The following is a 57,671-nucleotide window of genomic DNA, read 5'->3' as shown; positions in this document are numbered from 1 at the left end:
TTTCCTTATTATCTATAGCTTGGTGAATAAGCCCTTCCACTTCTGCCACAAAAGGTTTTAAAAGCTCCGCATAACGACTATATTTTTTATAAATTTCCTCCTCATTTAATTTTTCGACGCCGAAAAGCTTAGTAAGCTCTTCATTTTTTACTTGAAGAATGCTTTTTAGCAATTTGCCGAAAATATCAGGACGCACAAGTTCTCCCATGCGAATGCCTAAACGTTGGGCTTTATCAGCATAACAAGGCCCAATTCCTCGACCGGTGGTACCAATAGCACGTTCGCCTTTCTTTTGCTCAAGAAGAAAATCTAGCATTTGATGATAAGGAAAAATAATATGGGCAGAAGGCGAGATTAATAGGCGTCCTTTAATTTGGACACCCTTACTTTCTAAATCCTCCATTTCTTGCAGGAGTACTTCAGGATCGATGACGGTGCCAGCACCTATATAGCAATGCGTATGTGAATGGAGAATAGCTGAGGAGATTAAATGAAATTTGTATTCTTGCTGATCAAGGACAACTGTATGGCCTGCGTTATTGCCACCTTGAGAGCGGATAACATGCTTAACCTGGGCTGTAAGCATATCAATAATTTTACTTTTATCTTCATCCCCCCATTGTGCACCAATCAAAATCACCTGTGGCATATTAACTCTTTTTTAATGATCGATTAATCTCCTGCTTTTAAAACTTCCATAAAAGCACTTTGGGGGATATTGACTTTACCTATTTCTTTCATACGTTTTTTACCCTTTTTTTGCTTCTCCCACAGCTTGCGCTTGCGGGTGATATCGCCTCCGTAGCACTTAGCTGTCACGTTTTTGGTGAGGGCGCGGATAGTTTCTCGCGAAACAATTTTCCCACCAATAGCCGCTTGAATAGGTACTTTGAAAAGCTGCATGGGGATAACTTCAACGAGTTTAGAGCAAATAGCTTTTCCTTTCGATTCTGCTTTAGAGCGATGCACTAAGCATGAAAATGCATCTACAGGCTCTTCGTTGACCCGAATTTCTAATTTAATGATATCACTTTTTTCATAACCATCAAATTCATAGTCAAAAGATCCATATCCTTTAGTGATGGATTTAAGCTTATCATTGAAATCGGTAATAATTTCATTAAGGGGAAAACGATAGGTAATTAGAAGCCGGCGTGCATCCATAGTTTCTGTTTTAAGACAATTGCCTCTTTTATCCATTCCCAAATTCATGATTGCACCTAGGTATTCCCCAGGAATCATAATATGGCATTTTACCCACGGTTCTTCTACATAATCGATGTGAGTAGGGTCTGGATAGTGAGCAGGATTATCGATTTCTTTAATGGAGGTGTCATTTAAATGGAACTTGTAAATAACACTAGGCGCTGTAGAAATAACATCTAAATCAAATTCACGTTGAATGCGTTCAAATATAATTTCCAAATGCAAAAGTCCTAGAAAACCACAGCGGAAGCCAAAGCCTAAAGCCATACTGCTTTCTTGTTCAATATGCAGAGAGGAATCGTTAAGTTGAAGTTTTTCCAAAGCATCGCGTAAAGCTTCAAAATCTGTAGAGTCAATAGGATATATGCCTGCGAATACTACAGGGCTGATATTCTTAAAGCCTGGCAAAGCATCGGGAGCTGGATGTTTTTGCAAAGTAATGGTGTCCCCAATTTTAACATCGGAAGTTTTTTTTATGTTGGCGATCATGTATCCCACCTCTCCTGTCATTAAAGCTTCCACAGGTTTTTCAGAGGGAGTAAATTTTCCTACTTCTAAAACTTCACAAGCTTTATGAGTAGCCATCATGCGTATTGCAGAGCCTTTACGAATTTCTCCGCTAATCACACGAATGTAAACCATAACCCCTCGATAATTGTCGTAATGAGAGTCAAAAACCAAGGCACGGAGTAGATCATCGACAGGTTCTTTAGGAGCAGGAACATCGCTAATGATACGTTCTAAGATGGTCTCAATCCCTATTCCTGATTTGGCTGAGCAGCAGATAGCATGGGAAGCATCTAGGCCAATCACATCTTCAATCTGTTGTTTTACACTTTCTATATCTGCACTGGGAAGATCAATTTTATTAAGGACAGGTACGATCTCCAAGTCACGTTCAATCGCTAAATGAACATTTGCAAGAGTTTGAGCTTGGACGCCTTGGGCTGCATCTACCACTAGTAGAGCTCCTTCGCAAGCCGCTAAAGATCGTGAAACCTCGTAGGTAAAGTCGACATGTCCCGGTGTATCAATTAAGTTGATTTGATAAATTTGGCCATTTTCAGTTTGGTAATTCATGGTCACAGGGTGAGCTTTAATAGTAATGCCTCGTTCTCTTTCAAGATCCATATCATCGAGTAGCTGCTCTTGCATCTCTCGCTTTGAGACTGTATGGGTAAGTTCTATTAATCTATCAGCAATCGTTGACTTTCCATGGTCAATATGAGCAATAATAGAAAAGTTGCGAATATTTTTTCTGTTGTATGAAACCATGCAAAAATCCTAATCACTGGCATTTATTACATCTAAATTTATCAAGATGGGGGTTGTAAGAGAAATCAATCAACTAAATTAATCGATGACATGAATGTTTTCAAGCAACATTTGATTTAAAGCTACCTTGGTGCATAAACTTTTTTGAAACCGATTAGATGCAGAAAGAAAAAATCTAATCTATTTAAAGAAATTAGAAGGTTTTATGAAGAAAGCATACTAAATCACCAGAGAGTATATTAATCTCTACGGAGTGGCTATTACATACATTCGATAAGCTCATAAATTCTTTATCAAAATCAGCATTTTGCAGCTCCCATTTAAGGCCCTGAGTTTGGATGCCATAGGCAGGGGATAAAGGCATTAAAGAGATCGTTTGTCCCGCAAACGTCTTAATCCGGTTGCGTCCTTGTAAACAAAAAATGGTCTCCTTTTCCGATTCTATCATAAGCTGAGAAGGATGGCGAGACAGGAGATGCAAGGTATAAAGGAGATGATCACTGCGCTTTCCTAATACACCAAATAAAGCGATAGATTCTACTTTTTCCCTTAAAAGCTTATGGATTGCTAGTTCTAAATCACTTTCATTTTTATCTTCAGGATATTTTAAAAGGGGAAGATCTGCATATTGTTCAAGCATTTCTTTTTCTATAGAATCTAAATCTCCGATCAGAAAACAAGGAGTGATTCCCATTTTCTGGCAATGTTTTAAGCCCCCATCTACGGCTATAATCTTTGAAAAAGAAGAAAGAAGGTGCTTGGTCTGAGAATAAGAAGAAATTTCGCCATTAGCGACAATAGCTACTTGGGGAGATAAAGGGTAATACATCCTCACTCAATCGATAAAAATTTAGCTTAAGGATTGCGGCCAAGATGACTCGAACATCCACAGGGTTGCCCCTACTAGAACCTGAATCTAGCGCGTCTACCAATTCCGCCATGGCCGCTTGATGCACAGATATCGTATTAAAATAAGCTTATTTCCGTAAATGGAAAATATCTTATTTATGAGAGAATCAGCTTTTAGTTAAATCCAGCGGTTCTATTATCAAATAACTGTGATTAGGATTTTGAAGGATAGAAAATGCTTTTCCATCTCGTCTGACCAGCTTCCCTATTCCTACTAATGAGTTATGTTGAAAATTTCCTGTTAGCTTATCTCCATTCCCGTAAACAATCAATCCTTGACCGTTTAATCTTCCCTCATGAAATTCGCCGGAGTAAGTGGTAGAAAATATAGCGTGGGTTTTTTCGTTGATCATTTCGTAGGTAAGTTTACCGATTCCTTCAGGGAGGCCTGCTTTTAAAGGTCCTATATATTTGATGCTATTAGAGAGTAGTTTCCTCCTTTTTATTTCTTCTCCTTGCCTTGGAGTGTCTTCAGATGGTTCCAACGGTAATAATGAAGGCAAGAGAGTAGGTTCGTTCTTTACATGTTGGCTTGAACGGGAAGAAGCCTGAGGCAAAAGTTGAGCAGCAGGTGGGCAAAGAGGCTCAGCAACACCCCAAAAAAAAGTAGTCGCGTCTCTTGTTCTTGTGGGTAAAAAAGTACTGTGCTTATCCACTGATTGATTGTTTGTAGTGATTTTGTAATCGCAGTTAATTAAACTCATAAAAACCTAGTATGTTTGCTTAATATATCGAGAATAATAGTGTAAAAATTGTTAATTTTCAATCAGATTAGGAGAGGTTAACCTGCTTTTAAATAAGATAAAATTTTGCTGAAAGTGAAAAAGAATTATGTTATATTTTTTTATTTTTAACTTCTAAACACTGTTTTTATGGAACCCTCAATCTACAATAGGCATTATCCTTTTTTTGCCACAATCAAAGAGCGTTATAATTTAACTCGAGAAGAGTCTACAAAAAATACTCAACATCTGGTTTTGGATATTAAAGGGTCGGGCCTGACCTATAAAGTGGGCGATAGCCTAGGCATTTTTCCTATCAATCCTCAGGATATTGTTAATAAAACACTGGGTGCTATGCGTGCACAAGGTTTGGAATTGATAATTAGCAAGCATACAGGAAAGAGTATGTCACTGCGCGAATTTTTAACTACAAAAGCTAATGTGACAGACTTAAGCAAAAAGCTTTTGTCGATGCTTGCTCAAAGGCAAACTAACCAGAAAAAAAAAGAAGCGTTAGAAGCTGTTCTGGCAGAAGGTGCGCAAGAAAAGTTTAAAGCTTATTTACAATCCCATGAGCTTTGGGATATTTTAGAAGAAAACCACGAAGTGGTTTTTGCTTTGCAAGAGCTCTGCAACATGCTTATGCCCTTGCTACCTCGTCTATATTCTATTTCTTCCTCAATGTCGGCAGTAGGAGAAGAAGTGCATCTTACCGTAGGGGTATTAAAATATCATACCAATGGATATCAGCGGGTAGGTGTGTGCACTCATTATTTATGCGAAACAGTCCCTCTTCATCAACCTGTCGTACCCATCTATATTCAACCTCATCATGGCTTTACACTTCCTTCTCACTCTGATACGCCTATTATTATGATTGGCCCTGGCACTGGCGTAGCCCCCTTCCGGGCATTCATGCAAGAAAGGATGGCGAAGGAAGCTCAAGGTAAAAATTGGCTTTTCTTTGGGGAGTGCAATCGCGCAACTGATTTTTTTTATGCAGATTATTGGACAAGCTTAGAGCGGCAAGGTAAGCTCCGCTTAGATGTTGCTTTTTCACGTGATCAGCAAGAAAAAATTTATGTTCAACACCGTATGCTAATGCAAGGTGCTGACCTTTATCGTTGGATTAATGAAGGCGCTTACATTTATGTTTGTGGGGATGCTGCGCGTATGGCAAAAGATGTAGAATCTGCCTTGCATGAAATTATCCAAGTCCATGGTAAGAAAAGTGAAGCGGAGGCAAAAGCACTCGTTAAGCATTTGCGTAACGAGAAACGTTATCTGCGGGATATTTATTAACATTCCTATAAATTGCCGACTCCAGATCTTTAAAAAGGCTTAATAATGTAGATTTAAGCGATAGTTTACTTAAAAGTAGAATGAAGGCAATCATGGAGATAAAGGTGTAGGCTGGCAAGTGGTCACTATGGCAAAGCATTGGACCCCTTCGCCACAACCAAAGTCTGTCAAGCCTTCGCCTGAAGTTGCTGTTATTCCTACTTGAGACAAATCAATTTGCATGACGCGTGCAATGTTTTCCCTCATCGCTTGAATGCGATCTTTAAATTTAGGCTTCTTACCTTCTAAGGTGATAGACACATGCGTAACTTTCTGGGCCTCTAATGTTTTTATAGCTTCAAGAAGGTAAACTTCGCTATCAGTAATTCCATCTTTTAAGCAAAGCTCATCGGCAATATTTCCTAAAATTAAGACTCCAGAGAGCGAGCTTATCGCATTACAAATGGCATGAAAAACAATATCACCATCAGAATTAGCATTAAATCCAGGCGTATGTTCAAAGATTAATCCTGCAATAATGCAAGGTTTTGAGGTTTCAACCGGTAAAAAACGATGGCTATCTTGACCTATACCTGTTCTTACTATCATTTCTACCTCTTAGTCGTTAATGGATGTGGCGTTATTTTAGAAATCTGAGAATTTGAATGAAACATTTTTTTGCTTTTTCTTAAATTAGAAAGGTAAGCTGAGCTTTTGGCCGATTGCTATTTATAAAAGATTAAATAAGAAAAGGTAGAGGAATGTTTATAAATAGAAAAAGCAGTAAACAAGGCTAGTTAGCATTCTTTAACCTTTTTACTCCTACTTATTAGTTAAGGGGATTAAAGGTACATGTTCAAAAGCTACCTTAAATTTGTTGGAAATAAAAAATTCAAAATAAAAATATTTTTCAGTAGAATGACTACTCTTAAAGAAGGATCAGGAAATGGCATCCCTAAATATTCACCGTCCTCCTCGATTACCCTGTAATCATTCCTTTATAAATGAAGGGAAGCAAAAAAATGAAAAAGCAGCGTTTTATTGGAAAATTAAGCATTTAGCTCTTTTAGCTTTAGCTACTTTATGTAGCCTGGCTACTTTGGCAGGAGTAATCAATTTATTTTCTAGCATCTCATTCTCTAGGCTTTCTAAGTATACATTTATACTTTCAGCCGGTGCTTTAGGAGTTTTTCTAAGTGGAAATATGTTAAATTTGATGGCTTCTAGGCTTCCTCAATCTTTAGTTTCTTTGGCCAATTATATTTATTCCATTGTTTGTGAATTTTTTTCTTTGATAGCTTTAAATTTTTTACGTTTTGTAGATTTAGAAAAACGTGATCCTCATAAAGGAAATGGGCAGCAACCTATTTTACTTATCCATGGACTTTATAGTAATAGTGGCTCCTGGGCTTATTATCGTTACCGCTTTTCTAAAGAAAAATTAGGGCCTGTTTTTACAGAGCATCTAGGAAAGCCCTTCGAATCTATTGAAACTCACGCGGAAAAAGTCCGAAATAAAGTGCTAGAAATTCAAAGAGTGACAGGAAGGAGTGATATTACCCTTATTGGCCATTCAATGGGGGGGATTGTAGCTTGTGTCGCTGCTTCTAAATTGGCTGAATGTAATTTGCTAGTAACAGATATTATTACTTTAGGCTCTCCTTTAAAGGGAGCTTTCTTGACTGCTTGTGGGATAGGGAAGGCTGTTAAAGAAATGCATCCTCAAAGCGCTTTTTTAGCAAGCCTTAGTAAGAGAATTTTAAATTTACCTTCTACGACTCATTTTTTCCATATAGCTAGTAAAACAGACTTATTAGTTCCGCTTTCTAGTGCTTTATATAATGAAACTATTTATGCCAAGCGACTAACACTTTCAAATGTAGGCCATCTATCCCTTTTATTTTCCGATTCGTTGATTGATGAAGTGATAGATTATTACAAAATCCGACAAAATAAAGTCTAAAAATAGAGGCTTTATTTTTATTTATCCAAAAATTTGATTTTAATTCAGATTCTCATTGTATTTAAAAGTTATTTTTGTTAATAAGATAATCAAAAAAAACTACGAATAATCGAGCTTTTTTCTCGAGAAATTAACAATAAATTAATTTTTACATATGGTTGCATTAAAAAAATGGAAATATTGAAAATTAAGGGTGGAGCCCCTTTGAAAGGTCATGTAAAAGCAGCAGGTGCTAAAAATGCGATGACCAAATTGCTTGTAGCCTCTCTTCTCTCCGATAAAAAGTGTCGCTTTTATAATGTGCCTAACATTGGAGATGTGGCTGTTACAGTAGATTTATGTAAAGAAATAGGCATGGAGGTTCAGTGGGACCGTGCGAACGGGATCATGGAAGTAATTACCAAGGAACTTAAAACTTCTTATATCCCTCAAAGGTTCTCGGGAGCTAATCGAATTCCTATTTTGATGATTGGAGCGCTTTTAGGACGTACTGAAGAAGATATTATTGTTCCAACGGTGGGGGGATGTAATATTGGAATGCGCTTGGTAGATTTTCATATTGCTGCTCTAGAGAAGTTAGGAGCTGTTATTGAATATAGAGGGATGAAGCGCGAAGGAGCTTATTTTGCTCATGCTCATAATGGTCTAAAAGGTACGCTAGTACATTTGCCTTTTCCTTCGGTAGGAGCTACGGAGAATACCATTTTAGCAGCCGTCACAGCCCGAGGCTTAACTACAATAAAAAATGCAGCCATTGAACCAGAAATTGTAGAATTAATTCTTTTTTTGCAAAAACTTGGCGCTATTATTACATTAGATGTCGATCGTACGATACATATCCAAGGCACCCGGCGGTTTTATGAGGTAGAACATACTGTGATCCCCGATCGTATTGAAGCAGCTTCTTGGGGGATAGCAGCTATAAGTTCCAAAGGACGTGTTTTTGTGGAAGGTGCCCAGCATCAAAATATGATTACTCTTTTAAATAAGCTTAGAGAGGTAGGCGGAGGATTTGAAATTAAGAGCAATGGAATTGAATTTTACTATGACGGGCCTCTTCAAGGTGGGCTCCATCTAGAGACAGACGTTCATCCTGGCTTTATGACCGATTGGCAGCAGCCTTTCGTGGTTCTTCTTACACAGGCGACAGGGTCATCAGTGGTGCATGAAACTGTGTATGAAAATCGTTTCGGCTATACCGAGGTGTTGAAGGAGATGGGAGCTGATATTACCCTTTTTAGGCAATGTTTGGGCGGTAAAGAATGCCGCTTTGCTTCCCAAAGTTTTTGCCATAGTATTATAGTTAAAGGTAATACTCCTCTTGTTGCAAGAGATATTTCTGTTCCTGATTTAAGAGCAGGTTTTGCTTATGTAATGGCTGCAATCTTAGCTACAGGAACGAGTGTAATTTCGGGATTACATTTTTTAGATAGGGGCTATGGAGAGCTTTTTCAAAAACTTGGTTCTTTAGGGGTAGATGTGACGCGTACGACGGAAAAAGAAAAAACTTTAGAACCTGTCTCCAAAGGGGAGGGTGTAGCTGTTTTAGCCAAACCTATCAAAGAATTAAAAAAGAAAAAATTACCAGTTTTGCAAACTATCTAATTTTTTAAAGGCTTTTAAAGAAAGATAGCTGAGTCTATGGATATAAGCTAATTTAATGTATATTTTTCCTTAATAAGGTGTGGTGCAAGGCATGTTTGGCAGAGAAAGAATGAAAGCTTGTGTGTTGTATCGAAAGTGTAATTAATCCAGCTTTCTAATTAATTTTAGCAAGAGGGTGCCTGTATGTTTTGTATGAAGTCATTATTTAAGCCATTCACTTGCATAAATCCAAACTCTTCACATTACAATATAATTAATTCTACGCCCATAGCCATGTTGCCCGAGGAATTGATCGTTCACATTTTCTCTTTTCTTTCAGCCACTAATCTTGCTACGGCCCAGCGCGTATGTAGGCGCTGGAGAAAAATAGCAGAAGAAGACACAGCCTGTGGAAAAGACACCATCAGAGACGTCTTGGTTGCAAGCCCCTTATGCGTATCTTTTCTAAGAAAGTACCTTACTCTTTTAAACAAAGCTATCTTATTTATTGCAAGAATGAAGCTGAATGCATACGATTTAAAGAAATGCTTGCTTTCAGCCATGATGAGAATCTAGCTTTCGAGCATCAACTACTAGAACATTATAGCTCTAAAAAGTGAGAGGTCGATTGAGTAAATGATAAATTCTTTATCGAGGAGTCCTTCGTGAATGCAAGCTAACTTTTAGATAATTCTTCGCATGCCGCTACAAAATACCACTCCCTCTCCTTGCAATATAATTGGCTAGGGATAAGATGGCGAAGTTTACAATGTCCCCAGGAACAATGGGTACTGACACAGGGGATAAGCTCCAATATGAGGCTATGTCTTAAACAGGCGAGCTATTAGATCATTTACGCAACAACGCTCACAGGAAAGATAAGAACCTTTCTTTTCTTGTTTTATATAAAAAAACTTGTCAATATGTTACTGATTTTGTAAGAAAATAAACCCTTTGTTAGCGTGGCTTTCAAAAAATATTTACAAACTGTTAGTTTTAAGGTAACTAATCTTTTTCATTAGGTAAAATGCAGACTTCTCCAGCTTTATGGCGTCAAATACAACGCAGCAATTTCACAAATTGGAATCAATTAGCAGACTTTTTAAAGCTTTCCCCTGAACAAGGTGAGCGAATATTGAAAAATCCTTCCTTTAAATTAAATTTACCCCTTCGCCTTGCTCAAAAAATCACTAAAGGGGTGTTAGATGATCCTATTCTTAAGCAGTTTCTTCCTGCTTTAGATGAAAAGCTGGAAGCTACAGGTTTTCAAATAGACCCCGTTCAGGATCAATTATTTCGAAAGGAAACTAAACTTTTGCAAAAATATAAAGGCCGGGCTCTTTTAGTCTGCACAAGTGCTTGTGCGATGCATTGCAGATATTGCTTCCGTCAAAATTTTGAGTACGATAGCAAAAAAACTAGCTTTGCTAACGAATTGGAGCTTATTCGAGCAGACTTATCTCTTAAGGAAATTATCTTAAGTGGAGGGGATCCTTTATCGCTGGAAAATAGAACATTAAGCAATCTTTTAGATCAACTGGATTTGATTTCTCATCTGCGCCGCGTTCGCTTTCATACTCGTTTTCCTATCGGAATTCCGGAAAGGATTGATCAAGAGTTTTTAGATATCTTAAGAGTCCGTCGTGTACAAATTTGGTTTGTGGTGCATGTCAATCATCCCCGCGAGCTAGATGAGGAAGTTCTTTTAAGGCTTAAAAATGTGCAATGTTTAGGCATTCCTGTGCTTAATCAGTGCGTGCTTTTAAAAGGCGTTAACGATAATAAGGAAACTCAACAACTACTCTGTGAAAAATTGGTAGATCACGGGATTTTACCTTATTATATGCATCAGCTAGACCGGGTAAAAGGGACTGCCCATTTTGAGGTAGAGCGAGAGCAAGGTTGTGAATTTATCCGTTATCTGGCTGCTAATTTATCGGGTTATGCGGTCCCTAAATATGTGCAAGAAGTACCAGGAGAGTCCAGTAAGACTTCTCTTTTCTAGCCCTTAAACTAATAACTATCTTATTTAGATAAGGAAGAGCTAGAAAAAAGGCGAAGGGGAAGGAATTTATAATTATTTATAGACCTTAAGTTTTGGATATTAAAAACTTGCCTTTTTTCCTTAGGCAGAATGGCATAATAGAACTCTCTAGGGATGCCAGCCGATACAGTTTTTTACATCATGGTTAAAGCTATGCCCCTTAGTCAATAGGTTAACCTATTGATAAATTTCTTAAGTTGAGCCTCCTTACCAGAGGCAGTTAAGCTAAAGAGTAGCTCTGAAAGATAAGAAAGAAAAAATGGAAGATAAAAAAAAACTTTAAAAATCCTCCCATTCCATTTTCTTTCGCAGGGCTGCCAGCTTATTTCTTTTATTCTTTATGAATAGTGAACCTTCTCTGCAAATTTTTAAGCTTATATTCCTCAGCAAAAAAAATTAATTAAAGCGAGTTATCGGATAAGGAAATAGTTGAAAAAAGACCTCCACATTGTTTAAAAATATTTTTCACCAAAAAAACTTTAAACCTGGAAGGTTAAAATGCTTGAAAAAGATATCGATCTATTAATCTCTATTTTTTGTGATGTAGAGGATTTTTATAAACAATTTGAGCCTGAATGGCGCAAAATATTGGTTGAAAGCCGCCCAAAACCTTTAATTGAAAAGAGCAATAAAAGAAATCGATGGTCAAAATTATCATTAAGCAAAGCGATGACAATTATCATTATGTTTCATAAAACTGGTTATAGAACTTTTAAAGGCTATTATACGCGACAAGTCATTCCTTCAATGAGAAAATATTTTCCTAGCATCCTTTCCTATAATAAGTTCATTACTTTAATGAAAACATGCTTGTTTCCTCTTTTTTTTTATTCACAAGCTTGTTTAGGAGAGTGTACAGGCATTTCTTTCATTGATTCCCCTTTATTAGCAGTATGCCACACCCGTCGCATTTACTCCCATCCTAGTTTCTAAAAAAATAGCCAAAAGGGGTAAAACTTCTACAGGGTACTTCTATTCGACTCGTAGTAGAAGAGATGCTACCTAGGGCCCAAGCTATGGCTGATCGTTTTCATGTTATGCAGAACCTAAATCAAGCGTTAGATAGATTTAGGAAGAGGATAAAACAGAAAAGTGCCGATCAAGAAATAAAGAGCTAAAATGATTGGGCAAAAGTTTATAAGCCTTGCTAGATTCCAATGTAAAGATTGACTTAAAACTTCTCTTAACTTGTCTCTTTCTTTTATCTGTTTTCTGCTCGTAAAAGACAGCTGTATAAATTTTTAGACGGGATTTTTCACTTTTTGTCCTGTACAGAGATGCATCTAAAGTAATTTCCTTAAGATTTTTAAGATTAGAAAGCAGTATGAATAGAGGAAGCTTAGTTGTGGGTTATTGCTTAAGTAAAAATCTTGCAGATTAGAAAGCTGCCAGATTGTTGCAGGAAGGGCTGTTAATTGGTTATTGTTTAAACTAAGCTGTGCTAGATTAGAAAGCTGTCCAATTGTTGTAGGAAGAGCGGTTAGCTGGTTGTTGTCTAACCAAAGCACTTTTAGCTGAGAAAGCTTTCTGATAGCTGCAGGAAGGGCTGTTAGCCGGTTATTGTTTAAACTAAGCTGTGCTAGATTAGAAAGCCCCCCAATTGTTGCAGGAAGAGCGGTTAACTGGTTGTTGTCTAACCAAAGTACTTTTAGCTGAGGCAGTTGCCCAATTGTTACGGGAAGAGCGGTTAACTGGTTGTTGTCTAACCAAAGTACTTTTAGCTGAGAAAGTTGCCCGATAGTTGCAGGAAGAGCGGTTAGCTGGTTGCTACCCAGCCAAAGCTGACGCAGTTGAGAAAGTTGTCCGATGGCTGCAGGCAAGGCTGTTAACTGGTTGTCTCTTAAGTCGAGAAAGCTTAACATAGAAAGTTGCTTGATTTCTGGAGGTAAAGCAGTTAATCTTAAGAGATTTAACTCTAGGCAAGACAAATCTGCACTATGCTTATCCAGCCATTTCGCTAGCAGATCGCTTTTTTTCTTTAAAGGTAAAGCCTTAACCTGGGGTTGGCTTAAATATTTTTTTCCACCTGGTAGCTTTTGCCAAAGTAGGAGGCGATTAATATTTAGTAGATAGGAAGAATAATTATTGAGAGTAAAATTTTTGCTTTCTTTTGAATCTTCTTCAAATTCTAAAGGGGAAAGAGAGGTGGCTAAGTTAAAGATTTGCTGAAAGATGTGAGCCACTTTTTCTTCAGCAGAAAGGTTAGATTCAATTTTATAAATTTTATCCAACATATGAGCTTGTTCTATAAAATCCCTGTACTCATCAGGAAAATGAACATGGACGATCGCTTTGTAAAGAGAGGTGGCGGAAATAGAAGGTTGAGGAGCGACTGAGAGAAGGGGTGCAGAACTTTGGTGGATTTGCCGCAGCTTTTCGACGACAAATTGCCTAACCTTTTCATTTTCTCCTAATAATTTTTCCATCCATTTATAACTTATCTTTTCTTTGTTAGTCAGCTCTTCATTATTCTGACCCATCAATTCTTCTACTTGATTCTCTAAAATTTCCTTTAAAGTTAAAACTTCTTGAATTTGAGGTTTTTCTAGAAGGTGGAGCAAGAGGTCAATATAACTTTCTTTGAGAGATTTTAAAGGATAGGACTCAGCCGTTTCGGCTAGTTGCCTCACTATGTAGTTAGGTGCATGCCTTTCAATAAGCCTTCTATCTAGGGGACAAAGTTTATTGCGCGCTAAGCATTGGATGACGGTATCTTCGTTAAAGGTATGGCCACAAGGGAACAAAGTAACCGCTCGAGCCAGCAACTCTCCTGATACAGGGTCTTCTATATTTGCTAAGATTGTGGGATGAAATTTTGCCTGGATGCTAGATGTAGAGGTTGGTGCCATCATATAAGCTCCTTAAAGTTATAGGGTAAATTATCTCTTCAAGAGTAAACTTAGCCTGCTTTTTTAAGGGCTAGCCTGAGTTTTTTATGGGATGGTAGTCTTTCTTAATTTTTTAATCAATTTTTATTTTGAAAGTTAGAAAAGGAGCTATATCTCTTTTATAAAAGCAGCAAAAGTCTCTCTTATTAATTCATCAACTTCTCTCCTAATATCTTGTGATATGCTTCTCAGCTTGTTTTATTCTTGGATTTTTTGTCCTATAGTATTCCAATGAGGAAATCTAAAAAAGCTTCTCCTGTAACGGAAGTTCCATTTTTGTATAAGGTTTGACATAGTTAACTCAGTATGTTTTGATGAGAAAAATTTGACAAATGCTACATAAATCTAAAATTATCTTCTTTCTAAAAGAAGGAGGTAACAATGCCCAAAAGGAAAACTGCTGATAAAAACTTTGCTGATTTGCAAGAAGAGATTGATTTAGAGAGATTTAGAGAAAGCGTAAGATCTAATTTTGCAGATTTTCCAGATCCCCGCCTAAGCAAGCGTTGTGCTTATCTTATATGGTATTGGTTTTTGATTTCTCTTTCTGGATATCTAGCAGGATGTAATACCGTATATAGTAGGAGACAGTGCTCTTTATACGCCAACTACCTTGCAAGTTTTTAAAGAAGAACAAAGCTTATTTACCACGCGTGTGCCCGTGTAAATCAAAGAGGCTAAAGAGTTCATATTTGAAGTGCCTTACGAAAAGATGGTAGAAATGACAGAAGGCTATCGAGCTTTTGAGAGCACTTCTTGCTATGCAGGCGTTGAACAAAGATGGATAGTTATTTTTAGCCAAGCGGCCTATCAAAGAGAATGCCCCACTTTAGCCAAGCATTATCTTAAGGGTAGTGAAAAAGAAACCAAAGTCTTTATTAAGCTGATGCAGCAAGAATTTTTATGCCCAAACGATTCTAAGCGCCAATTAGATAAGTTTGCAAAAAAACTTAAATATATACAGATTATAGAACCTCAAGTTATAGCCACTCAAAAGCATGTTAGATCTGGGCGGCCAAAAGCTGGGCAAGAATCTTCTATACTTAGCTATTCTTTAAAAGGCACAGTAGCTTACTCTTTGCTTAACAAGGCAGATTTAGAGAGGAGCAAAGGGTTTTTCATCTTAGCGACTAATGACATGGATGTAACCGCTTTTCCTGCTCAGGAAGTGCTAAAAAAATATAAAGCTTGAGCAAAGTGTGGAAAGAGGATTTAGATTCTTGAAAAGCCCCGATTTCCTACTCTCTTCTTTACTTTCTAAAAAAGCCAGAAAGAATTGAAGCGCTTTTAATGGTAATGATTCTAGGCCTTCTGGTCTATTCTGCCCTCGAATATAAAATTCGAGAAAAATTTGCGAGAAAATGGTGAGAACTTCTTAAATCAACTTAAGAAACCTACGCAAAAGCCAACCATCCGCTGGGTGTTTTTCTGTTTCCTTAAGCCTGCATATGGTCTTTATTGACCATACAAGATTGCAAATTACCAATCTGAAAGAACGCCATAGAATTATCCTTAGATGCTCAGGGCCTCCTTACCAAAAATTCTATTATTCTGAAAGGTGGTGAGAAATCACGCTTTCAAGAAGATCACATCTTTTCTACTGTTTGAACACCTAATAAATTTAAGCCTTTTTTCAAAATACGTGCAGTCGTTTCACATAAAAGCAATCGTGAATTTTGTTCAGGTGCTCCTTCCACACGGCAATCACGGAAAAAGGCATTAAACCTTTCTGCAAGGGTATAAAGGTAATCTGTTAAGCGGTGGGGTAAAAGATCGCGCGAAACTGCATGAAGCGTTTCTCCAAACCGTTTCAAATGCAAGGCTAAAGCTATTTCTGAAGGATGCTCCAAAAGAATGGTCGTAACGTTTTTAATTAATTCTAGCTCAAATTTAACTTTACGTTTGATGCTAGCTATTCTGACATAAGAATACATTAAGTAGGCGGCAGTATTGCCCTCAAATTTTAACATACGTTCGTAACTAAATGTATAATCGCTGGTGCGATGGCAAGCTAAATCGGCATATTTAATGGCGCCGATTCCTAGAATGCGGGCCATATGATCAGCCTCTTGTGTTTCTAAGGTGGGATCGCGCTTAATTAAAATCTCTTTAGCATATTTAATGCCTGCCTGGAGCAGATCAATCAATTTTTCTGTGTCTCCAGAACGGGTACGAAATTTTTTTCCATCATTTCCTAAAACTAGCCCAAATGGAACATGATCAAGCTGCACTTTTCTCTTCTTTAAAAATCCAGCTTTTTCAGCTACTTTAAAAATCATTTGAAAGTGTAGACTTTGGCCTGCATCAGTCACAATAATAATCCGGTCTGCCTTTTCCTCGAAAATCCTTTGTTTGATTGCTGCCATATCGGTAGTATCGTAATTATAGCCTCCATCAGATTTTTGAATCATAAGAGGCATAGCATTGCCTTCACGATTGCGAAATTCCTCCAAAAAAATGCATTTTGCGCCTTGAGAAATTTCAACTAGCCCCTGATCTTCTAACTCTTTGACTATTTGTGGTAAAAGAGGGTTATAAAAAGATTCCCCGCGCGTTTGAATTTTTACTTCGAGAAGATCATAAATCTCTTGATAAGCTTTCTCAGAAATAAAGCAAATCATCTCCCAAGCTTTTCTGGAAAGAGCATCTCCACTTTGTAGGGCTACAACCTCTTTTTGAGCTCTTTGTTTAAACTCTAAATCGCTATCAAATTTTTGCTTAGAAGCCTTATACCAGCTGACTAGTTGAGATAAATCGGTAGGGTTATTGCCTTGTAATACATGAGGAGCGGTCTCTTTAATGTAAGCTATCAGCATACCAAAAGCAGTGCCCCAATCTCCAATATGATTAAGCCGTATAACTTCATGTCCTAAAAATTCCAAAACACGAGCGATACAATCGCCGATAATGGTGGAACGCAGATGCCCTACATGCATCTCCTTAGCAGTATTAGGACTCGAAAAATCAATAACAATGCGCTGCTGAACGGGTAGGGGAACCCCTAACATAGGATCTTCAAGGATTTCTTGAATACTTTCAGATAGGTAAAGAGGATGAATAAATATATTGATAAAGCCAGGTCCCGCAATCTCAACATGCTGGATAACTGGAATTTTTTCTTTAGGCAAAAGAGCTAAACTTTGCACAATAGCTTGAGCCACTTCGTGTGGGCTTTTTTGAAGGATTTTACAGAGCTTCATAGCGGAGTTGAATTGGTAGTGCCCAAATCTATCTTGGGTACTTTGAGTAATTTCTAGAGGAAAATCTGGGGTGTTAGCTAAATGTGGGAAAGCTGAAATAGTCGCTTTTTTAAATTCTTCGTTTAGAGAGTCGAGGAGCATTTGTTTTGACATGAAATTACTTATTATTATTGTTAATGTTTAAAGTCGATAGGTTTTTTTCTTTGACCGATTAGATTTGTTAGGTTGTAGTGGGCAATTTCGTCCGCAACAAGTGCTGTAGGCTTATCTTCTTTTTCAGCTTTATCAAAAAGTTTAAGTAGAAGGTAGTAAATATGATTAACCTTATCGCGTGCTGCAGTAGCATTGTAGCCTCCCGCATTAAATTCTGCTGTAGCATTAATTAAGCCTCCTGCATTAATCACATAATCAGGGGCATATAAAATTCTTTTCTTCAAAAGCATTTCCCCTACTAGCGGCGAGGCTAATTGATTGTTTGCTGCGCCGGCGATAGCTTTACATTGTAGATGAGGGACGATTTCTTCAGTAATTATTCCTCCCATAGCACAAGGTGCGAAAATATCACATTCAGTATGAATATAGTCATAGAGTCCTACGGTCTTTGCTCCCATAGGAGCCGCATACTCTTCAAGGCGGGCTTCATTGGTTTCGCAAAGAATCAACTGAGCACCTTCCCAAAATAAAATATTGGCAAGCTTGCTACCGACTTGTCCTAATCCTTGAACAAGAATTTTTTTATTAGCTACAGAAGGAGTTCCCCAGAGTTTTTGAGCTACAGCTTGGATACCACGATAGACTCCCCAGGCAGTGAAGGGGCTGGGATCGCCGCTGCTAGTATGAGTAGGTAAGGCGGCAACATAAGGGGTTTTTTGGCGGACAATGGCCATGTCTTTTGTATCTGAGCCTACATCTTCTGCAGCTATATAATCTCCTTGAAGAGAATGCACGACTTCCGCAAAAGCCAAGAGAAGTTTTTCTGTTTTTTGCTGATAGGGATCTGCCAGGATGACACTTTTACCCCCGCCAGTACCCAATTCAGCTACAGCAGATTTCCTTGTCATGGCTTTAGCAAGTAATAAAACATCTTTTAAAGCCTCTTGCGAAGAAGTGTAAGGATGAATACGCGTACCTCCTAATGAAGGACCAAGAGAAGTGTCATGGATAGCAATCATACAATGTAAGTGAGAGCCAGGATCAGTAGCCTCAATTACTTTTTTATATCCATCAATTTTTACTTCCTTTATTTGCACCATCTAGTCCTCCCGGGGTTTTTCAAAATGAGTTGATTAATAATACTCTAATAGCTATCCTTAGCCCAGCAATAAATTAAAATATTTATACTTAATTATTCCCTTTACAGAGGTTCCAGATGGCTCAAACTGTTATAACAGAAGAGATAAAAAGCGAACTAGAACAGTTTTTAAAAGAGAATCAATCTGCTGAGCTAGTTACTACATATCTCTTTTACGTAGAAAAAAAATTTAACCTACGCCCTGTCCTATTTCCAAAAGACAAAATAATCTACCAAAGTGCAGAGGATGCCGTCAAGTATGTTGAACAACAACATCAATTGTGGCACGAAACTGAAATCAAAATAGGTTTTAGTAATTTGAGTGTAAATGAGCAAACTAAAAAGATTTACATCTGTCCTTTTACGGGAAAAGTATTTGGAGATAATACTCATCCTAATCCACAAGATGCTATTTATGATTGGGTCTCTAAATGTCCAGAAAATACAGAAAGAGTTAACGGCTTGCGGGTAAAACGTTTCTTTATTTCCGATGATCCTGAAGTAATTAAAAGCTATGCTGCTAAATTTAAGCCTAAAGAACCCATTACCAAAGTAGTTTATTCATCAGTCTTAAGTGGTAAATTGTTTAATACAAAAGAAGCTGTGATCAAAGATTTTAAACAAAATTATCTCAAACGTTTATCTTTGATGGAAGTGCAAAATCAAAATCGCTTTCAATTAGAAGAGCATTTTCTAGAATTTATTCAGAGTCAGCTTGTTGAAGATAAAATTGCAAGTTTTGTTGAAGCCTTGGCTGAATTTGAAGAATTTTCTTCTTCTGTAGCTCAGTGGCTTGAATAGGAATGAATCTTCATACTTGTCATACCGTAGAACAAACGATGAATCAAGGGTATGACTTAGGTAGCCAGCTGCCTAATGGCAGTATTGTTTGTTTATTTGGAGAATTAGGAGCTGGCAAAACCACTTTTGTCAAAGGATTGGCAGCAGGAGCCGCTGGCATAACTCCTCAGCAAGTTAATAGCCCCACGTTTGTTTATCTAAATATCTATAAAGGCCATCGAACTGTTTATCATTTCGATCTTTATCGCCTGCGCGATGCTGATGAATTTTTAAGCATGGGATTTGAGGATATGCTTTTTGCGGGGGGAATATGCTGTATTGAGTGGTCAGAGAAAATAGCCCCTTTGTTACCTCCTTCCTGTCTCAAAATTACATTATTGCATGAGAGCGAAAGCACGCGTATCATAAGGATAGATTCATGAATGCTTATGCATTTGCTAAGGCACGTTTTATAAAAACAGCTATGGGATCTAAAGATTATCCCATCCTTAAAGATGATGGAGGAAATTTACTTCCTGAAGTAGCGGTGGCTGGGCGCTCTAACGTAGGTAAATCTAGCTTGCTTAACCATTTATTTGGTAGCAAGGGTTTAGTAAAAACTTCCTCTGTACCGGGTAAAACTCAAGCGCTAAATTTCTTTGTAATTGATGAAAAATTGGTATTTGTAGATTTGCCCGGCTATGGATATGCTCAAGTTCCTCTTTCTACAAGGAAATTATGGGGGCCGATGGTAGAGCGTTATCTTAAGGAAAGAGAATCACTTAAATTAATTCTTTTTCTTTTTGATATTCGTCGCATGCCTAATGAGGATGATCGGCGCTTTTTGGAATGGGTAATTCATTATCAAAAAGCTATGATCCTTGTTTTTACTAAAGTAGATAAAATTTCAACCAATGAAAAAAAAGCTAATGCTGATAAAATTTTAAAAGCTTTTGGCGTTGATAATATCCATCATCTTTTTTATTCAGCAACTAAAAATGTGGGCCGCAAAGAATTAAAAAAAATGCTGACAGAAGCAATAGAGGATGAACTAGCATGAAGCCATTACATACGCAAACGTTTGTTTGCTTAGACTGTGAAACTACTGGATTAGATCCTCAAAGAGATCGTATTATTGAAGTAGCGGCTGTACGATTTACGGTAGAGCAAGTCTTAGCGCAGTGTGAATCTTTAATTGACCCTGAATGTGAAATTCCTGAAACCTCTATTGCTATTCATCATATTGTACCGCAGATGGTACAAGGAAAGCCTAAAATTGATGAGTACCTGCCGGAATTCCTCAGATTTGTTAGCAATGATATTCTAGTAGGGCATGGAATTAAGTTTGATATGGAAGTGATTGCTGCTTCTGCAGCTCGGGCTAACATTCCTTGTCATCTTCAACACAATCGCTATATTGACACTCTGCGTTTAGCGCGTCACTATGGTGAAAGTCCCATTAACTCTCTTGAACAGCTGCGTAAACATTTTAATATTCAAGAAGAAGGGGCCCATCGTGCCATGAACGATGTGATTGTAAATATGGATGTATTTAAATATTTGGTAAAACCCTATAAAACGGTTGAGCAGGTTTTCGACCTTCTCTCTCGTCCTGTTGCAATGAAGATTATGCCCTTAGGTAAACATAAAGGAAGGCCTATTACCGAAGTGCCACTTCAATTTCTTTTGTGGGCAGCTAATAAAGATTTTGATCAAGATTTGCTGTTTTCTATCCGCTCTGAAATTAAACGCCGTAAGAAAGGAAATACTTTTGGTCAGGCCGCCAATCCTTTTAGCGAACTATAAAATTAAAAGGATGAAGAAAGGGTGGGCATTTAAATTTTACCAGCTTTAAGGGTTCTTTTTTCTGAAAAACACTAAAGATTTGTTGAAAAGTCTATTTCCTTATTTGCTTAAATGCAGGCAAACAGATAAAATTTGGCTTAAAGCTTCTCAAAAGTCACTCGAAATTTTACTATGGAGTTCACTTGTATGTTGAAAAATGGCAATGCTCATCCAGAAACTGGTTCTTTTGCAGTCAAGGTAGGGCTGGCAGAGATGTTAAAAGGGGGCGTTATTATGGACGTTACCACGCCAGAGCAAGCAAAAATTGCAGAGGATGCTGGGGCAGTTGCTGTGATGGCCTTAGAGCGTATCCCAGCAGATATCCGGGCGCAAGGCGGTGTAGCTAGAATGTCAGGACCTGAGCTTATCCATAAAATTCAAGAAGCGGTTTCTATTCCCGTCATGGCTAAGTGCCGTATTGGGCATTTTGTAGAAGCTCAAATTCTTGAAGCTCTATTTGTGGATTTCATCGATGAGAGTGAGGTATTAACGCCTGCTGATGAAGAAAATCATATTGATAAACATGCGTTTCGGATTCCTTTTGTCTGCGGTTGCCGTCATTTAGGAGAAGCTCTCCGCCGCATAGGAGAAGGCGCTGCTATGATACGTACTAAAGGTGAAGCCGGCACAGGAAATATTGTGGAGGCTGTCCGACATTTGCGCACCCTTAACCGGGAGATGCGCGTGTTGACCACCATGGATAATAGCGAGCTGATGGCTGAAGCTAAACGCTTGGGAGCTCCTTACCATCTCGTTAAACAAGTGGCTGAAAAAGGTAAACTGCCAGTCCCTAATTTTGCTGCCGGTGGGATAGCTAATCCAGCTGATGCGGCTCTAATGATGCAGCTGGGGGCTGAGAGCGTATTCGTAGGTTCGGGTATTTTTAAATCAGAAGATCCTTCCCAAAGAGCAAAAGCAATTGTAGGCGCAGCTACTTTCTACAATGACCCCGAGATGCTAGCAAAAATTTCTATGGGTCTGCTAAGTGCTATGAAAGGACTTGATATTCAACAGATAAGAAAAGAAGATTTGCTGGCACAAAGAGGATGGTAAATGACCACTATTGGTGTTTTGGCGCTACAAGGCGCTTTTTCTAAGCATATAGAGATGGTGCATTCTTTAAATGTGAAAGCTATCGCAGTGCGCAAGCCTGAAGATTTGGGTAGATGCCATGGATTGATCATTCCAGGAGGAGAATCCACCACTATAAAACGTCAAATGGATTTCATTCAAATGTCTTATCCTTTAAAGCAGTTTGCCCAGCTAAGGCCTCTTTTTGGTACATGCGCAGGGCTTATCTTGATGTCCCAAGAAATAATTGCCGACCCTATGCAACCCTTAGGTATTGTAAATGTTTCTGTAGAGCGTAATGCCTTTGGCCGTCAGTATGAGTCCTTCATTGCTAATCTAAAAGCTAACTTGAGTTCTTCTCAAGCTGAGGATGTGGCTGCAGCCTTTATTAGAGCCCCACGCATTCATCGGTATGGTAAGGAGGTAGAGGTTTTATCGACTTATCAAGGAGAAGCTGTGCTGGTAAAGCAAGGAATGCATCTGGGAGCGACTTTTCATCCTGAACTGACCCAGAGTACGGCTATTCATAAATATTTTATCTCTCTGATAAAAAGTCATTAGCTATGAAATTACCCGATAAATTTAACCTCTAGTGGCCTTTTATTCTCCTGTATAACCACATACGCCTGCCCGTGGGGAATTAACCAGAGGCATAAGCATGTAAGTATCTTTTTCATCGATAGCACAGGGGTGGCTTGTACTGCATTTGGAACACACCTTTGAACCGCATAAAGAGCAAATAATATCAGCCGCTTGATTACATGCTTCGCATAGAAAAGCAGGGGGATCATTTCGCATAAGAATTGAAATTCCTTTTTGAGGGCAGGCGGCAAGTTTTTCCGTGACTTGTATATCGAGTTCAGTAGAAGATCCCATATCATAAATGTATGTAAACTCTAAGCCTGGAGATAGAATTTTGCTGACTGGATGATTCATAGAGGGGCTAAGTCTGCCAGATTCAGTATGAGACATGTAATGTCGTCTGCCAATAGTAAACTGGCTGAGGTGTCCACAGCATTCTAACCATGTAGTCCTTAAAAACGCATCTAGAGATCCTAAGGAAGTGCTTTGAGGAATAGCGACAAACATCCAATAAAGACCGGGCTCTTCCGCCCATGAGATGCGAAGTAAATATCCCTCTGGGTTCGATTGAGAAGGCTGCAAAGATTTTAAAGTGCAACCAAGTAAATGAGCACCTCCCTTGCTGGGACTATAGGTTTTGCCGCAGGTAGTGCATGTGCCTTTAGTTTTCATTCTTTCCTCCTTTCTTCAATAATTTTAAAGAGTTATCTTTTTTAATGAACTTGATAAAAAAGAGTTTTTTCCAGCATCACCAGAAGAATGCCAGGACTCAAAAGTGGTTAAAATACATGTAACTCTTTTCTATTATTTTTAAAATTATCAAAGAGAATTTATTTATTTCAATCATTCTTCATTGTTTGAAAAAAAATTAAAGATTTCCTAAGGTTGAAGTGAAGGGGTAATGAAACCTTTCCATCCACCAAGTACTTATCTTATTTCCCACATTCCGCAGGTTAATTTCCATTGGCCTATAATTTCTGAATGAGGGTTGAGTTAAAACATAAAATCCTACTCATCAAATAGTTAATTAATCCTCCTGTAGTCATAATAGCTTGGGGATTATGATGGATTAATTAATTTATCATATTCCCTTATCTCAATTTTATTGCATAGTGTAGAAACAATCCTAAGGGATTAAAGTCCTTGCTACAATACTTTTTCATCTTTCATGTTTTCGCTTTCTTTGCTTATAGAGGAACATGAATAGTTTTTTCTAAAAAAAGCTGGAGGCCGACGTTCCTCTCTTTGAATTTAATCCCTTGATTGCTAAGTCGTTAAAAAAATTAATTCTTTAATTTAAATTCTATTCATATTACTAAAAAAAAATAATATCTTGAAATCGTTATAACCTGCGGAATGTGGGTTATTTTGTCAAAAATCAAAAGTATTTACCTCTTCATTCGTTTGCTTAAAAATAATAATTTAAAGCCCACATTCCTCACCTGAAATTTAAGTTGCTGATTGCTAAATGCTTATAAAATTTAACTCTTAAATTTAAGTTTTATAATTTCTTCATACTTAGGTCGTTATAAAGAATAGTGAGGAAGGTGGATTAAAGATAAAAAATGTTTGTGAGTTAAGTTTTTTTACGTGGTAAGGCTTTTCTTCTAGGAAATGGCTGGCTATAAACCATTTTCTAGAACAAAAGTGCAAAAAATAAGAGATAGAATTTTTAAAAGATTACTTAAATAAGGTAAGTTATCGGCTAAGAACACCCTCTAGGGCTGCTTCAATTATACCCAAACTGTAAGCCAACTCATTAACTTTTGTTTTTGCGTGCGAGTAAATTGCATGAAGGCTTACAGAGCTCGTAAGCATAGGCCACTATTCCGCTGATTAGATTGGCAAAAAAATTTCAAGCGCTGCGATGTTGAGGATATTCGATTTGATAAGAGTTTTTCAATTTATTGTTAACACTTTCAATCCTCTCACTTTCTTAATAAAATCTTACCTACCTGGGATATTAGCTTGTTTTTCATATTCTTTCTAACCCTAGTAATAATTTCTAAGCCCTTGCCGTAAAGCTTGATAAACATTTGATGAGAGATATATCCTTCATCGGCAAACATTTTGCCAAAAATCCTTTTAGACAGATCAGAGATAGGGACTTGGGTCATCCACATTTCCTGACGTTAACATATAAGCAAAAATTTATCCTTTATCATTAATAATTAAATGTAGCTTGAATCTATAAAGGTAACCGGTAGAGGTTTTTCCTCTTTTATTTCCTTATCGGATAATTCGCGTTAAATACTTTAATCTTCAATGTGGAAAGGATTTTTTATGCAGATGCCTTTTTATCTATCTAGATAGATTCAAGGATATGCTTTAAAAACTAAGCCTGCATACACAATCCTCTAAAGGCTGCTTATCTAATTAACGAGAGGGGGTTCTTAAGACCTGGGATTGCCTAAAAATGGCTTAAAAGCGTATGATAAGGATTTGAGCAGCTCTTTAGGGGATTACATACTTAATAAAAACCTCTTTTTAAAAAGAGAGAACCAGCTTTTATAAATTTAATTTACTTTTAAAATATACAGCTATAGCTTCTTTAACCGGTATAAGTTAAAACTTATAGCCGAATCCTGCGCCTACTTTTAGCCCTCCTACATTGCGATATTTTTTAAAATGTACCGGTTGGTAGAGATAGTCAATAAATACATCCATAAACATGCGCTCGCTCATCGAATAATAAATACCTGATTTCAAGATGCCTCCTACGGCAAATTTTGAAATCTTTTCATGTAGGCAACAGGATTTATTAGTCACATTAATCCTTGAAAAACTAGGCCCTATTCCAACATATCCGTCGAGAAACTCCCCAAACGGATAGATATATTTTATTCCAAAGCTAACCTGCGGGATTTCTACTTTACTTTTTCCACAACATCTATCTCTGTGGGTTCTACTATGCTTAGAGAAATAGTCAAAATTGCTCCAGCCCCTTAGATATTTAAAAGGAGGGAGAGAAAGAGAAGCTTCTATTTGATAGCTTGTGCCTATTTTCCCATAAAGTTTTTTAAAGCGTTTATTAGCATGAATAAACGCGCCTGAGCGCATTTCTAAAGTCATTGGCTGCTCTTCTATCCAGGCATGTAGCTCTCCTATGCTGATAAGAAAAAGGCATACGATTCCTATATAAATTTTATTCATGAGTGATCCTTATTTTGGTTGGAATGCTTTCTTTATTGCCTTCATATACTGCAACAAGGGTATAGCCTTCAGCCGATTTTTTAGATTTGCAACATTTTTTATAGACTAAAGGAGCGTTAGCTGGAATTTGGGCAATAAGAGCTCCTTTTTGATAAACACGATATAAAACTACATGGGGCGAGGGCGACATCCATCTTATCTCTAGCGGATATTCGGTTCGATTAAAGTATTTACACTTGCTTAAGGAAGCAGTAGCAGCAGGCACCGGGGGCTCTGGTAGATAGATAGAGACTTCATTCGATTGAGCAGACAGGTCAAAATTATTGCCCGCACAGGTTGCAAATTGATAATCAACTAAAGATTTATTGTAATAGATATTGCCGTTAGAAGGATAGCTAGCAATGTGGGCTTCAAATTCGATCGTGTTTAATTGGCCAACAAGCATATCTCCAATAAAAAATCCTTGAGTAAGGTCAGGATCAGGACTAATGGGTATACTATTCAATTTTAAACTACCCGCCACATAGTTAAGGCCGGCGGGCAACGCATCCTTAAAATTTACAGACAAGGCATCACTTGTTCCTGTATTTTCAAGTCGGATAGAAAAAGTGACTTTCTCGCCAAGAGAAGAAGTTATGGACTGCACGGCGTTAACAGTCTTTTTCGAGTTTATAATGGGTGCTCCTACTTGAATCTGTAAGCCCAGGGCGTTGACTGTATAATCATCCGATGTAGTCGTACCTAAAGCATAGGCCTTTGTTTGATTATAGGTAATAGCATGAGAAACATCTATGCTTGTTATATCATATCCCTGTCTACCACCCGATTTATTAAGGTTATTAAAGGGATCAGCGTTCAAGTTTCCATAGCTACCTCTTTCATCCAATTGAGAAGAGCCTACGGCTACATATTTATTATGAATAGGATCTAGCTCCAGAGGAAGTAGAGTGTTGATTTGAGAGGCGAAAAAATTGTTGATGGGGTTATTAACACCTGAAAGAGAATTGGCTGCGATGGTAAGTGGTAAACTTTTACCAAAGAGCAGGCAATCACCTGTTTTATTAGCCTCCCCTTCAATTGCGCTAATAAAAAGCCTTCCAGAGAGTACCCCGGAAGGTGGAGCACAAAACCCCGACACCTCTACAGGATTAATGGTTCTCGAGGCTTGCTCACAGCCTACAAAAAGGGTCATGTTATGGGTCAGCATTAAAGGATTGGCATAGACGACAGCCAACGTCCACCCTGCACTATTATGAGTGTCATCTGTAGCAACTATGGTTCCATATATTCCACCTGCTATATATGTGCCTGGGCCTGCATCTTGAACAATGGAGGTTACATCGGCACTTCTTACATAATTTCCTGATTGCGTGTAACCAGGTGTGATAGCTTCTTGGCTAGTGGCTGGATCGGCTGTAATCGTGTAACTGATTTGTTGGGGAGTAGTTAGGGTGATAGCCACATTAGGTGATGGAGGTAAAGGAGGGGCCCCAGAGGAAGGAAAACCATAACTTCCTCCCCAGACCAATTCTGCATAGAGAACAGTACTACCTGGAAGTAGATCCAGGACCGCTGAAGAGCTGTTTTCAAGATAATTCAAAGTTGTGCCGGCGGGTGGATTAATTCCTAGGGGATAAGGACCATGAGGGGGGGCTCCTACTTGCTTGGTAGGATCTGTAGTGATAAAGGCGCCAATAGAATCATCTATGCCAGGATTGTTTTCTTGTGGATACTTAGAAAGACCCAATGTATTTCCTGTGAAAGTGATTCCCCCATTATCGGTTGTAGTATAACGCAGAATATAGGTAGCTTCAAGAGGAAAGCTTAAAGAAAACCCTAATAAAATACAGAAAAACGTCAGTAACTTTTTCTGAGCGTAGGTAAAGAAGAGCGATAAAAAAGAAGGAGCATTTATCATCAGCAAGATCCTCAGTATAAATTTTTGTTTTTCTTTGATAGAATTTTTTAAATTTTGCTAGAGGCTAGCAAGAAAATAGGTCTATATCTTAATTTTTGAATTTTTGTTAATATAAATCTTTACTTTTTCAAAAAATTTTAATTTCATAGAGAGGATAATTAAAAATTTAAGCTACATCAGCTTTTTTAAATGCATGGATATTAGCCTATGCCCATTTTTTTCGGCTTTATTCATGACTAGCGTTAAGCCATATAGCTTTTGTGCTTTCTTCTAAAAGAGCTATCCCCAGGCATTAAAAAGCAAACGTAGTAGCTAAAGAATTTTTGAGTATCCAAGCAGATGAAAAACCAGGCTTACAAGAAAATCGCCGTAAATTCTAGCTTACAAATTTCCGCTTATTTTGATTTTAAGTAGGGCGGAGGATTTGCGGATGTGGTAGGGGAGGCAAAAAAGGAAATTATTAATTACAAAATATTTTAAGGGGATAAACGTTGAATATGCCATATTTGTTCTGCAAGGTGATAGCTAAAACGATCATGCAATCGATTAGTTCTACCTTGCCAAAACTCATAGTAATAAGGCTTGATAATAAAACCGCCCCATTTTTCAGGACAGGGTATTTTAAGGCCTTCATATATTACGCTTAAACGTTCATATTCTTCTTCCAAAATCTTACGAGACGAAAGAATTCTTCCTTGATGGGAGGCTACAGCGCCTAATTGGCTTTGACGCGGACGTTTATCGAAATAACTTGTCGAGACTTCTCGCGAAGTTTTTTCTGCTAATCCTTGAATAACTACTTGCCTTTCCAATTCTTTCCACAAAAAGATAACGGATACTTGGGGATTTGCATTGATTTCTTGAGCTTTACGACTTTCATAGTTAGTGAAGAAAGTTAAACCTCTTTCATCCAAATTTTTAAGTAAGACTGTACGTATAGAAGGAAGACCAGCTTTTGAGCAGGTAGCAAGGACCATGGCATTAGGTTCTAAAATTTGTAAAGCATAAGCTTCCTCCAGCCAAGCTTGAAATTGTTTTACAGGATCAGCCTGCAGATCCTCGCGTTTTAAAACCTTTTTTGCGTACTCTGCTCCTAACTTTTCCAAATCCATTAAATTTTCCTTTTAAGCTTTAAATATTGACACTTTTTTCCTTAATTGTATTATGAGCATCCTGTTAAATTCTTTAGAAAAATTTAACGCGATGGCATTTATATTAGGAAAATTGCATGTTAACAAAGCTTTCTCTTAGAAATCTTCACGTGGCTGGCAAGAAGATTTTAATGCGAGTGGATTTTAATGTTCCTCTAGACCCCTTAGGCCAGATTAAGGATGATACACGCATCCAAGCTTCTTTGCCATCGATTGAATATATTCTTAAGCAAGGCGGCACTATTATCTTAATGAGTCATCTAGGACGGCCCAAGGGCCAAAAAATTCCTAATTTCTCTTTATTGCCGTGTGCTAAACATTTGTCTATGCTAATCGAGCGCCCGGTACATATGGCCCTTGACTGTGTAGGTAAAAACGTTGAAGAGCAAGTACAAAGATTGGGGGCTTGCCAGATAATGCTCCTAGAAAATCTTCGCTTTCATCAGGCCGAAGAAGATCCTGAGCATAATTTTTCTTTTGCCCAGCAGCTGTCAAAGTTAGGGGATGCCTACGTAGATGATGCTTTTGGCACAGCTCATCGTAAGCATACTTCTACTTATTACCTTCCTAAGCTTTTTCCGCAAGAAGCAGCTATGGGCTTTCTTATGGAAAAAGAAATTCTATTTTTAGAAAAATTTATAAGGAATTCTAAAAAACCTTTTTGTGCAATTATAGGCGGAGCCAAAATATCTACCAAAATAGGGCTTTTAAAAACGCTGTTAAAGAAAGTAGATGTTCTTTTAATTGGAGGAGCGATGGCTTTCACTTTTATGAAAGCCCAAGGGTATGCTATCGGAGATTCTTTATATGAGCCAGAATTTCTGTCTATGGCAAAAGATATCTTAAATGAAAGCCAGATAAAGGGAGTGCAAGTAGTTTTACCAGTCGATCATATTGTTGCTCAGCGATTGGAAAGTCCAGCTAATGTGTCAATCATCTTGAGCGAAACAGGAATTCCTGAAGGTTATCAAGGATTTGATATTGGCCCCCGAACCATTCAACAATTTTCTGAATTTATTCAAAAAGCCGCTACTATTTTCTGGAATGGCCCTTTAGGTATCATTGAAGCTATTGAGTTTGCCAATGGTACGCTAGCTATAGCAGAAAAGGTGGCTCATTCAGCGGCAACTACTGTAGTAGGAGGAGGAGACTCTATTACAGCTCTTCAAAAGGCCGGGTTGATGGAAAAAATCACTTATATCTCTACAGGAGGAGGAGCCTCTTTAAAATTCCTTGAATCAGGTACCCTGCCCGGCATAGAAGCCCTCTCTAATGCATACAGGCTTGCAAAAAAGCTATCTTGATTTTAGTTACTAATTATTAAAGCCTTACGTTTTTGCTTTCCATGGCTAGAGGGAAAATCCTCTTGAATAATAAAAAAGAATAGCCTATGCTATGTATATAAAATTTACTTTTGTAAGCTTTATATAATAATCCCTAAAACAGGGAAAGCCATTAGATAATATAACTTGAGGAATATGATAAGTATTCTCCCTCCGATCTTTGCTCTCCCGATCCTCGAAAATCCTTTTTTGAGTCACATTTTTCTTTTAGCATCCCCTCCGCTCGTAAAAATTAGCTATATCTTCAATATAATAAAGGTTTTGCATGTCAGGGTCCAAGGCGGTAGATGAACCAGAGTTTAGTAGATGGCGGAGCTATTTATGGCCCGTTCATAATTACGAGCTAAGAAAGCTCGTTCCGATGTTGTTAATTTTCTTTTTAATTACTTTTGACTATAATATTTTAAGAACCTTAAAAGATACTGTTGTTGTAACCGCTAAGTCTTCAGGGGCAGAAGTGATCCCCTTTATTAAAGTGTGGGTCATGTTTCCTAGTGCTGTATTGATGACTATCCTATTTACCCGTCTTTCTAGTTGTTTCTCTCGCGAAAATGTGTTTTATATAATGATTGGTGGCTTTTTAAGCTACTTTGTTATATTTATTCTTATCCTTCATCCCGCTCGTGACTCTTTGCATCCTCATGCTTTAGCTGATAGAATGCAACAAATTCTTCCTTTGGGTTGTAAAGGATTGATTGCTATGTTTCGTAATTGGACTTTCACAATCTTTTATGTAATGTCTGAACTTTGGAGTAGTGCCATTTTATCCGTGCTTTTTTGGGGGTTTGCTAACCAAGTGACACGTGTGAGTGAAGCCAAAAGGTTCTATGGCCTCTTTGGCATTGGAGCTAATTTTTCAGGGGTGGTGGCAGGACAAGTGTCTGTCTTTATCAGCCGTCATACTTATAATCCTAATATTCCTTATGGGAAAGATGCATGGGATCAATCGTTGTTGATGTTAGTCTCTCTTGTCCTTTTAGCAGGATTGGGAGCTATCTTTTTATTTCGATGGCTAAATAGCTGTATACTGAGTGATCCTCTCTACTATGATGCTGCTGCGGCTACAGAAGATAAAAACCTTAAGGATAAAAAGCTATCATTAAGGCAGACTTTTGCCTATCTTTCCAAATCAAAATATCTTACCTGCATTGCTATCATTGTTCTTTCTTATAATTTAGTAATTAATCTTACCGAAGTTATTTGGAAACACGAAGTTCGAGAGTTATATCCTAACCCGAGTGACTACAGCCTTTATACCAATCAAATCTCTACGATTATTGGAGTCATTGCTACTTTTTGTGCCCTGTTCGTTTCAGGTAATAGCATGCGTGTATTGGGATGGACCTTTACAGCTATGCTTACTCCCATGATCCTCTTCTTTACAAGCTTAGGGTTTTTCCTTTTCTTCTTTATGAAAGGACATTTGGCAGAGGTTGTCATGGCGCTAACTGGAATGACTCCTCTTATGCTAGTAGTCTTTGCTGGTTCTGTACAAAATATTCTTAGCCGTGCTGCTAAATATTCTGTATATGATGCTACCAAAGAAATGGCTTTTATTCCTCTATCAGCCGAGTGGAAATTAAAAGGAAAGGCAGCTATCGATGGAGTCTGCTCCAGGCTTGGGAAGTCGAGTGGTTCTGTTGTACATCAAACCTTGCTTTTGCTTTTCTCTACTTTCACTGCAAGTGCGCCTTATGTTGCTCTTGTTCTGTTTGCGGTTATAGCTGTATGGATGGGGGCCACCCGTATCCTAGGAGGAGCATTTAATGAAATGACTTTAAAAAAGCCGGAAAGAAAAGAGACTTTATCGGAAGCCCTATCCTTGGCAAATAGGGGAAAGTTGCAGGAACAGAAAGCCGGCTAGAATGTAGCTGCTAAAAAAATAGACGATATGCTATTTTGTTGTTCTCTAAATTCAGATAGCGACTTGATTGATGATGTTAAGTTGCTATCTTTTTCTTTTTTTAAGAAAGAAATGAATTTTTAACGTTTTTCTAATTTTAATTTTACTTATTGAAAGGTATATCATCAGTTTGCTAAAATTTTTTATTTACAAAAGGTTGTAATGACTCAATTAGTTAACCCCGAGTTTGGCGCCCTTCGTTCTTTGGTTTGGCCTATTCACCGGCATGAGCTTAAAAAGATGCTGCCGATGCTTCTCATGCTGTTCTTAATATGTTTTAATTATACAATCTTGCGTAACATGAAAGATGCGGTGGTGATTACTGCCGCTGGGGCAGAGATCCTGCCATTTATTAAGGTATGGGCTCTTTTACCCATGGCAGTGGTGGTTACTCTTGTTTTTACTAAAATCTCCAACATTTTCAGTCAAGAACGTGTATTTTATATCATGATCTCGGCTTTCTTAATCTTTTATGCACTATTTGCTTTTCTTCTTTATCCTTTGCGAGAAGTTATAGAATTTAAACACAGCGCAGATTATCTTCAAAGCGTTCTTCCTACGGGTTTTAAAGGAATGATAGCAATGTATCGGCATTGGCTTTTAACTACCTTTTATGTGGGAGCAGAACTTTGGAGCACTGCTATAATGAGTGTATTATTTTGGGGATTTGCCAACGAGGTGACGCGTATTCATGAAGCCCGGCGCTTTTATGGAACATTTGGTATAGCTTCTAATTTCGCTGCAATAGCTGCTGGTCAGTTAGGCATCTATTGTTCTCAGCATATGGAATTTATAGGTAATGCTTGGGAAAAGTCAGTCATGATGCTAACCACCATAGTGATCATTTCAGGCATTATTACCATGTGCACTTTTAGGTGGATAAACCGTTATGTGCTGGTAGATCCTAGCTTCGATGATTTTCATATGAATAAACGTGAAATTAAGAAAAAAGGACGCTTAACCCTTCGCGAAAGCTTTTCTTATTTATCTAATTCCAAATATCTGATTTGCATTGCTATTCTAGTCGTCTCTTATAACCTAGTGATCAACCTCGTTGAGGTAGTATGGAAAGACCAGCTTAGGTATCTTTATTCCAGCCCAAAAGATTACAATACTTATATAAATAATTTAACTTCTATTCAGGGCGTAGTCTCAACCTTTGCCGCGTTATTTATGGCTAAGTTTATCAGCCGTTTTGGATGGACCTGTACAGCTTTAGTGACGCCGTTAACTATGTTAGTGACTTCAGCTGGCTTTTTCTGTTTTATGTTTTTTCAAAATCATCTTTCCGATACGGTAATCATGTTAACAGGGACTACTCCTTTAGCTATTGCTGTATTTTTTGGATCGGCCCAAAATTGTCTAAGTAAAGCTGCTAAATACTCTTTTTTTGACACGACAAAAGAAATGGCTTTTATTCCACTTAGCCATGAATGTAAGTTGAAAGGAAAAGCAGCTATTGACGGGGTGGGCTCTCGCCTTGGAAAATCAGGAGGATCCTTAATTCATCAGGGCCTTTTAATGTTTTTTGGAAATTTAGTCATGAGTGCTCCCTATGTAGCTTCTATTTTATTGGTAGTGATTATCTTTTGGTTTGTAGCTTGTCGCTCATTAGGTCGCCAGTTCAATGATCTAGTAAGATCTCAAGAAACACAGCAGGCAGATCAAGCACTTTCTGAACATGTACAAGCGCAGCCTACAGCCCCTAAAGCTATTGTAGTCTCAGGCTAATTCTCATAAGGGATCGCTAAGGTAGAAGACCCTCTCCTTAAATCTTTTTTAAGCTTTCTTGCTTTCAGAGCATCCAGCTGGAGTAAAATTTTTTCTAAATTTTTACCTTTAGCTCTATAATTACGTTAAAGAGACTAAATCTACCTATCCAGCCCTTGGAAAGATGTCTCTTTACTCAAGAAGATCTATAGAGCAAGCGATTGCATGAGGAGTTAACCGAAAGCATGGGAGAGGAGACCTTAACAAATTTTCTTTTGCCTTATTAATTGGCTTAACAGTAGCTTAATCATTAATAAATAATAGGCTTTCAAACTACTTCTTATGTGGCCCTATACTTTGTAAAATTGCTCCCCTTAAATAGAGAGGCATTTTTAAAAGGTTAGGTATGCAAACATAGTTTTTTCAAAGCGTATAAATCCAATTCTCCCTTAGAGGAGTTAAGTTATGAGTTTTAAAATTTTTTTTTATAATGTGTGCACGGATGAGGATATAACGAGGGTTTTAAAGCGCCCTCTTATATAAAAGCTTAGGAAAAAATCTGGCCACCTATAAAGAGGTTGTAGCTAATGTTTTAAGGCCAGCAATTTTTAAGCAAAGGTATTCTTCTTTAAGTTAGGAAAGATTTTTCTTTAACCGTCCGTAGCAAGAGAAAATTAAAAGTTACCAATTATTTTCTAAATCACAAAATCATTTATAGGTTTTAGCCTCTGATTACTTAACCGTTATTATTCCATGGCGTCCATAAGGCCAATTTTATCCGATTGTCTCTTTCTCTCTAGGGATGGTTAGTTCCACTAAAGATAGAAGCCCTAGTAAAATAAAAGTAATAAAAAATGGATCAGGAATTTTAGCTTGTAAGGTCAGCCCTACCAAAACAATAAACTGTAAAAAAGTAGTAACTTTGCCACACCAAATGGCTCGAAATTGATAGTGACCTAAACGCTTATCAAGCAGAAGATGTATTCCAAAAATTAATACGGCAATATCGCGACAAATCAAAGCGATAGCTTGCCAAAGCATTAATCGACCTTCGCCGATAAGAACACTGGCCACAAAAATTACAAAAAATTTATCGGTGGAGGGATCAAGTAAAGTGCCAAATTTGGTAGTGATTTTTTGGCGCCTTGCTAGATATCCATCAAGGCCATCACTAAGCATGGCTAGTAAGATCGCTATCACTCTCCAAAAAATATTTTCCTGTAAAAATAAAAAAGCTAAGGGTATACGACAAAAAGAGATTAAGTTAGGTAAAGATAATAGCATGCGTTGAACACTTTAAATTTCCCACTATTTTAGCCTATCTACTCCTTTTTGTATCAATAAAATCGCTTAAAAGATAGTTAAAAACAACCATTAGGCTTTTCTTAAGATCTTTTTGTAGATGGAGGAAGTAGATAATAGCTGAATTTTATAGAATAGGCTTGTCTGATGTTTTTAATAGTAAAGTGCTTAAGACTCCTCATAAAACTTTTCTATCAATTTAAAATTAATATTTTTATAAAGGTTTTTTAAGATGCAAGAAAGAGTAACCCCTGTTTTTTAGTCATGCCTGAGCTCTTAAAAAAATTATTGCCTCTTATCTAAAAAAGTGTGGCTCTTTTTTTTTAAAGCTGTAAGCTGGCTAAAAAATTATTGCCTGCCCTTTTTATCTTAAGGCGTGTATTTTGGAAACGCTAGAGGCTTTTTAAGGACTAAACTATTTTAACATTTTATCCTGGAAAAAATGCTTTAAACCAAAAATAATTAATAAATTGATCTTAGGATAGATCGCTAAAGAATATAAGCTTGCTTGGCATTATCTCTCTAAAGGCAATCTGCCTTAATAGCGTAGCCTTTAACTTTTAAAAATAAAAATTTATGCAGCTTTCTCCTATAGCCGTTATCAATCTGAAAAGCCATCCTGAACGGTGGATAGCTTGGGTTAAAGAGGCAGAGCGGATGGGCATCACTGATTATTCTCGTTGGGAAGCAATCGATGATTCTACGCTAACGCTTACCTCAGAAGTTCAGCAGCTGTTTATAAACAATGATTTTAATGGGCATCCCGGGGCCATAGGATGCGCTCTTTCGCATATACATCTTTGGCTTTATATGATTGAAAACAAAATACCCGAGTTAATGATTTTAGAGGATAACGCTCGCTTCAATAGCTCTTTTGAAATTCCAGAATTGCCTTTAGGATGGGACTTGTTTTATTATAATGGTCCTTCCGTTAAGGACATTTGTCCTTCAGGTGTTTCCCTTAACAATAAAATCATGATTCCTCAATGTTCAGAAGATTTACACTTTACCACCCTCAGCTATAGGCTAAGCTATAGTGGAGCTTGTAAACTGATGGGAAGGTTAAGAAAGATAGGTTTTAATAAGACCGTGGATGGATTCATGAGAGATACATTTGATCGTCTAAATGTTTTTTGTTATAAAAAATCAAGAGTCTATCCTGCCCATGAGTTAGAGTCAGATGTTAATCCAATATTCAAAAGTTTTTTTATAAGCCAGATAGATAAATAAAACAGGCAGCCTTTTTTCATGGGCTTATCTAAACAGGACTGGATTTCTTAAGTGTAATAGTGCAAGCTTTGAAGCTGAAAACTTAAAGATAAACAGCTGAATAAATTAAAAACTTATATGAATAAAGTGCTCATGCCACTTCGACTTAAAGAAAAGGGGAGTTAAAGATAGAGGCCTAGTAATATACCCGCATAGAGTAAGCGGAGCTTTATGAGAGGAAAGCGAGGGATTAATTTTCCCCGCTTTTCCTTGATAGAAGTAAAAAAGAATTTTATTCTTTAACTTAATCCTTGGATTATACCATCCCAGCAAAAACAACAAAAAAGCTAGCTAAGCTAGCTGAGGCCATAGCAATCAAAAATGAAGATTTGCAGGCAAAATCATTAGTTTTCTTGGCGGTATGCTTGAGCGAATTGTAACCTTGCTTAAGGAAATCCGCAAAAGTTTTGAAGGGGTTTGCCCATCCCTGCTGATCTGGCAAGGTTGGCAAGGGGATTTCCTGCTCATTTTCATTAAGAACAGCTCCTTCGTTTTCAAAGCCTTCTGTTTTGATGGCGGATGGATAGGCTTGCTGGCCATTTGCTTGGGAAACCTTTAGCAAGTCCAATGCCTCCTTCTCTTGATATTCTTGCTCTATCTCTTCCTGCAACTTCACCATGAAATTTTTTAAGAAAACTAAAGAGGCGGTTTAATTTTAAAATAGCCTATTTAGCGTGATTAGTTTTTTATAAATCGCACAATGTGCCATTTTACTACTTTTTAATGAACTCCAGCTATTGACTGGTCAGCTTAAGCTCTCTAGGATAGGCGACCTGAAAGCCTTGAAGGGCTGTTGAATAGCCTCTCTTTTATCGTTATAGCAAGGCTAAATTAAAATCAATTTGTGGATGGGGATAAAATATTGAGGCCTTATTAGTTAGCCCGCCAGGTTTTATTCATGGAAATATTTTTTAAAAGCTAGCCGGGGGACTACTCTCCCCCTTTTGAAAGGCAAGAACTTCATACTTCTGTATAAAGCTGACGTGAGGTTGGGAAGGCAATTTCTGCACCATGCTTATTTAAAATATTATAGATAGAAAATAGGATTTCTTGCTTTGCTTGAATGTAGCTTCTATGATCGATATCTAATAAATAAGCGGAAATATGAATATTAACAGCGTAGCTGCCAAAGCTCTCTAAATTAACCGTCGGGCCTAACCTTCTATCGACGTGGAAATGGTCAACAAGCATTGTTGTTATATCACTGATGATATGCCGAGCGACAGGCATATCACTGTAGCGAATTCCAATGGTTTCATCAAATTTGCGATGGCTCATTCTAGCTGGGTTCATCACGACCACTTTGGAAAACATAGAATTTGGAATATAGATAGGGCGCTTTTCAAAGGTACGTACACGTGTCATATACCACCCAATTTCTTCTACATTTCCTTCCACCTTGCGCTCAGGCAGGTTAATCCAGTCTCCCACCGTAAAAGGTTGGGTAACGTAAACCATTAAACCGCCAAAAAAGTTAGCGATCATTTCTTGGGAAGCAAAAGCAATTGCAAGACCGCCAACCCCTCCAAAGGCAATTAACGTGTTAATATTCTGGCCTGTTATCTCTAATACCGAGAGAGCAGCAAGAAATAAAATGATAATAGTCCACATTTTATTAATGACATCAATTTTTCCCGAATCGATAGGCTGATCATGCTTGAGGCTTTGCAAATGCATATTGAAAATAATGGCTTTTTTCCAGCGCATAAGAAACCAGGCGATGGCTGAAACAAGGCCAATAGAAAGAACTTTAGGCAGGTTGGAAAAAATGGTACCCTCAAACACACGGTGACTGATTAAATCAATAAGCTGAAAAAAGGCATAAAACCATATATAAGCACTTAAGGGGCGATAAAAAGATTGAACAAAGCTATCTTTCCAAATTTGATTAGTTCTTTCAAAATAGAGGTGTAGCTTCTCTAAGCCGCGTCTGGCAAAGAAATTAATAATTAAAACGAGCAATACAATTCCTATTGCTTCCAGGATCCATTTATAAGTCCCATCCATGGTAAACGATAAAATAGAATGAAAGATGTTCACAAGTTCTAATAGCATAGTTTCCCTCATTGGCTAATAGCTGATCGAGTTCTCTTTAACTAATTTCCGGCAATTCAATAAGATGCCTAGCATCTTTTTGCTGCCAAGCTTTTTTTAATGTATCCATTTTCTTATTAGAAATACCACCTAGGAATTCAATAGATTCTAAAAGTCTAGCACGGGTGCGATCTTTTCCCAATATAGCGACAGAATCAAATAAAGGAGGACCTTGTAGCTTTCCCATTAAGCTAGCAAATAAAAGAGGCATAATGGTTTTCTTATGGTTTACCCCGAATAGCTCTGCCATACTCCTTGAAGCCTGGTTTATTCCCGTACTTCCCCAATTTTCATTTTCGTCCATGTACCATATTATCCCCTGTAAAATCAGAGGAGCTTGATGATAAGTGATTCCTTTAACAGTAAAAATCTCTACGGTGTATTTGAGATGATTAATAAAGAAAAAATCACATAATTCCATAAATTCGCCGAAAGTCTTAATACGTGAATGGCATAAAGGCATTAATTTTTGCATATATTCATCACTAAAATTCCATTGACGTAATCTTTCCCATAGCTTGTTCTCGGGGATATTCTTTATAAGATACTGTTGGTTGATCCAGGCCAGCTTTTGCACATCGAATATGGCTCCCGATACCCCAATGCGCTTATAATCAAATTCTTGAATAATTTCGTCTAAAGCATAAATTTCTTTATCACCAGGCATGCTATAGCCCATCAATGTCATGAAGTTAACAAAGGCTTCTGCTAGGTAACCAGAATCCCGGTAATAAAAGATAGAGGTAGGATTCCTACGCTTAGATAACTTTTTTCCATCTCTTCCTAATAATAAGGGCATATGCATAAAAGTAGGTGCTGCCCAGCCAAAAGCTTCATACAGATAAATATGCTTAGGCGTTGAGCTCATCCATTCATCACCGCGGATTACATGGGTGATTTTCATAAGATAATCATCTACCACGTTTGCTAAATGATAAGTAGGAAACCCATCAGATTTAAGAAGAACTTGATCATCGATATCGGCCCACGGACAAGTGATACGGCCTTTAATATGATCTTCATACACACATTCCCCTGTTAAAGGCATTTTGAGACGGATAACATAGGGAAGATTTTGAATTTCCCGCTGATGAATTTCTTCCGCACTTAAATTGCGGCACCGGCGATCGTAACCTTGTCGGCTCCCCAGCTTTGTTGCCAATTCACGCATTTCTTCTAGATCTGCTGGCGTACAAAAGCATTTATAAGCTCGCCCCTTGTCGACAAGTTCATAGGCATATTTTTTGTAGATTTCGAAACGCTCGGATTGGCGGTAAGGACCATAAGGGCCTCCTATATCAGGACCTTCATCCCATTGGATGTTACACCACTGTAAGGCTGTATAAATGTTTTGCTCATATTCAGGACGGCTACGTGAGCGATCAGTATCTTCAATACGTAAAATAAATTTTCCTTGATGATGGCGGGCATAGATGAGGTTAAAAAGTGCCATGTAGGCGGTTCCAACATGGGGATCGCCTGTAGGAGAAGGAGCTATGCGTACACGAACAGTCATTTCTAAAATCCTTATTAAGTTAATCTATGATCGAAAGACTATTTTCCTTGATTGGCCCATAGAATTCAAGGGAAACTAGATGATCGAAATAGAGGAAGATGAGGGATACACCTCTTAGAAGTGCCCATTAAGTAAAGAAGTGCTAAATTTAATATAAACCCCGCCCTCTAAGCTGGAGCTATAGCAAATATTTAGTAATTTTAAGTGGTTTAAAGGATTATTGCATGAGAAGAATTACATCTTTCATTACATTATAAGCCTCTGTTAGCTGTAAGTCATTTTGACCAAACTCTGCCGGCTCCTCTTCATCAGCAATTTTTTTCTTTTTTAATTCCTTCAAAAAATTTTGATAATTAGGATTTTTTTCGATGCGATACTTAGCATTTTTGCGGAGTTGCTCCATAAAAGGTTGATAGGTATTTAGGCGAGGCTGTAGGTCATAACTGTAAAACATACGAAGCTGTTCTCTTTGAAAAAAAGGAACATCAGAAAGATCATCATTAAAGTTAGATTTTATTTGATCGTTCTCCAAAGGGTATTTGGCATACTGTTCTCCTAATTCCATTTCCGCTAAAGGTCCAGGGATTACAATATCTGAGGTGACTCCGGTCAATTGGGGCGTACGCCCGGAGACTGTGTAGTAGCGGCCTCGTGTAACTTTGTACTCGCCTTGGGGATTGACTGCATGGTTTTGAATAGTAGTGTTAAGAGTAAAGGTTTGAAAAGAACCTTTTCCGAAAGTATGATCATCTCCTACGATCATAGCGCGCCCATAATCTTGCAAAGTCCCGGCCACAATTTCAGAGGCAGAAGCGCTTGCTCGGTTGGTTAGGACCACTAAAGGGCCTTCCCAAACGCTACGTCCTTCTAATGCGCGTAAATGCTGGATTTTACCTGTATCGTCTTTGATAGAAACTACAATTCCTTTGGTAATAAAAAGGCCAGTAACCTCAACTGCTTGGGAAAGCAAACCACCTGAATTAAAGCGCAAATCAAGAATCACTCCTTTGACATGCTGCTCCCTTTTAATTTTTTTAAGTGCCTCAGCTAAATCACTTGCTGATGAGCTTTCCGGATCTTGATAAAAAGAGTAGAGCTTTAGATAAGCGATGACTCCATCCCCAAATGGCTCATAGGAAGATTCATAACGCGTGTCTTTTAGAACCACTTCTCCACGGTTAAGCGTTACATCTAGTTTTTCTTCTTTTATCTTATCTTCATTTTCAGGTGCTTCTCGAATCACTGTTAAAGTTACGGGGCTGTTTTCTTCTCCACGAATGAGCTCTACGGCATCCGCGATGTCTAGGCCCACCACAGATTCACCATTTACAGCGATGATGCGATCTTTAATTTTAAGCATTTTGTTTTCTGCCGCGGGACCTCCTTCAATAATTTTAATAATGCTAAAACCATTTAGATCATCTCTTAGTTGGGCTCCAATCCCAAAAAGACGCTGTTGTACATGAATCATGAACTGGGCTGCCTCATCGGGTGTAAAATAGGCAGTATGGCTATCTAAGGCAGAAGCAGTCGCTTTAAGAATATTGGCTAGTAAGAATTGCTCGTGTTTTAAAGTGTTTGTGTCTAGAATATCTTCTTCGTATTTTGCTTGACGTTTCTGGATGCGTTTAAGGGTTTTATCTTTTTGAGCAGGAGTTAATTTTTCCGAAGCCTCTATTTGCAAAGCTTTTATTCTTTCTAACCTAGCTAAAAGCTCTTTTTCTGTATGTGTCCATTTCATCTCTTTAAATTCATCTGTGCGTACCTGCTTAGGAAGGTTGCTTATATCAATTTTTTCTTCCAATGCCTGACGACGCTTAATGGCTTGAATCATGATCTGGTGAATTTGTTCAAATTGGCTAAAACTATTGCGATGATAATCTTGCAGAATCTGATCGAGTAAATGGCTAGAAGGATGTAACCATTGAGCAATATCAGATTCAATGAAATAACTTTTATTAGGATCAAGTATTTCGAGGTAGTTGTTTAAAGTTCTTTCAATGAGAACAGGTGTAAGCTCTTTATGAGAAGCATGCGTTTTCATAATTTCATTCAGCTTGGCTGATAGTATAGCAGGAGTTAAATTCGGTAATTTGCCTTCTGCTACTGAGAGGAAAGAGGTTAACAAATATAATAACAAAAATATGGCCTTTTTAACCCCAGACATCCTTTTCTCCTGATAAAAATCTAAAAATCCATTATAAAGGCTCGGCTTCTTTATTTCTATTTGTTTTTAACGCCTTGAACCTTAGCTGCCATGAGGTAAATAGCTAATAAAAAAAATTTAAATTCTATGTAAAGAAAAGCTTGATTTCAATTCTTTTTTATGCAATACTTTTGCCTTAAGTTAACGAATTTTAAGGCCTTTTTAGAAAACATTAAAATATAAGTCTCTGAAAATGTGAGCCAAGCCTCTTAAATTATTTAAGAGGTAGGCGCAGATGATCGCAAGACTAAAGAAAAATATCATAAATATATTTATCACAAATTATTAAACAGAAAATTTTGGAGATTAAAACCATGACCAAACCTAAGGATAATCAGAAGTTTGAAAATAAGTTGGTTTCAATTACCGAAGCCGCCAAACTTAACAAAGTAACGCGCCAAGCTATCTATGTGGCCATTAAATTAAATAAATTGAAAGCTAGCAAAGAAACTACCCGTTGGACAATCCATTTAGATGATCTGGAAGCTTATCGCAAGCAAAAGTATTCTCGTTCTAAATCTACTTTTAATGGTGAGTTGTTGTTTGATAATAATAAAGGATACTATTCGGTTAATCAGGTAGCTAAGATGCTGAGTGTCCCAGCGCAAAAGATCTATTATGCCACCCGTGTAGGTATGTTAAAAGCTCAACGTAAAGGTGCGGCATGGGTTATTCATGCACAAGACATGAAACAGTATGCCGAATCAGCTCTTAAAAAGAAAAATATCCGAAAAGCTGTTTAATTTTGCATCTTTTCAAAGGTATGCTCTAAAAAGTCTAGGTTATTCTCTACCTAGGCTTTTTATTATATGCTTTAAAAAGCTTAGTCTACATATTCAACTCTTTAAAAGGAGCCTTTCTACTTAACGATCAGGGTCTTCACAAAGTATCGGGCTGCATAAGAAGTAGCTAAAAAACCTATTATCTTCGATAAAAAGTCTTAAATTTTAAGCATGCTTTATACCCATCAATCTTTCGACTAAATTATCCTATGCTTTAGGATAAGCCGCTTCTTGTGTGATAAGCCGGGAATTTATAGTTTTCCTATGGCCGCACCTCTTAAATTAAAACCCTAATTTTTTTAAAGCCTCTGATTTAAATAGCTGCTCAAAATCTTTCCTCTATCTAATAAAATAAAAAAAGAAATAAATTTAAAATTCAAGCGATCAGTTTAAAGCTTAAAAAGCTGATTCTCTTTTTCTTCAGTTTTCTACTTGTTCCCCTATAAAATTTTGGTCATTTTAACTTAAGCTTGCAATAAGCGGGCAGAAAGCGTTCTTCACTTACTAGCTAGAGCTCATCTTATTTAATAGGCTTTTATCCTCGATTCATTAAGCGCCCGAGGCTGAATAGAGAATGCTAGAACAAGAAAACCTTAAATCGTCTCAATTTGCAAGAGAGAATGATGATGCTCAGCTAATAAAGCATTTTCTTTTTCCAGAAGCTCTTTTCCTGCAAAAGCAATCGTTGCTCCCTTTTGCCAGTTAGGAGCAATAAAAGTTCTTACCGCCTCTATGATCTCTTGTTTTGTTAATGTTAAAAGTTTAGCACGGAAGGCTTGCCGAACAGCTGCAGTTTTTCCTTCTCTTAGCCAGCTATATGCCAAATCAGCACGGCTGCCAGGGGAGATAGGGGCGTCCATTGCTTGAATCATTTCTAATTGAGCCTCTACTATGTCCTCTTCATCAAATTGTCCTTGAAGAATATGATTAATTGAGGCTTCAAAAGCATTCAATGTGCTAAAAATATTAGGATCTCGATATGAATAAAAATAGAAATTACCAGCCATTGCATTGCTGACAGCTCCTCCCCCATAGGCTCCTCCTTGTTCACGAATGCTTGCATGTAAAGTTAAATTATCAAATAAAAAGGCCGCAATGCTTAGAGCAGGCGCATGCTCATGAATATAAGGAACTGTGTTGAAAACTTTGCTAATGAAAGCCACAGGCGCAGAAATCGTGCGTCCCTGAGAAGCGATGGGAGAGAGGATGAAGTCTCCTTTCCAAGCTTCATAAGAATGAAGTGGCATATCTAGAAGACCATAAAAATTCTGGGCTTTAATCTCCGCATAAATTTTAGCATCGCAAGAAAGCACTAAGTGGGGTTGGTCAGTGGCTAAAAGCTTGTCTTTCATTTCTATAAGCTTTGCAATTAAGATTTCTTTATGGAGTTCAAAATTCAAGGCTAGCTCTTTGATTTTCCAAAAGTATTCTAGCCCATACCAGTGATTAGAAATATGAGAGGGTATACTAAGTCCTGCCGCAGAAAGATTAGTAGCATAGCGAAGAGAATTTTGGTTGATAGAGCTTTCTAAGGTTGTATAATGTTTTTGCAGAATTTCTTTCAAACGGGGGAGATCTTTAAAATCGGTAGAGCTAGCCATCTCCTGAAGAAGCTGAAAAAGCTGGGGTATTTTACGATAAAGAGCTTTCCCTTTTAGCGATAAGGTAGGTGATATTTTATTAAAGTCGTGGGCTTGAATGTTAAGAGATAGAAAACCATTTATTCCTCCTATATGAGCCTGGATGAATTCAAGATTTTCCATGTAATTTCTTCCACCACATCCCATTTGAGGCAGCAAAAGGGCAAAGAGGCGTGCGTAAAATAAATCCGCCTCTTCAATATTGGGTAAATTAAAAATTAGATCTGCATAAAGGATGCGGTTTGTAAAGCAAGAATGAGTGAATACTTGGAAATTGCCTATCCTTTCTTGGTTTAATAAATAATCTTTACCATGTACAGGAATATCTTCTAAAGAAAGCTTGGGCAAAATATCTAAACATGCTTCCTCTTGGTCTTTTTGGAAAGCGGAAAGTTCTTTTGCTTGTTGCAATAGATGTTCTATCTCTTTAGCTGATAAAGATTGATGAATTTTATTTAGAACGGCTCTTTCTTGGTCCAGCTCTTGAGCTTCAAGCTCTTTGCTAGGCTCTAATATAAGGCGAACATAATGAGGGTTATCAATAAAATATTTGCGAATTAAGTTAGTTAAATAATGAGGGTTATCGATAAGATGCTGCCTTAGTCTGTCGAAAAGTGTATGAATCATAAGCCCTTCTTCTGGCTTAGCGCCGTGCTGTTTTAAAAGGGCTGCACGCATAAAAAGGGAGAGTCCGAAAGGAGATTGATCACCTGTGATTTCGCTACGGAAAAATTCTAACTGATGCATGGCATTTTCTATCGAATTTAAAGAAATTCCTTCCCTCGTAATTTCTATTAAAGTGTTTTTAATAAGGTTTTCTATTGTGCCTGCGCATTCAGGTTGGCAGCCTTTAAGAATGATTATAAAGGGTGCTTCGTGAACGTCTGTGTCTATATAGGCACTAGCCGTCTTGCATAAACCAGACTTTAGCAAGGCCATTTTTAAAGGAGACGCGTCCGTATCCATCAAAATAATTTCTACAATACTAAGCGCTAACAGTTCATGCTGCTCTAAAATGTGGCAAGTCAGCCATCCTAGCGCAAGCATCGTTTTATTTTCGGTGGGTTCATGGGAGGCAAGGGGATAAAATTCATGTACATAGTGGGGAGTAGAAAAACGAGGTTGGAAAGGAATGGGAGGTAAGGGAGAAGCTTTATTAGCCAATCTCAAAGTATGCTGAGTAATAAAATCTAAATGTTCCACAAGCGGTAAATTGCCGTAGAAGAAAAATAGGCAGCGACTGGGGTGATAATATTTTTGATGAAACTCTACCAGCTCATTATAACTCAAAGAGGGGATAATTTTTGGATCGCCACCTGAATTATATCCATAAATGGTATTAGGATACAGGGCTTGATTTAAAGCTTCACCTAGGCGAGACATCGGTGAGGCCATTGCTCCTTTCATTTCATTAAATACTATTCCTTTATATTCTAAAGGAGAGTGGGGATCTGTAGGATTGCTAAATTCAAGGCGGTGCCCTTCTTGTAGAAAGCTAAAGTATTTAAGGTTAGGTTTAAATACTGCATCGAGATAGACTTCTAAAAGATTATAAAAATCTTTAGGAACTTGAGAAGCAGCGGGATAACATGTAAAGTCCTGACCTGTAAGGGCATTCATATAGGTGTTGAGGCTCCTACGAGTCATCGCAAAGAAGGGATCTTTGACTGGAAACTTTTCTGACCCACATAAAACAGTATGTTCTAAAATATGAGCCACCCCATTAGAGGAATTGGGAAGCGTTTGAAAAGATAGACAAAAAAGGTTTTCAGGATCTTCATTTCCCAAATGCATGATTTGGGCGCCGGTAGGCGTGTGTACTAGCTCAGTTAAAAAACATTGAAGTTCGGGAATTTCTAGAGCTTTTGTAACTGTAAAATCAAGATATGTGTCCGCGACATGTTTAAGAGAAGGAGTTTTTTTTGCCATAGAGGGGCCTATAAATTTAAAGGTTAATAACCTTCTTGAGAGCCTATTTTATTTAAAGAGATGTTAAAAATGACCTAGGTATACCAGATTTCTACTTATAGCGCCAAGAGGCAAATTGCTTAGTAAAGTGTAATAGGTAAAAATTTATTTTTATGTAAATGCAAGAGAAAGAATGATGAATAGGTAGACCTTTGCCTGTTTATTGCGGATAAACTTTTCGTGCTGTACTTGTAGTCTTTTTTTTTGTACTATGACTTTCCTATTATTGGGTTCATCTATGAAAAAAGTTTATCTGTTGCCTAATGTAATTACAGCCTTTGGCTTAACATGCGGTCTTTTTGTAATATTTAAGATTAGCATGATAACTCGTGGTGAAGTCTCTGTGCAAGCCTTGACGGAAGCGGCGGCTATCCTTCTCTTAGCAGCTTTTGCTGACTTATTAGATGGGGCTGTTGCTCGCGCGATGAAAGCGCAAAGCGAATTTGGAGGGTTGTTTGATTCGTTGGCTGATGCCATTACTTTCGGAGTCTGTCCTTCAGTTATCATTCTTAAAAGCTTAGCGTTATCTCCTGGCACCGAGCTCTCCTTTTTCCTTACCACCGGAGCCATGATTTATACAGTATGCGGAGTTTTGCGTCTCGTGCGCTTCAGTGTTCACAACCGCCCAAGCCCTGCTCTTAATGTTGGCTTCACTTTAGAAGAGAAACCAAAGAACTTTACAGGCCTGCCCATTCCCGCAGCGGCAGCAGCGGCAGTCTCAGGAAACCTCTTTTTAATATCCGAAGAATTCCATCATTTCATTTCCATAGAGGAAATAACCCGTGCATGGATTCTATTTTTTATGATGATTACTATCGGCTATTTTATGGTTAGCCGATGGAAATTTCCAAGTTTAAAAAATTTGCATATGCGTGTAGCTACTTTTCAAGTGGTGTTTTTTACTGTGGTGGCAGCTGTTTTCATTATTTATGGACTTTTGACCCATTTTTCTTTAGTTTTCTTTGCTTTATCTTGGATTTATTTGATCGTAGCCTGGGTATTATCGCTAGCAAGAATTATTGCAGGCAAAAAAGCTAAAGCTCTAGAGGATTACGAGCCGGAACCCGAAGAAGAGGAGGATGAAATCTAGTTTAATAAATTTTAGGTATAACTCGCTAAATTTATACTTTTTTTTAGAAGAGATAAAGTTTATTTACTGGATTGGCAAAGACCTTTTTACTCACGATTCTTAGTTATATAAAGATATTCAAGCTGCCAGGCAGTGTAATAGGTTCTTTGATTGCGGTTAGCGCTCACATCTGTTTATCAATTAGCTTGTTTTTCATCATAACTTTGAGGATAGGAAAACTTTTTAAAAATTTTTTCTAATAACCGCTACTACCACGCCTTGAACCATGATATCATCTTCCCTTAAGATGACAGGGTGGTTGTGAAGACTACGACTGACTAAGCGGACATAAACATCTTCTAGAAAATATTTCTTTATAATGACATCATTTTGGTTTAAAAGAGCTAACACTGTTTCTCCTGCCTGAGCTTCTTGGCGTGCTTCTACCACTAAATAATCCCCATCAGCCAAAAGTTCTTCCACTAAGCTATCTCCTCTCACTTTAAGAATGTAGGTGGCTTCAGGCATGGTAATCAAAGAGCTAGGCACTTCAAAAGAAAGACTTTTAGGGAAAGTCTCAATAGGTTCTCCGGCAGAAATGTACCCAATGAAAGGTAAGGATAAGCTAGTGAAATCCTTTTTTGTTGGATAGTCATGAAGTAAAGAAAGTGAGCGCCTGCTCTTTTTTTTTGACTCCAGCAAGCCTTTGCTCTTTAAAATAGTAATGTATTTGTACACTGTGCCTAGAGAAGTAAAAGAGAAGTGCTGCATAATTTCTCGATAGCTGGGGGCATAGTGGTGCGTTTGAAGATAGGTTTTTATATAGCTCAATAATTCATACTGTTTCTTTGTCAAACTTTTCATCTGCTATCCGTTGCTCAAATATCAACCAATCAAAAAAGAGAGCTGTCCACCACATAAAAGCTGCTGCAAAAATAACATCAGTAAAAAAGTGTCCTCCCTGGGCCATACGGGTATAGCCTAGCAGAGCTCCTAAGATCACAGAAGTGAAAGTACCCCACCAATAAAGCCAACGCTGCCTTAGCCGCCGCCCTATAAGGGTAAGCGACAAGAAAACGAAACCCATCGAACAATGGCCACTGGGAAAAGATTTAGAAGGTTCAGGTTGATGGAAGAAATTAGGTTGGTAAAAAGGTCTAAAATGCTGGAGGCCACCAAATTCTTCAAGCTGCTTAGGACGAGGGCGACCCCAATGTCCCTTTAGCGATAAGTCTACAATAATGCCAGCTCCTACAATCATCGTTAAAAGGGGAATAAGGGCATAAGGCCGCCAACATTTCCAGAAGGGATGAAGGTAGGATAAAACCAAAAATAATAAAGCAAATAAAGTTAAGATCCAGCCTGGAACCATTCCATAAGAATAAAGAAAATTTAAAAAGCTATTAGATTGAAAATGGCCGTTAGCAAAAAAATAGCGTGCCACTGCCAAATCAATGGTAGAGCTAAAGGGGGTTAGCAAAAGAATAGAAATTAAGGGAATAAGCCATAAAGAGCGTGTAGGAGAGTGTAACATAAAATAATTTTTTATTGCTATTCTACCTAAATTTCTTACAATACATCAATCACTTTTTATCTAAATAAAAATTTACTGAATATTGATTACTGCTTTTTTATCTGTTTACTCAATTCTTAAATGTTAAAAAATTCTAAAAAATTGAAATATTTAGAATAAATAGAATTCATGGAGATTAAAAAGATCGCAGTATACAAGGCTCTATTTTTAGCTAGCTATCAAAAGGGATAGCCTTAATTACAAGAGATTAGCCTTTTGAGGAAAAACTTTTTCATCTCCTATCTGATAAGCTTTGTACAAGCTCTCTTCAAATTCCTTTAGGTATTAAAGTAAAATCATGAAAGTAATGTCTTGATAAATCTCATAGTTTGAAGCGCCATGCATTTTTTTATCAACAAAAGCTTTCTTTCTTGGTGAGCGCTTAAAAACTCCTGTGTCGTCATCTGATAGGTAATCCCTTAGCCCATTCGACTGCTAAAAAATAGCCATGATGACCACGTATACAAGGAAATTTTGGCAAGAAACTCATAGGAGTGCTAGAAGGGCAATAAGCTGAACTGCTTTGCCTTCTAGATAGCTTGCAGGCTGTTTTTTTTACTCTGATAATTACATGATTAGGTGAGCCTTTATAGATCCTTAGAAAAATGTATGTTTTTATTTAAGTAACAATAATGTTAACTATCTAGTATAAAATCCCTCTTTAAAGGCCGTCCAGATGTGATGACTGCTTGCCTAGCATCATAAGGCTAGGAGGGGAAGATAGAGTGAATGTAGGCCTTTACGTGTGTGTGATTGCCTCTTTGCTTAATCGATTTATTTGCCAATTTAAATTCGAGCAAGGGAACAGTTTTATCGCAATTTTTTCTTTTGAAGTGCTAGGATAGGAGCATTTCATTTAGTTTGAGGGGAGGTTAAGCCAATGGATTATCTGGTAGATGGGGTACTAGCGCTGGTAATAGGCGTCTTAGGGGTAAGTTTTATTTGGACGCTTTTAAAGTGTAAAGATAAACAGAGCGAAAAGGCTTTATGGATGGAAAAATGCCGAGTGCTAGAACAACAGGGGCGAGAATGGCGAGAGAGCTTAGAAAGCAAAGAAATACAGCTCCAAAATTATCGCGAAGAAAATAGCTTTCAAAGAAGTAGAATTGCTGAATTGGAAATGCAATTAACTCATCAAGCTCAGCAAATGCAAGAAAAGCTTGAACTTTTAGATCAAGCTCAGCAAAAATTTACTGATACCTTTAATGCTCTGTCAGCAGAGGCTCTAAAATCAAGTTCCCAGATGTTTTTGGATTTAGCTGCTGCTCGTTTTGAAAAATTGCAAGAGGGGGCTAAAGGAGATTTAAAAATGCGTGAGGCAGCGATTGACGAGCTTGTCAAACCCATCAAAGAGAAACTAGAGAAATTTGATAGCAAGATTGAAGATTTAGAAAAATCCCGTGTTTCAGCTTACGCTACTCTCACTGAGCAAGTAAAAAGCTTATATACTGCTAATGCACAGCTACAGCAAGAAACGGCAAATCTAGCAAAAGCATTACGTATGCCTCATGTGCGAGGGCGCTGGGGGGAAATTCAATTACGACGGGTCGTAGAAATGGCTGGAATGGTTGAAAAATGTGACTTTTTGCAGCAAGAAAGTTCTACCCACGATGAGCGTCGTCTAAGACCTGATCTTATCATTAATCTACCCAATAACAAGCAGATCGTAGTGGATGCAAAATCTCCTTTGCAAGCTTATTTAGAGGCTTTAGAGATGCCTAACGAAACGGATAAAATCATGAAGTTAAAAGAGCATGCTAAACAGGTCCGTACTCATATCAATCAGCTTTCTGCAAAAGCTTATTGGGACCAATTTCAGCCAGCACCTGAATTTGTGGTACTTTTTCTTCCGGGCGAAACATTTTTTAGTGCCGCTCTAGAGCACGATCCTTCTTTAATCGAACATGGAGTAGATCAGCAGGTTATTTTAGCTACCCCTACTACTTTGATAGCATTGCTGCGGGCCGTCGCTTATGGTTGGCGGCAAGAGCTGATTGCCGAAAATGCCCAGGCGATTAGCCAATTAGGCCGCCAGTTGTATGATCGTTTGCAAGTGATGAGCGAACATTTTGAAGATGTAAGAAAAGGCTTAAGTAGAGCTGTAGAAGCTTATAATAAGACCGTAGGTTCTTTTGAGGGTCGAGTGCTAGTGACGGCTAGGAAGTTTAAAGATCTGGGAGTGGGTGGACAGAATGAAATTGAGCTACTTGAAACTGTAGATTTAAAGACACGGAGGTCGACAAATCAGCCAACAAATATTGCGGAGCTTGAGGAGAATCCTTTACAAACGCGTTTATCTGTCAATGAGTAAAAAATGATAAACAGACGGATGTTTTTTCAATACCTTAGAAGTTTTATAGAAAAGAAAATTGGCCTCAAGTAATGAGGCGCCTTTCAGCGCCTTAATAAATAGGCTTTCTACTCTATCGAAAGAACAAAGTAGGCAGGATAGGCAAAGTCATTATTGTTTCGAGGAGAGGCTTTTAAGGTAATGTCTCGACCTAAATAGTTTTGCAGGTTTACTTGCGTACTGTAAAGATAAGCCATAGGAATCTGGGTAGTTGGATTTAAAAGCACAAAGTCGCCTGGTTTGTTACGGACAGATCGATCATAAGGTTGAATGATGCCTTTTATTGTGCTGGCTTGCTGCTGCTGTTCATCATAATAAGCCGAGATAGGCTGATTATCATGCATTTCTGCCCATGTTTCATATAATTGATTTTCTACTGGCAGCCATGCGCTCATTTTATCAGCACTATAGCTACTTGAAGTTACCGAGGAACTACTAGGAAGCTTGGGTTGGCTAGCTTGTTCTAGCTCAGCTATTCTTTGCTCTTGTAAAGCCACTTTGCTAGAAAGTGTCTTGTTATGAGTGTGGAGCTGCTCGGCATGGGTGGAAAGATTCTCTAGATAATAAATCTTTTTCTGTAAATAATCTTCTTGGATAGTGGCCAATAATTCTCTTGCTCTACCTTGGATTTCTGGAAAGTCGGAGTAAGTGTTAATTATTTTATTAAGATCCTCATTGATTTTCTCTAGGTTAATCTGATTCCATGGCTTAAGGAATTCTTGCTGACTTTGAGTAAGTGTACTTTCAAGTAGGCTGATCCCTTCTTTGCGTTTATGATTTAAAGAGGCTTTTAAATCAGCATTGCCTATTTTTTCTATATATTCTTTAGCAATGTAAAAATGTGTAGAGGCAGGGGGGGTAATCTCTAGCCATTTATTATTAAGAGCGCTAATTTGGCCATTAACTTTGTCACCCGTTTGAAGTTGGGCAATAACAGGGGCATCTAGATGAGGCTCTAGGCGTACATTCACACGGTTTCCTTCAATTGTATTATCTAATACATAAGTGCGAAAAACATATCCTTTAAGGTCTTCAGGTGCTTTTAAAGCATAAAAATCATCCCTTTCTCCTACAACAATCCATAAATCTCCTTTATTGCTTTCACGTAAAATAGGTGCTTCTAAATTAGGTTGAAGGCGGATTCTTACCTTGTTTTTTAGAGTACGTCCTGTAAAAGCTGTAAAAGGTTGTGCGGTGGCAGAAGAATCTGGATTGAGATTTGATTGGAGGTAAGGGGAAGAAGAGGATGTTTTTTCTAAGTCGCTATGAACAGGCTGGCTGAGACATTGAGCAAAGAAGAAAGTTGCCAGCAAGTATGAGGCTGCTTGATTCATCAGTTAGCTCCTAAAAGTAATAGTTATAGATAAAAATTTTATGGACTAGATCAAAAATTGTCAAGGAAGTTAGGAGGTTTAGATAGGATTAATGCATCAGACAATGTTTTCTTTAAGGAGAAAGAAAAAATAGCGCGATGCATTAATTGAAGTGTTGGTGGGCAAAAGAAAAATGAGGGTTTAGCTAGGAAAAATAATAAGTTTTTAACTTTTAAGGACAGCTACTATATGCTCGCAGCTTGATTTTCCACAGGTGCATCCCACAGGATGGCCCAAATAGACTCTATAATTTTCTTGCGTATCTAGCTTGTTAATCACATTAAATAGCTTATCACCTGCTTGGGTCACATCCCATTGTTGGAAGACGAGTTCTTCCTCTTTAACTTCCTCTTCTTCTGAGCCCATTGCTGTCATTGCTTCTGGTTCCACGGCTACATTGATTGTGCGCACAATTTGGCAATGAAGACAATTACAGTCTAATTCTGCTTTAGGCAATACATTTAGCTCTTCTGGAGAAATGATTTTAGCGATAGCTGCAATTTTTTCTAAAATCTGTTTGGGAATATCAGGAGCATCGCGTTGGGCGGGATTATGAATCAAGGGATTGCCCATACCATCGATAGAACCAATTCCTAGCTTAAAAGGTACTTCGCCTTGGTCGGTATTCAACATAGCTTGAGATAAATTAGGGTCACTCTCCTCTTGAGGATCAATAAATTTTTCTAAATATTCAGCATGGGCACTAAAAATTTGCTCAATTACTTCTCCTTTAAGGTTAGGAATGTTAATTGATTCGCCGCCCATTAAAGTGATGACTAAAAAAGGGCCTTTCATTTGGAGCGATTTTACATGCCTCCAGCTAGTCGAAATATAAGGGGGGATGCTTAATATTTTATCATTAATTTTCATCCTGATACCTCACTTATTAAAAATAATGTAATAATCTTTAATTATACTCATACCATACGATAAAAGAAAATACAAGTCAAGTGTTTTTTAGCAGTCAAAGCTGTTAAGTGCTGAATTAATGTGTAATTTGCTGATAGAGAGCAAAATAGGTAAGAGATGAGCTCCTTAAAAGAAAAAGAATATATTAAAAAATATTAATTTTTTACTTTTTTCTTCCCATTCCTTATCTTAATATCTAAGAGACCTGCCTTACAGAAAAGTAAAATTTTCCTGTTTTTCTTTTTTGTTCAAGTCGAAAAGATAATTTGCTACTGATTTATCGCAACAAGGAGATCGAGTATGCTCTCGAAAACATTTGTTCTTGATACTAACGTTTTATTGCATGATCCCGAAGCGATCATCAAATTTCCTGGCCAAAATGTAATTATCCCCGTCACTGTGTTAGAAGAATTGGACAAAATGAAGCGTTTGCCAAGCGATTTAGGACGTAATTCACGTGCGGTTTTTCGCTATTTAAGTAATCTAAATACTATAGGTGCGGGAAACTTGCATGCCGGCGTTACTTTAGATAACCAGGCAGTGATACGCATCCAGGTCGAATTTAAAACCGATTATTCTTATAACTTTGCTCTTTCCAATAATGATAATAAAATTATTCTAGCTGCTTTCTTTCTAAAAGAGAAGGGAGAGAACGTTGTATTTGTTTCTAAAGATTTTGCTGCCCGTATTAAAGCCGAAGCCATTGGTTTAGAAACAGAAGATTATGAAAATTTAAAATATTGCTATGCGTCCATGTATAAGGGTTTACGGCGGATAGAAATGCCTAAACATGCTATTGATGTGTTTTACAAAGATGGAGCTATTCAGATAGATGCCGAAGATTTACAGCCTAACGAGTATTGTATTTTTTCTTCCCCCGAGCACTCATCAGGGGTTGGTAAGTATAATGCAAAGCGAGGGATAATCGAGCCCCTTATAAAAGCTAATAATCTTTGGGGAATTAAACCTCTTAACGTAGAGCAAAGATGTGCGATTGATGCCCTTTTGCGAGATGAAATTAAATTGGTTTCACTGATCGGGCAAGCAGGGACGGGAAAAACCCTTTTAGCATTGGCTTGCGGCTTACGTAAAGTATTTGATGAAGGAACTTATACGCGCATTCTTGTTAGCCGCCCTGTGATCCCCCTTGGGCGTGACATTGGGTATCTTCCAGGCACTAAGGAAGAGAAGCTATTAAATTGGATGCAACCTATCTATGATAATCTAGAATATCTCTGTGATTCTGTAGGAAGTGAGCCTAGCGAAACTTTGCGGTGGGTGATGGAAAGCAAAAAGATTGAAATGGAAGCGGTTACTTATATAAGGGGACGTTCTTTGCCAAAGATGTATATCATTATTGATGAAGCTCAAAACCTTACTCCCCATGAAGTGAAGACGATTGTTTCTCGTGCAGGAGAAAACACGAAGGTTATTTTAACAGGAGATCCTACACAAATTGACAATCCTTATTTAGATAAGGATTCTAATGGCCTTAGCTATGTGGTGGGACGCTTTAGCAATCAGCAAGTTTATGGGCATGTATTTATGGAGAAGACAGAACGCAGTGAATTGGCAGCCCTTGCAGCTGAAATTTTATAATCACTACGCGCAAATAAAAGTTTTCAAGCCCATTTGATCTGTTACCAAAAGCTCTCCTTTTTAAGTAAACAGCGAATAGAGCAGAAAAGACAAAAGCGGCAGGGGAAGAGCAATGTTTTCTCATCCTTAGATGAAAATCCTTTAATTCAAATAAAGAGGATAAAGGGTGATAAAGTTGATAGCTCCATACGCAAGTTTTTATTCTGAATCCTACAACCAGCAATTTTACAGAGCAATATGTTAAAAAAATGTTCCTCTTTAGCTGAAAAGCTCGAGCATTTATTGAACCAAACACATTCAGAAGAGTTATCGGTCCAGAAAATTATGGATCATTTGGCCGATCAAGGTTATGCTACCTTGTTAATTGTGTTGAGTCTTCCTTTTTGTAGTCCCATGCAAATTCCTGGGCTATCCACTCTTTTAGGATTGTTAATCCTTTTAATAGGTTTAAGAATAGCGTTTGGAGATAAAGTTTGGCTTCCTAAGAGATTATTGCAAAAAAAGATCCCCTTTTTGTTTGTAAAGAAGGTGATGTTCTATGTGCTTAAAATAGATACTAAGCTTGGCTTTTTGATTTCTACCCGGTGGATAGGGCTAGTAAAAAATCGTTATTTACATATCATCCACGGACTGACCATTGCTATTTTGGCTTTTTTTCTATCTTTACCCCTTCCCATTCCTTTGACCAACTTATTAGCAGCTTTACCCCTTCTAGCCTTTGGCCTAGCATTTTTAGAAGATGACGGCTTTTTCATCCTTATCGCCTATTTTTTCGCCTTTATTTGCCTGCTGAGCTTTGCTGCTATTATTTGGTTTGGAATAGATTGGCTGATTGTATGGAAGAAATATATTTTTTAGCGTGGGCTATTTAGAAAAAATTTTTTTAGGGACGCTTAGAAGAAAAGCAAGGCTTTAAAATTTCTCTATTCCCTTTAGCTTTTCAATCAGAATAGGCAAGTAATTAACGGATTGGAGGGGGGTACAAGAGGTATTCAGAACTTTTGATTAGCTAAAAGCTAATATTCACTTAATACGCTTTATAAAAACTTAGTCTGCATACCCAACCTTCTGAAAGATGTCCTTCTGCCTAACAACAGGGACTTTATAGAGTACGTGACTGCATAAAGAGGAGATTAAAAGCGTAACCTTATTTTTAGTGGAAAACTCATAATTCAACGCGAGTTATCGGATAAGAAAACACTCTAAGGCTGCTTCAATTATACCTAAACTGTAAGCCAGCTCATTAACTTTTGCTTCTCCATGCAAGTCAATTGAATGCAGGACTTACAGGGCTCGTAAGCATAGGTCACTATTCCGCTGATTAGATTGGCAAAAAAATTCCAAGGGCTGCGCTGTCGGTGATGTTCGATTTGACAAGAGTTTTTTCAATTTATTGTTAACGCTTTCAATGATGTCTCGCTTTCTTAATAAAATCTTATCTACCCAAGACATTAGCTTGTTTTTCATATTCCTTCTAAGCCTAGTTTCTAAGCCCTTGTCGTAAAGCTTGATAAACAATAGGGGGAGATGTATTCCTTGCCGGCAAACATTTTGCCAAAAATGTTTTTTAGACAGACTACAAACAGGGACTTGAGTCTTCACATTTCCTGGCGTTAACATAGTAAGCAAGAATTTTTCCTTTATCATTAATAATAAAATGTAGTTTGGATCCATAGAAGTACCTTGTAGAAGTTTTCCTCTTTATGCTGTTTTTTAAAAACTAGGAGGGGAGTGGATACGGTGCGTATGACATACTCTCAATAGAATAGAAGCGATAGGAAATGCCTATACACTCTCTTTAAGCAAGCTTGTGAATAAACAAAAAGTGGAACTAAGCATGTTTCCATTAAAGTGATGAACTTATGATAGAAAGGACAGGAGGAAAATATTTCTTCCGCGAGGGAATGACTTGTCGAATATATTAATCTTTAAACTTTGTATAGCTCTTGTATGAAACATGACGACAATAGTCACCGCTTCGCTTAGTAATAATTTTGGCCTTCTATTTCTTTTATTGCTTTTTCCAATGAGTGGTTTTTAAGTGGCCTTCAACCCATGTTGTGTGCCATTCAATCTCCGGTTGTTTACGAAACTTACCTTATCGCAAAAAATGGAGATTAATCGGCCTTGTTGCGTAAATGACCTAATAGTTGGTCTGTTTAAAAGCTTATCAAGTTAGTACCCATTGTCCTTTGGGCATTC

49 protein-coding genes, 1 tRNA gene and 2 pseudogenes (1 of these 52 running past the window's edge) are annotated in these 57,671 nt (G+C 37.7%); 25 read left to right on the top strand and 27 right to left on the bottom strand.

Translation table 11 applies throughout. The features are described from left to right. The 5 genes from NEOC95_RS01620 to NEOC95_RS01600 form a co-directional block, all read right to left on the bottom strand. Positions 1–649 carry the 5' end (the start) of an adenylosuccinate synthase gene (locus NEOC95_RS01620; RefSeq protein WP_166156027.1) on the bottom strand. The gene continues 671 nt to the left of window position 1, outside the view, so the window shows 649 of its 1,320 coding nt (coding positions 1–649); the start codon lies at positions 647–649; its stop codon lies off the left edge, out of view. A gap of 23 nt (positions 650–672) precedes the next feature. Next, on the bottom strand, positions 673–2,481 hold the full coding sequence (gene lepA, locus NEOC95_RS01615; protein WP_213151102.1) for a translation elongation factor 4: 1,809 nt from the start codon (positions 2,479–2,481) through the stop codon (positions 673–675). Positions 2,482–2,674: 193 nt separating this feature from the next. Further along, complete coding sequence (locus tag NEOC95_RS01610; RefSeq protein ID WP_166156033.1) at positions 2,675–3,310, bottom strand: thiamine diphosphokinase; 636 nt, start codon at positions 3,308–3,310, stop codon at positions 2,675–2,677. A gap of 34 nt (positions 3,311–3,344) precedes the next feature. Further along, positions 3,345–3,428 (bottom strand) — tRNA-Leu (locus NEOC95_RS01605). 69 nt (positions 3,429–3,497) lie between these two features. After that, the gene (locus NEOC95_RS01600) at positions 3,498–4,094 is read right to left on the bottom strand and encodes an MORN repeat-containing protein (protein WP_166156036.1); all 597 of its coding nucleotides are present in this window, start codon (positions 4,092–4,094) and stop codon (positions 3,498–3,500) included. Positions 4,095–4,262: 168 nt separating this feature from the next. Here NEOC95_RS01600 and NEOC95_RS01595 point away from each other — a divergent pair, with 168 nt between their 5' ends. Next, positions 4,263–5,414 carry a diflavin oxidoreductase gene (locus NEOC95_RS01595; protein ID WP_166156039.1) on the top strand — a complete coding sequence of 384 codons (1,152 nt, stop codon included), beginning with the start codon at positions 4,263–4,265 and terminating at the stop codon, positions 5,412–5,414. A 90-nt stretch (positions 5,415–5,504) separates the two neighbouring features. Here NEOC95_RS01595 and ispF read toward each other — a convergent pair whose 3' ends face one another. Continuing rightward, positions 5,505–6,002, bottom strand: a complete 498-nt coding sequence (ispF, locus tag NEOC95_RS01590; RefSeq protein WP_166156042.1) for a 2-C-methyl-D-erythritol 2,4-cyclodiphosphate synthase — start codon at positions 6,000–6,002, stop codon at positions 5,505–5,507. Between the two features lie 337 nt (positions 6,003–6,339). Here ispF and NEOC95_RS01585 point away from each other — a divergent pair, with 337 nt between their 5' ends. The 7 genes and pseudogenes from NEOC95_RS01585 (at position 6,340) to NEOC95_RS09570 (ending at position 12,102) form a co-directional block, all read left to right on the top strand. Continuing rightward, positions 6,340–7,356, top strand: coding sequence for an alpha/beta fold hydrolase (locus NEOC95_RS01585; protein WP_166156045.1), 1,017 nt, complete (start codon positions 6,340–6,342; stop codon positions 7,354–7,356). Between the two features lie 171 nt (positions 7,357–7,527). Beyond that, positions 7,528–8,961 carry a UDP-N-acetylglucosamine 1-carboxyvinyltransferase gene (gene murA / locus NEOC95_RS01580; protein WP_166156048.1) on the top strand — a complete coding sequence of 478 codons (1,434 nt, stop codon included), beginning with the start codon at positions 7,528–7,530 and terminating at the stop codon, positions 8,959–8,961. Between the two features lie 183 nt (positions 8,962–9,144). Continuing rightward, positions 9,145–9,291: pseudogene (locus NEOC95_RS09750) on the top strand (F-box protein); the annotation flags it as partial. A gap of 101 nt (positions 9,292–9,392) precedes the next feature. After that, positions 9,393–9,560 (top strand): hypothetical protein, encoded by a 168-nt coding sequence (locus NEOC95_RS09330; RefSeq protein WP_249270133.1) that lies wholly within the window; start codon positions 9,393–9,395, stop codon positions 9,558–9,560. 407 nt (positions 9,561–9,967) lie between these two features. Then, positions 9,968–10,945 (top strand): KamA family radical SAM protein, encoded by a 978-nt coding sequence (locus tag NEOC95_RS01570; protein ID WP_166156054.1) that lies wholly within the window; start codon positions 9,968–9,970, stop codon positions 10,943–10,945. A 537-nt stretch (positions 10,946–11,482) separates the two neighbouring features. Further along, entirely contained in the window at positions 11,483–11,917 is a 435-nt protein-coding gene (locus NEOC95_RS01565; protein ID WP_166156057.1) for a hypothetical protein, read from the top strand. Positions 11,918–11,958: 41 nt separating this feature from the next. After that, positions 11,959–12,102 carry a transposase gene (locus tag NEOC95_RS09570; RefSeq protein ID WP_347566651.1) on the top strand — a complete coding sequence of 48 codons (144 nt, stop codon included), beginning with the start codon at positions 11,959–11,961 and terminating at the stop codon, positions 12,100–12,102. 165 nt (positions 12,103–12,267) lie between these two features. On the opposite strand, the gene NEOC95_RS01555 is transcribed toward NEOC95_RS09570, so the two are convergent. Next, entirely contained in the window at positions 12,268–13,836 is a 1,569-nt protein-coding gene (locus NEOC95_RS01555) for a leucine-rich repeat domain-containing protein (RefSeq protein ID WP_166156062.1), read from the bottom strand. Between the two features lie 417 nt (positions 13,837–14,253). Here NEOC95_RS01555 and NEOC95_RS01550 point away from each other — a divergent pair, with 417 nt between their 5' ends. Both NEOC95_RS01550 and NEOC95_RS01545 read left to right on the top strand, forming a co-directional pair. Continuing rightward, positions 14,254–14,499, top strand: a complete 246-nt coding sequence (locus NEOC95_RS01550) for a hypothetical protein (RefSeq protein WP_166156065.1) — start codon at positions 14,254–14,256, stop codon at positions 14,497–14,499. A 70-nt stretch (positions 14,500–14,569) separates the two neighbouring features. Beyond that, positions 14,570–15,064: a hypothetical protein gene (locus tag NEOC95_RS01545; protein WP_213151101.1), complete on the top strand. Its 495-nt coding sequence runs from the start codon at positions 14,570–14,572 to the stop codon at positions 15,062–15,064. Between the two features lie 394 nt (positions 15,065–15,458). Here the strand turns inward: NEOC95_RS01545 and argS are convergent, their stop codons facing one another. Continuing rightward, on the bottom strand, positions 15,459–17,225 hold the full coding sequence (gene argS, locus NEOC95_RS01540; protein ID WP_242678202.1) for an arginine--tRNA ligase: 1,767 nt from the start codon (positions 17,223–17,225) through the stop codon (positions 15,459–15,461). A 20-nt stretch (positions 17,226–17,245) separates the two neighbouring features. Next, positions 17,246–18,325 (bottom strand): Glu/Leu/Phe/Val dehydrogenase family protein, encoded by a 1,080-nt coding sequence (locus NEOC95_RS01535; protein WP_213151100.1) that lies wholly within the window; start codon positions 18,323–18,325, stop codon positions 17,246–17,248. A gap of 116 nt (positions 18,326–18,441) precedes the next feature. Between NEOC95_RS01535 and NEOC95_RS01530 the strand changes: the two genes are divergently transcribed. From NEOC95_RS01530 to pdxT, 6 genes are all read left to right on the top strand, one after another. Continuing rightward, positions 18,442–19,164, top strand: a complete 723-nt coding sequence (locus NEOC95_RS01530; protein WP_166156075.1) for a DUF2709 domain-containing protein — start codon at positions 18,442–18,444, stop codon at positions 19,162–19,164. A gap of 2 nt (positions 19,165–19,166) precedes the next feature. Further along, a complete protein-coding gene (tsaE, locus tag NEOC95_RS01525; RefSeq protein ID WP_166156078.1) occupies positions 19,167–19,586 on the top strand; it encodes a tRNA (adenosine(37)-N6)-threonylcarbamoyltransferase complex ATPase subunit type 1 TsaE in 420 nt (139 codons plus the stop codon). Then, complete coding sequence (gene yihA, locus NEOC95_RS01520; protein ID WP_166156081.1) at positions 19,583–20,203, top strand: ribosome biogenesis GTP-binding protein YihA/YsxC; 621 nt, start codon at positions 19,583–19,585, stop codon at positions 20,201–20,203. The genes tsaE and yihA overlap by 4 nt, the downstream gene beginning before the upstream one ends. Next, positions 20,200–20,949, top strand: a complete 750-nt coding sequence (locus NEOC95_RS01515) for a putative quorum-sensing-regulated virulence factor (protein ID WP_166156084.1) — start codon at positions 20,200–20,202, stop codon at positions 20,947–20,949. The genes yihA and NEOC95_RS01515 overlap by 4 nt, the downstream gene beginning before the upstream one ends. Before the next feature lie 186 nt (positions 20,950–21,135). Next, complete coding sequence (gene pdxS / locus NEOC95_RS01510) at positions 21,136–22,041, top strand: pyridoxal 5'-phosphate synthase lyase subunit PdxS (protein ID WP_166156087.1); 906 nt, start codon at positions 21,136–21,138, stop codon at positions 22,039–22,041. Continuing rightward, on the top strand, positions 22,042–22,620 hold the full coding sequence (pdxT, locus tag NEOC95_RS01505; protein ID WP_166156090.1) for a pyridoxal 5'-phosphate synthase glutaminase subunit PdxT: 579 nt from the start codon (positions 22,042–22,044) through the stop codon (positions 22,618–22,620). Positions 22,621–22,659: 39 nt separating this feature from the next. Here the strand turns inward: pdxT and NEOC95_RS01500 are convergent, their stop codons facing one another. The 6 genes and pseudogenes from NEOC95_RS01500 to pdxH form a co-directional block, all read right to left on the bottom strand. After that, positions 22,660–23,313, bottom strand: coding sequence for an IS1096 element passenger TnpR family protein (locus NEOC95_RS01500; RefSeq protein ID WP_166156093.1), 654 nt, complete (start codon positions 23,311–23,313; stop codon positions 22,660–22,662). Positions 23,314–24,569: 1,256 nt separating this feature from the next. Then, positions 24,570–24,764 carry a transposase gene (locus NEOC95_RS09745; protein WP_213151099.1) on the bottom strand — a complete coding sequence of 65 codons (195 nt, stop codon included), beginning with the start codon at positions 24,762–24,764 and terminating at the stop codon, positions 24,570–24,572. 28 nt (positions 24,765–24,792) lie between these two features. Beyond that, positions 24,793–24,858: pseudogene (locus tag NEOC95_RS09740) on the bottom strand (transposase); the annotation flags it as partial. A gap of 348 nt (positions 24,859–25,206) precedes the next feature. After that, positions 25,207–25,794, bottom strand: coding sequence for a hypothetical protein (locus NEOC95_RS09735; RefSeq protein WP_213151098.1), 588 nt, complete (start codon positions 25,792–25,794; stop codon positions 25,207–25,209). Then, positions 25,787–27,712, bottom strand: a complete 1,926-nt coding sequence (locus NEOC95_RS09730; RefSeq protein ID WP_213151097.1) for a DUF11 domain-containing protein — start codon at positions 27,710–27,712, stop codon at positions 25,787–25,789. Before NEOC95_RS09730 ends, NEOC95_RS09735 begins: the two co-directional genes overlap by 8 nt. 476 nt (positions 27,713–28,188) lie before the next feature. Further along, on the bottom strand, positions 28,189–28,824 hold the full coding sequence (pdxH, locus tag NEOC95_RS09725) for a pyridoxamine 5'-phosphate oxidase (protein WP_166156105.1): 636 nt from the start codon (positions 28,822–28,824) through the stop codon (positions 28,189–28,191). Positions 28,825–28,940: 116 nt separating this feature from the next. On the opposite strand from pdxH, the gene NEOC95_RS09720 reads away from it, so the two are divergent. The 3 genes from NEOC95_RS09720 to NEOC95_RS09710 all read left to right on the top strand — a co-directional run bounded on the left by NEOC95_RS09720 (position 28,941) and on the right by NEOC95_RS09710 (position 33,840). Continuing rightward, positions 28,941–30,167 (top strand): phosphoglycerate kinase, encoded by a 1,227-nt coding sequence (locus NEOC95_RS09720; RefSeq protein ID WP_166156108.1) that lies wholly within the window; start codon positions 28,941–28,943, stop codon positions 30,165–30,167. A 304-nt stretch (positions 30,168–30,471) separates the two neighbouring features. After that, positions 30,472–32,070, top strand: coding sequence for an Npt1/Npt2 family nucleotide transporter (locus NEOC95_RS09715; protein WP_166156111.1), 1,599 nt, complete (start codon positions 30,472–30,474; stop codon positions 32,068–32,070). 201 nt (positions 32,071–32,271) lie between these two features. Further along, the gene (locus NEOC95_RS09710) at positions 32,272–33,840 is read left to right on the top strand and encodes an Npt1/Npt2 family nucleotide transporter (RefSeq protein ID WP_166156114.1); all 1,569 of its coding nucleotides are present in this window, start codon (positions 32,272–32,274) and stop codon (positions 33,838–33,840) included. A gap of 753 nt (positions 33,841–34,593) precedes the next feature. Here the strand turns inward: NEOC95_RS09710 and NEOC95_RS09705 are convergent. Then, complete coding sequence (locus NEOC95_RS09705; protein WP_166157342.1) at positions 34,594–35,103, bottom strand: CDP-alcohol phosphatidyltransferase family protein; 510 nt, start codon at positions 35,101–35,103, stop codon at positions 34,594–34,596. Between the two features lie 594 nt (positions 35,104–35,697). Between NEOC95_RS09705 and NEOC95_RS09700 the strand changes: the two genes are divergently transcribed. Beyond that, entirely contained in the window at positions 35,698–36,351 is a 654-nt protein-coding gene (locus NEOC95_RS09700; protein ID WP_166157339.1) for a glycosyltransferase family 25 protein, read from the top strand. Positions 36,352–36,646: 295 nt separating this feature from the next. Here the strand turns inward: NEOC95_RS09700 and NEOC95_RS01445 are convergent, their stop codons facing one another. The 4 genes from NEOC95_RS01445 to tsp form a co-directional block, all read right to left on the bottom strand. Further along, on the bottom strand, positions 36,647–37,009 hold the full coding sequence (locus NEOC95_RS01445; protein WP_166157336.1) for a hypothetical protein: 363 nt from the start codon (positions 37,007–37,009) through the stop codon (positions 36,647–36,649). 341 nt (positions 37,010–37,350) lie between these two features. Beyond that, positions 37,351–38,445: a mechanosensitive ion channel family protein gene (locus tag NEOC95_RS01440; protein ID WP_166157332.1), complete on the bottom strand. Its 1,095-nt coding sequence runs from the start codon at positions 38,443–38,445 to the stop codon at positions 37,351–37,353. Between the two features lie 37 nt (positions 38,446–38,482). Then, positions 38,483–40,009, bottom strand: a complete 1,527-nt coding sequence (gltX, locus tag NEOC95_RS01435; RefSeq protein ID WP_502710267.1) for a glutamate--tRNA ligase — start codon at positions 40,007–40,009, stop codon at positions 38,483–38,485. 208 nt (positions 40,010–40,217) lie between these two features. Continuing rightward, the gene (gene tsp / locus NEOC95_RS01430; protein WP_213151095.1) at positions 40,218–42,167 is read right to left on the bottom strand and encodes a tail-specific protease Tsp; all 1,950 of its coding nucleotides are present in this window, start codon (positions 42,165–42,167) and stop codon (positions 40,218–40,220) included. Positions 42,168–42,520: 353 nt separating this feature from the next. Here tsp and NEOC95_RS01425 point away from each other — a divergent pair, with 353 nt between their 5' ends. Next, positions 42,521–42,949 carry a helix-turn-helix domain-containing protein gene (locus tag NEOC95_RS01425; RefSeq protein ID WP_042242021.1) on the top strand — a complete coding sequence of 143 codons (429 nt, stop codon included), beginning with the start codon at positions 42,521–42,523 and terminating at the stop codon, positions 42,947–42,949. 632 nt (positions 42,950–43,581) lie between these two features. Here the strand turns inward: NEOC95_RS01425 and NEOC95_RS01420 are convergent. Further along, positions 43,582–46,557: an insulinase family protein gene (locus NEOC95_RS01420; protein ID WP_166157324.1), complete on the bottom strand. Its 2,976-nt coding sequence runs from the start codon at positions 46,555–46,557 to the stop codon at positions 43,582–43,584. Positions 46,558–46,834: 277 nt separating this feature from the next. Here NEOC95_RS01420 and NEOC95_RS01415 point away from each other — a divergent pair, with 277 nt between their 5' ends. After that, entirely contained in the window at positions 46,835–47,686 is an 852-nt protein-coding gene (locus NEOC95_RS01415) for a CDP-alcohol phosphatidyltransferase family protein (RefSeq protein ID WP_166157321.1), read from the top strand. Between the two features lie 222 nt (positions 47,687–47,908). Here NEOC95_RS01415 and lexA read toward each other — a convergent pair whose 3' ends face one another. Then, positions 47,909–48,529: a transcriptional repressor LexA gene (gene lexA / locus NEOC95_RS01410; protein ID WP_166157318.1), complete on the bottom strand. Its 621-nt coding sequence runs from the start codon at positions 48,527–48,529 to the stop codon at positions 47,909–47,911. Beyond that, positions 48,501–49,199 (bottom strand): phosphatase PAP2 family protein, encoded by a 699-nt coding sequence (locus tag NEOC95_RS01405; RefSeq protein ID WP_166157315.1) that lies wholly within the window; start codon positions 49,197–49,199, stop codon positions 48,501–48,503. Before NEOC95_RS01405 ends, lexA begins: the two co-directional genes overlap by 29 nt. A gap of 919 nt (positions 49,200–50,118) precedes the next feature. Between NEOC95_RS01405 and NEOC95_RS01400 the strand changes: the two genes are divergently transcribed. Further along, positions 50,119–51,549 (top strand): DNA recombination protein RmuC, encoded by a 1,431-nt coding sequence (locus tag NEOC95_RS01400; RefSeq protein ID WP_166157312.1) that lies wholly within the window; start codon positions 50,119–50,121, stop codon positions 51,547–51,549. A gap of 107 nt (positions 51,550–51,656) precedes the next feature. On the opposite strand, the gene NEOC95_RS01395 is transcribed toward NEOC95_RS01400, so the two are convergent. Together NEOC95_RS01395 and NEOC95_RS01390 are read right to left on the bottom strand one after the other, a co-directional pair. After that, positions 51,657–52,922 carry an SH3 domain-containing protein gene (locus tag NEOC95_RS01395; protein WP_213151094.1) on the bottom strand — a complete coding sequence of 422 codons (1,266 nt, stop codon included), beginning with the start codon at positions 52,920–52,922 and terminating at the stop codon, positions 51,657–51,659. Positions 52,923–53,126: 204 nt separating this feature from the next. Then, complete coding sequence (locus NEOC95_RS01390; protein ID WP_166157306.1) at positions 53,127–53,831, bottom strand: hypothetical protein; 705 nt, start codon at positions 53,829–53,831, stop codon at positions 53,127–53,129. Positions 53,832–54,170: 339 nt separating this feature from the next. Between NEOC95_RS01390 and NEOC95_RS01385 the strand changes: the two genes are divergently transcribed. Further along, entirely contained in the window at positions 54,171–55,469 is a 1,299-nt protein-coding gene (locus tag NEOC95_RS01385; RefSeq protein ID WP_166157304.1) for a PhoH family protein, read from the top strand. A 237-nt stretch (positions 55,470–55,706) separates the two neighbouring features. Then, positions 55,707–56,327 carry an exopolysaccharide biosynthesis protein gene (locus NEOC95_RS01380; RefSeq protein ID WP_166157301.1) on the top strand — a complete coding sequence of 207 codons (621 nt, stop codon included), beginning with the start codon at positions 55,707–55,709 and terminating at the stop codon, positions 56,325–56,327. 426 nt (positions 56,328–56,753) lie between these two features. Here NEOC95_RS01380 and NEOC95_RS09695 read toward each other — a convergent pair whose 3' ends face one another. Both NEOC95_RS09695 and NEOC95_RS09690 read right to left on the bottom strand, forming a co-directional pair. After that, entirely contained in the window at positions 56,754–57,098 is a 345-nt protein-coding gene (locus NEOC95_RS09695) for a transposase (RefSeq protein ID WP_502710266.1), read from the bottom strand. Then, on the bottom strand, positions 57,046–57,174 hold the full coding sequence (locus tag NEOC95_RS09690; RefSeq protein WP_502710265.1) for a transposase: 129 nt from the start codon (positions 57,172–57,174) through the stop codon (positions 57,046–57,048). The genes NEOC95_RS09695 and NEOC95_RS09690 overlap by 53 nt, the downstream gene beginning before the upstream one ends. Positions 57,175–57,671 lie beyond the last annotated feature (497 nt).

Origin of the sequence: Neochlamydia sp. AcF95 (assembly GCF_018342455.1) — a bacterium.
GTDB lineage: Bacteria > Chlamydiota > Chlamydiia > Chlamydiales > Parachlamydiaceae > Neochlamydia.
This window is presented reverse-complemented; position numbering and strand designations above follow the sequence as displayed.

Bases quoted from the DNA above. Each gene is read 5' to 3' on its own strand.
- yihA (WP_166156081.1), top strand. From the start codon at position 19,583: ATGAATGCTTATGCATTTGCTAAGGCACGTTTTATAAAAACAGCTATG.
- NEOC95_RS01380 (WP_166157301.1), top strand. From the start codon at position 55,707: ATGTTAAAAAAATGTTCCTCTTTAGCTGAAAAGCTCGAGCATTTATTG.
- NEOC95_RS01565 (WP_166156057.1), top strand. From the start codon at position 11,483: ATGCTTGAAAAAGATATCGATCTATTAATCTCTATTTTTTGTGATGTA.
- NEOC95_RS01400 (WP_166157312.1), top strand. From the start codon at position 50,119: ATGGATTATCTGGTAGATGGGGTACTAGCGCTGGTAATAGGCGTCTTA.
- NEOC95_RS01445 (WP_166157336.1), bottom strand. From the start codon at position 37,009: ATGGTGAAGTTGCAGGAAGAGATAGAGCAAGAATATCAAGAGAAGGAG.
- NEOC95_RS09730 (WP_213151097.1), bottom strand. From the start codon at position 27,712: ATGATAAATGCTCCTTCTTTTTTATCGCTCTTCTTTACCTACGCTCAG.
- NEOC95_RS01595 (WP_166156039.1), top strand. From the start codon at position 4,263: ATGGAACCCTCAATCTACAATAGGCATTATCCTTTTTTTGCCACAATC.
- argS (WP_242678202.1), bottom strand. From the start codon at position 17,225: ATGTCAAAACAAATGCTCCTCGACTCTCTAAACGAAGAATTTAAAAAA.
- pdxT (WP_166156090.1), top strand. From the start codon at position 22,042: ATGACCACTATTGGTGTTTTGGCGCTACAAGGCGCTTTTTCTAAGCAT.
- tsp (WP_213151095.1), bottom strand. From the start codon at position 42,167: ATGTCTGGGGTTAAAAAGGCCATATTTTTGTTATTATATTTGTTAACC.
- NEOC95_RS01415 (WP_166157321.1), top strand. From the start codon at position 46,835: ATGAAAAAAGTTTATCTGTTGCCTAATGTAATTACAGCCTTTGGCTTA.
- ispF (WP_166156042.1), bottom strand. From the start codon at position 6,002: ATGATAGTAAGAACAGGTATAGGTCAAGATAGCCATCGTTTTTTACCG.
- NEOC95_RS09745 (WP_213151099.1), bottom strand. From the start codon at position 24,764: ATGTGGATGACCCAAGTCCCTATCTCTGATCTGTCTAAAAGGATTTTT.
- murA (WP_166156048.1), top strand. From the start codon at position 7,528: ATGGAAATATTGAAAATTAAGGGTGGAGCCCCTTTGAAAGGTCATGTA.
- NEOC95_RS01395 (WP_213151094.1), bottom strand. From the start codon at position 52,922: ATGAATCAAGCAGCCTCATACTTGCTGGCAACTTTCTTCTTTGCTCAA.
- NEOC95_RS01385 (WP_166157304.1), top strand. From the start codon at position 54,171: ATGCTCTCGAAAACATTTGTTCTTGATACTAACGTTTTATTGCATGAT.
- NEOC95_RS09330 (WP_249270133.1), top strand. From the start codon at position 9,393: ATGCGTATCTTTTCTAAGAAAGTACCTTACTCTTTTAAACAAAGCTAT.
- lepA (WP_213151102.1), bottom strand. From the start codon at position 2,481: ATGGTTTCATACAACAGAAAAAATATTCGCAACTTTTCTATTATTGCT.
- NEOC95_RS01550 (WP_166156065.1), top strand. From the start codon at position 14,254: ATGCCCAAAAGGAAAACTGCTGATAAAAACTTTGCTGATTTGCAAGAA.
- NEOC95_RS01600 (WP_166156036.1), bottom strand. From the start codon at position 4,094: ATGAGTTTAATTAACTGCGATTACAAAATCACTACAAACAATCAATCA.
- NEOC95_RS01425 (WP_042242021.1), top strand. From the start codon at position 42,521: ATGACCAAACCTAAGGATAATCAGAAGTTTGAAAATAAGTTGGTTTCA.
- pdxH (WP_166156105.1), bottom strand. From the start codon at position 28,824: ATGGATTTGGAAAAGTTAGGAGCAGAGTACGCAAAAAAGGTTTTAAAA.
- NEOC95_RS09700 (WP_166157339.1), top strand. From the start codon at position 35,698: ATGCAGCTTTCTCCTATAGCCGTTATCAATCTGAAAAGCCATCCTGAA.
- NEOC95_RS01585 (WP_166156045.1), top strand. From the start codon at position 6,340: ATGGCATCCCTAAATATTCACCGTCCTCCTCGATTACCCTGTAATCAT.
- NEOC95_RS01440 (WP_166157332.1), bottom strand. From the start codon at position 38,445: ATGCTATTAGAACTTGTGAACATCTTTCATTCTATTTTATCGTTTACC.
- NEOC95_RS01405 (WP_166157315.1), bottom strand. From the start codon at position 49,199: ATGTTACACTCTCCTACACGCTCTTTATGGCTTATTCCCTTAATTTCT.
- pdxS (WP_166156087.1), top strand. From the start codon at position 21,136: ATGTTGAAAAATGGCAATGCTCATCCAGAAACTGGTTCTTTTGCAGTC.
- NEOC95_RS01515 (WP_166156084.1), top strand. From the start codon at position 20,200: ATGAAGCCATTACATACGCAAACGTTTGTTTGCTTAGACTGTGAAACT.
- NEOC95_RS01535 (WP_213151100.1), bottom strand. From the start codon at position 18,325: ATGGTGCAAATAAAGGAAGTAAAAATTGATGGATATAAAAAAGTAATT.
- NEOC95_RS09715 (WP_166156111.1), top strand. From the start codon at position 30,472: ATGTCAGGGTCCAAGGCGGTAGATGAACCAGAGTTTAGTAGATGGCGG.
- NEOC95_RS01500 (WP_166156093.1), bottom strand. From the start codon at position 23,313: ATGAAAACTAAAGGCACATGCACTACCTGCGGCAAAACCTATAGTCCC.
- tsaE (WP_166156078.1), top strand. From the start codon at position 19,167: ATGAATCTTCATACTTGTCATACCGTAGAACAAACGATGAATCAAGGG.
- lexA (WP_166157318.1), bottom strand. From the start codon at position 48,529: ATGAAAAGTTTGACAAAGAAACAGTATGAATTATTGAGCTATATAAAA.
- NEOC95_RS09710 (WP_166156114.1), top strand. From the start codon at position 32,272: ATGACTCAATTAGTTAACCCCGAGTTTGGCGCCCTTCGTTCTTTGGTT.
- NEOC95_RS01420 (WP_166157324.1), bottom strand. From the start codon at position 46,557: ATGGCAAAAAAAACTCCTTCTCTTAAACATGTCGCGGACACATATCTT.
- NEOC95_RS01555 (WP_166156062.1), bottom strand. From the start codon at position 13,836: ATGATGGCACCAACCTCTACATCTAGCATCCAGGCAAAATTTCATCCC.
- NEOC95_RS09720 (WP_166156108.1), top strand. From the start codon at position 28,941: ATGTTAACAAAGCTTTCTCTTAGAAATCTTCACGTGGCTGGCAAGAAG.
- NEOC95_RS01570 (WP_166156054.1), top strand. From the start codon at position 9,968: ATGCAGACTTCTCCAGCTTTATGGCGTCAAATACAACGCAGCAATTTC.
- NEOC95_RS09705 (WP_166157342.1), bottom strand. From the start codon at position 35,103: ATGCTATTATCTTTACCTAACTTAATCTCTTTTTGTCGTATACCCTTA.
- NEOC95_RS09735 (WP_213151098.1), bottom strand. From the start codon at position 25,794: ATGAATAAAATTTATATAGGAATCGTATGCCTTTTTCTTATCAGCATA.
- NEOC95_RS01530 (WP_166156075.1), top strand. From the start codon at position 18,442: ATGGCTCAAACTGTTATAACAGAAGAGATAAAAAGCGAACTAGAACAG.
- NEOC95_RS01610 (WP_166156033.1), bottom strand. From the start codon at position 3,310: ATGTATTACCCTTTATCTCCCCAAGTAGCTATTGTCGCTAATGGCGAA.
- NEOC95_RS01390 (WP_166157306.1), bottom strand. From the start codon at position 53,831: ATGAAAATTAATGATAAAATATTAAGCATCCCCCCTTATATTTCGACT.